Annotated in this window: 40 protein-coding genes and 4 pseudogenes (2 of these 44 only partly in view); 25 read left to right on the top strand and 19 right to left on the bottom strand. The window is 62.4% G+C overall.

What is annotated here, in order from left to right:
• From rsxB to prmB, 6 genes are all read left to right on the top strand, one after another.
• Positions 1 to 58 carry the final stretch of an electron transport complex subunit RsxB gene (gene rsxB / locus M2375_RS05310; RefSeq protein ID WP_259164780.1) on the top strand. Its footprint begins 686 nt before the window's first position, so 58 of the gene's 744 nt are visible here — the last part of the coding sequence; its start codon lies off the left edge, out of view; its stop codon occupies positions 56 to 58.
• Positions 59 to 161: 103 nt separating this feature from the next.
• Positions 162 to 1,370 carry a succinyldiaminopimelate transaminase gene (gene dapC, locus M2375_RS05305; RefSeq protein ID WP_259164405.1) on the top strand — a complete coding sequence of 403 codons (1,209 nt, stop codon included), beginning with the start codon at positions 162 to 164 and terminating at the stop codon, positions 1,368 to 1,370.
• 3 nt (positions 1,371 to 1,373) lie between these two features.
• Entirely contained in the window at positions 1,374 to 2,198 is an 825-nt protein-coding gene (gene dapD, locus M2375_RS05300) for a 2,3,4,5-tetrahydropyridine-2,6-dicarboxylate N-succinyltransferase (protein ID WP_259164403.1), read from the top strand.
• 159 nt (positions 2,199 to 2,357) lie between these two features.
• On the top strand, positions 2,358 to 3,518 hold the full coding sequence (locus M2375_RS05295) for a PilT/PilU family type 4a pilus ATPase (RefSeq protein WP_259164402.1): 1,161 nt from the start codon (positions 2,358 to 2,360) through the stop codon (positions 3,516 to 3,518).
• A 95-nt stretch (positions 3,519 to 3,613) separates the two neighbouring features.
• Positions 3,614 to 4,762 carry a succinyl-diaminopimelate desuccinylase gene (gene dapE / locus M2375_RS05290; RefSeq protein WP_259164401.1) on the top strand — a complete coding sequence of 383 codons (1,149 nt, stop codon included), beginning with the start codon at positions 3,614 to 3,616 and terminating at the stop codon, positions 4,760 to 4,762.
• Positions 4,763 to 4,864: 102 nt separating this feature from the next.
• A complete protein-coding gene (prmB, locus tag M2375_RS05285; RefSeq protein ID WP_259164400.1) occupies positions 4,865 to 5,776 on the top strand; it encodes a 50S ribosomal protein L3 N(5)-glutamine methyltransferase in 912 nt (303 codons plus the stop codon).
• Between the two features lie 12 nt (positions 5,777 to 5,788).
• On the opposite strand, the gene M2375_RS05280 is transcribed toward prmB, so the two are convergent.
• Positions 5,789 to 6,655, bottom strand: coding sequence for a ferritin-like domain-containing protein (locus M2375_RS05280; RefSeq protein ID WP_259164399.1), 867 nt, complete (start codon positions 6,653 to 6,655; stop codon positions 5,789 to 5,791).
• Positions 6,656 to 6,928: 273 nt separating this feature from the next.
• On the opposite strand from M2375_RS05280, the gene M2375_RS05275 reads away from it, so the two are divergent.
• The 3 genes from M2375_RS05275 (at position 6,929) to M2375_RS05265 (ending at position 9,615) form a co-directional block, all read left to right on the top strand.
• A complete protein-coding gene (locus tag M2375_RS05275) occupies positions 6,929 to 8,977 on the top strand; it encodes an ABC-F family ATP-binding cassette domain-containing protein (RefSeq protein WP_259164398.1) in 2,049 nt (682 codons plus the stop codon).
• 22 nt (positions 8,978 to 8,999) lie between these two features.
• Positions 9,000 to 9,314 carry a cupin gene (locus M2375_RS05270; protein ID WP_259164397.1) on the top strand — a complete coding sequence of 105 codons (315 nt, stop codon included), beginning with the start codon at positions 9,000 to 9,002 and terminating at the stop codon, positions 9,312 to 9,314.
• Positions 9,315 to 9,396: 82 nt separating this feature from the next.
• Entirely contained in the window at positions 9,397 to 9,615 is a 219-nt protein-coding gene (locus M2375_RS05265; protein ID WP_259164396.1) for a hypothetical protein, read from the top strand.
• A gap of 40 nt (positions 9,616 to 9,655) precedes the next feature.
• On the opposite strand, the gene M2375_RS05260 is transcribed toward M2375_RS05265, so the two are convergent.
• Both M2375_RS05260 and M2375_RS05255 read right to left on the bottom strand, forming a co-directional pair.
• Positions 9,656 to 11,380 carry a long-chain-fatty-acid--CoA ligase gene (locus M2375_RS05260; protein WP_259164394.1) on the bottom strand — a complete coding sequence of 575 codons (1,725 nt, stop codon included), beginning with the start codon at positions 11,378 to 11,380 and terminating at the stop codon, positions 9,656 to 9,658.
• Between the two features lie 68 nt (positions 11,381 to 11,448).
• Positions 11,449 to 11,997: a hypothetical protein gene (locus M2375_RS05255; RefSeq protein WP_259164392.1), complete on the bottom strand. Its 549-nt coding sequence runs from the start codon at positions 11,995 to 11,997 to the stop codon at positions 11,449 to 11,451.
• A gap of 285 nt (positions 11,998 to 12,282) precedes the next feature.
• Between M2375_RS05255 and M2375_RS05250 the strand changes: the two genes are divergently transcribed.
• The 4 genes from M2375_RS05250 to M2375_RS05235 are packed head-to-tail and all read left to right on the top strand — an operon-like array spanning position 12,283 to position 15,631.
• Positions 12,283 to 13,290 carry an ABC transporter substrate-binding protein gene (locus M2375_RS05250; RefSeq protein WP_259164390.1) on the top strand — a complete coding sequence of 336 codons (1,008 nt, stop codon included), beginning with the start codon at positions 12,283 to 12,285 and terminating at the stop codon, positions 13,288 to 13,290.
• A 10-nt stretch (positions 13,291 to 13,300) separates the two neighbouring features.
• The gene (locus M2375_RS05245; RefSeq protein ID WP_259164389.1) at positions 13,301 to 14,089 is read left to right on the top strand and encodes an ABC transporter ATP-binding protein; all 789 of its coding nucleotides are present in this window, start codon (positions 13,301 to 13,303) and stop codon (positions 14,087 to 14,089) included.
• A 2-nt stretch (positions 14,090 to 14,091) separates the two neighbouring features.
• Positions 14,092 to 14,934, top strand: a complete 843-nt coding sequence (locus M2375_RS05240) for an ABC transporter permease (protein ID WP_259164388.1) — start codon at positions 14,092 to 14,094, stop codon at positions 14,932 to 14,934.
• Between the two features lie 31 nt (positions 14,935 to 14,965).
• A complete protein-coding gene (locus tag M2375_RS05235) occupies positions 14,966 to 15,631 on the top strand; it encodes an isochorismatase family cysteine hydrolase (RefSeq protein WP_259164385.1) in 666 nt (221 codons plus the stop codon).
• 56 nt (positions 15,632 to 15,687) lie between these two features.
• On the opposite strand, the gene hrpA is transcribed toward M2375_RS05235, so the two are convergent.
• From hrpA to M2375_RS05215, 4 genes are all read right to left on the bottom strand, one after another.
• The gene (gene hrpA / locus M2375_RS05230; RefSeq protein ID WP_259164384.1) at positions 15,688 to 19,761 is read right to left on the bottom strand and encodes an ATP-dependent RNA helicase HrpA; all 4,074 of its coding nucleotides are present in this window, start codon (positions 19,759 to 19,761) and stop codon (positions 15,688 to 15,690) included.
• Between the two features lie 80 nt (positions 19,762 to 19,841).
• Positions 19,842 to 20,591, bottom strand: a complete 750-nt coding sequence (locus tag M2375_RS05225; RefSeq protein ID WP_259164383.1) for a hypothetical protein — start codon at positions 20,589 to 20,591, stop codon at positions 19,842 to 19,844.
• Between the two features lie 39 nt (positions 20,592 to 20,630).
• The gene (locus M2375_RS05220; RefSeq protein ID WP_259164382.1) at positions 20,631 to 21,236 is read right to left on the bottom strand and encodes a flavin reductase family protein; all 606 of its coding nucleotides are present in this window, start codon (positions 21,234 to 21,236) and stop codon (positions 20,631 to 20,633) included.
• Between the two features lie 67 nt (positions 21,237 to 21,303).
• Positions 21,304 to 22,284: a tripartite tricarboxylate transporter substrate binding protein gene (locus M2375_RS05215; RefSeq protein WP_259164380.1), complete on the bottom strand. Its 981-nt coding sequence runs from the start codon at positions 22,282 to 22,284 to the stop codon at positions 21,304 to 21,306.
• 262 nt (positions 22,285 to 22,546) lie between these two features.
• Between M2375_RS05215 and argA the strand changes: the two genes are divergently transcribed.
• Positions 22,547 to 23,893, top strand: coding sequence for an amino-acid N-acetyltransferase (gene argA, locus M2375_RS05210; RefSeq protein ID WP_259164378.1), 1,347 nt, complete (start codon positions 22,547 to 22,549; stop codon positions 23,891 to 23,893).
• Positions 23,894 to 24,002: 109 nt separating this feature from the next.
• On the opposite strand, the gene bla is transcribed toward argA, so the two are convergent.
• The gene (bla, locus tag M2375_RS05205) at positions 24,003 to 24,893 is read right to left on the bottom strand and encodes a class A beta-lactamase (protein WP_259164377.1); all 891 of its coding nucleotides are present in this window, start codon (positions 24,891 to 24,893) and stop codon (positions 24,003 to 24,005) included.
• Between the two features lie 116 nt (positions 24,894 to 25,009).
• Here bla and M2375_RS05200 point away from each other — a divergent pair, with 116 nt between their 5' ends.
• From M2375_RS05200 to M2375_RS05175, 6 genes and pseudogenes are all read left to right on the top strand, one after another.
• Positions 25,010 to 25,882: a LysR family transcriptional regulator gene (locus tag M2375_RS05200; protein ID WP_259164376.1), complete on the top strand. Its 873-nt coding sequence runs from the start codon at positions 25,010 to 25,012 to the stop codon at positions 25,880 to 25,882.
• A 169-nt stretch (positions 25,883 to 26,051) separates the two neighbouring features.
• A complete protein-coding gene (locus M2375_RS05195) occupies positions 26,052 to 26,585 on the top strand; it encodes a DUF3617 family protein (protein ID WP_259164375.1) in 534 nt (177 codons plus the stop codon).
• A 309-nt stretch (positions 26,586 to 26,894) separates the two neighbouring features.
• Positions 26,895 to 27,812 (top strand): annotated as a pseudogene (locus tag M2375_RS05190) (rhodanese-related sulfurtransferase); the annotation flags it as partial.
• 60 nt (positions 27,813 to 27,872) lie between these two features.
• On the top strand, positions 27,873 to 28,520 hold the full coding sequence (locus M2375_RS05185) for a glutathione S-transferase (protein WP_259164779.1): 648 nt from the start codon (positions 27,873 to 27,875) through the stop codon (positions 28,518 to 28,520).
• Positions 28,521 to 28,649: 129 nt separating this feature from the next.
• On the top strand, positions 28,650 to 29,165 hold the full coding sequence (locus M2375_RS05180) for a dihydrofolate reductase (protein ID WP_259164374.1): 516 nt from the start codon (positions 28,650 to 28,652) through the stop codon (positions 29,163 to 29,165).
• Positions 29,166 to 29,310: 145 nt separating this feature from the next.
• Positions 29,311 to 30,396, top strand: a complete 1,086-nt coding sequence (locus tag M2375_RS05175) for a metallophosphoesterase (RefSeq protein WP_259164373.1) — start codon at positions 29,311 to 29,313, stop codon at positions 30,394 to 30,396.
• Positions 30,397 to 30,498: 102 nt separating this feature from the next.
• Here M2375_RS05175 and M2375_RS05170 read toward each other — a convergent pair whose 3' ends face one another.
• From M2375_RS05170 to M2375_RS05155, 4 genes and pseudogenes are all read right to left on the bottom strand, one after another.
• Positions 30,499 to 30,906 (bottom strand): heme-binding protein, encoded by a 408-nt coding sequence (locus M2375_RS05170; RefSeq protein WP_259164372.1) that lies wholly within the window; start codon positions 30,904 to 30,906, stop codon positions 30,499 to 30,501.
• Between the two features lie 129 nt (positions 30,907 to 31,035).
• Positions 31,036 to 32,580 (bottom strand): 23S rRNA (uracil(1939)-C(5))-methyltransferase RlmD, encoded by a 1,545-nt coding sequence (gene rlmD / locus M2375_RS05165; protein ID WP_259164371.1) that lies wholly within the window; start codon positions 32,578 to 32,580, stop codon positions 31,036 to 31,038.
• A gap of 174 nt (positions 32,581 to 32,754) precedes the next feature.
• Positions 32,755 to 33,866 (bottom strand): annotated as a pseudogene (locus M2375_RS05160) (IS3 family transposase).
• A 561-nt stretch (positions 33,867 to 34,427) separates the two neighbouring features.
• Entirely contained in the window at positions 34,428 to 35,300 is an 873-nt protein-coding gene (locus M2375_RS05155; RefSeq protein ID WP_259164370.1) for a hypothetical protein, read from the bottom strand.
• A gap of 716 nt (positions 35,301 to 36,016) precedes the next feature.
• On the opposite strand from M2375_RS05155, the pseudogene M2375_RS05150 reads away from it, so the two are divergent.
• A pseudogene (locus M2375_RS05150) lies at positions 36,017 to 36,983 on the top strand (integrase core domain-containing protein); the annotation flags it as partial.
• Positions 36,984 to 37,018: 35 nt separating this feature from the next.
• Positions 37,019 to 37,638 (top strand): annotated as a pseudogene (locus M2375_RS05145) (transposase).
• A gap of 498 nt (positions 37,639 to 38,136) precedes the next feature.
• Here M2375_RS05145 and M2375_RS05140 read toward each other — a convergent pair.
• The 7 genes from M2375_RS05140 to ettA form a co-directional block, all read right to left on the bottom strand.
• The gene (locus M2375_RS05140) at positions 38,137 to 38,466 is read right to left on the bottom strand and encodes a hypothetical protein (protein ID WP_259164368.1); all 330 of its coding nucleotides are present in this window, start codon (positions 38,464 to 38,466) and stop codon (positions 38,137 to 38,139) included.
• 475 nt (positions 38,467 to 38,941) lie between these two features.
• Positions 38,942 to 41,170 (bottom strand): exodeoxyribonuclease V subunit alpha, encoded by a 2,229-nt coding sequence (gene recD / locus M2375_RS05135; protein ID WP_259164367.1) that lies wholly within the window; start codon positions 41,168 to 41,170, stop codon positions 38,942 to 38,944.
• 11 nt (positions 41,171 to 41,181) lie between these two features.
• Positions 41,182 to 45,111 (bottom strand): exodeoxyribonuclease V subunit beta, encoded by a 3,930-nt coding sequence (recB, locus tag M2375_RS05130; RefSeq protein ID WP_259164366.1) that lies wholly within the window; start codon positions 45,109 to 45,111, stop codon positions 41,182 to 41,184.
• Positions 45,108 to 48,698 carry an exodeoxyribonuclease V subunit gamma gene (gene recC / locus M2375_RS05125; RefSeq protein WP_259164364.1) on the bottom strand — a complete coding sequence of 1,197 codons (3,591 nt, stop codon included), beginning with the start codon at positions 48,696 to 48,698 and terminating at the stop codon, positions 45,108 to 45,110. Before recC ends, recB begins: the two co-directional genes overlap by 4 nt.
• Positions 48,699 to 48,833: 135 nt before the next feature.
• Positions 48,834 to 49,856, bottom strand: a complete 1,023-nt coding sequence (locus tag M2375_RS05120) for a tripartite tricarboxylate transporter substrate binding protein (RefSeq protein WP_259164363.1) — start codon at positions 49,854 to 49,856, stop codon at positions 48,834 to 48,836.
• Positions 49,857 to 50,071: 215 nt separating this feature from the next.
• Positions 50,072 to 52,090, bottom strand: coding sequence for a DUF1631 domain-containing protein (locus M2375_RS05115; RefSeq protein ID WP_259164362.1), 2,019 nt, complete (start codon positions 52,088 to 52,090; stop codon positions 50,072 to 50,074).
• A gap of 62 nt (positions 52,091 to 52,152) precedes the next feature.
• Positions 52,153 to 53,814, bottom strand: coding sequence for an energy-dependent translational throttle protein EttA (gene ettA, locus M2375_RS05110; protein ID WP_259164361.1), 1,662 nt, complete (start codon positions 53,812 to 53,814; stop codon positions 52,153 to 52,155).
• A 254-nt stretch (positions 53,815 to 54,068) separates the two neighbouring features.
• Between ettA and M2375_RS05105 the strand changes: the two genes are divergently transcribed.
• From M2375_RS05105 to M2375_RS05095, 3 genes are all read left to right on the top strand, one after another.
• Positions 54,069 to 55,868 (top strand): DEAD/DEAH box helicase, encoded by a 1,800-nt coding sequence (locus M2375_RS05105; RefSeq protein WP_259164360.1) that lies wholly within the window; start codon positions 54,069 to 54,071, stop codon positions 55,866 to 55,868.
• Between the two features lie 114 nt (positions 55,869 to 55,982).
• Positions 55,983 to 57,083 carry an endonuclease/exonuclease/phosphatase family protein gene (locus M2375_RS05100; protein ID WP_259164359.1) on the top strand — a complete coding sequence of 367 codons (1,101 nt, stop codon included), beginning with the start codon at positions 55,983 to 55,985 and terminating at the stop codon, positions 57,081 to 57,083.
• 180 nt (positions 57,084 to 57,263) lie between these two features.
• A protein-coding gene (locus M2375_RS05095; protein ID WP_259164357.1) for a M14 family metallocarboxypeptidase crosses the window boundary here: on the top strand, positions 57,264 to 57,671 show its start. 1,401 nt of this gene lie beyond the right edge of the window; the window shows 408 of its 1,809 coding nt (coding positions 1-408); it begins with the start codon at positions 57,264 to 57,266; the stop codon falls past the right edge of the window.

Here is a 57,671-nt window from a genome sequence, read left to right as displayed (position 1 = left end):
CCTGGCCGCCATTTTGGCCAAAGCCAAACAGCAACAAGGCGGCAATCACTCGTCTTAACGGCGGGACTGCGGCTGGCGACCGCCAAAGGCCGCCAAGCCCCTACCGGGCATGACAGGACGGCACAAAAAAACCGGCGCCGCTGCACCATAATGGCTGGCTTATGAACCCCTTGCTTCAGAAACTGCAGCCCTACCCGTTTGAGCGCCTGCGCCAGTTGTTTGCCGGTGTCACGCCGCCCGCAGACAAGTCGCCCATCAGCCTGGGTATCGGTGAGCCCCGCCACCCCACCCCCGCCTTTATCGAGCAAGCGCTCTCGGGCAACCTGGCCGGCCTGGCGGTCTACCCGGCCACCGCTGGCACGCCCGCGCTGCGCGAGGCTTTTGCCGCCTGGCTGTCCACGCGCTACGGCCTGCAGGTGGATGGCCAAAAGCACACCTTGCCCGTCAACGGCAGCCGCGAGGCGCTGTTTGCCTTCACGCAGACGGTGGTGGACAGCAGCCGACCCGACCCGGTCGTGCTCTGCCCCAACCCCTTCTACCAAATCTACGAAGGCGCGGCCCTGCTCGCCGGTGCCACGCCTTACTACGTGCCCAGCATCGCCAGCAAGAACTTTGCGGTCGACTGGGCCAGCGTGCCAGAGGACATCTGGCAGCGTACGCAGCTGATCTTTGTCTGCTCGCCCGGCAACCCCACCGGCGCGGTGATGCCGCTCGACGAATGGAAGAAGCTGTTCGAGCTGTCGGACCGCTATGGCTTTGTCATTGCGTCTGACGAGTGCTACAGCGAAATCTACTTCCGCGACGAGCCGCCGCTGGGCGGCATGCAGGCAGCCGCGCAGCTGGGCCGCGGCGATTTCCGCCGCCTGGTCTCCTTCACCAGCCTGTCCAAGCGCAGCAATGTGCCCGGCCTGCGCAGCGGCTTTGTTGCCGGCGATGCCGAGCTGATCAAGGCCTTTACGCTGTACCGCACCTACCAGGGCGGCGCGATGAGCCCGCCGGTGCAGGCGGCCAGCATTGCCGCCTGGGGCGATGAGCGCCATGTCGACGACAACCGCGAGCAATACCGCCGCAAGTTTGCCGAAGTCACGCCCCTGCTGTCGGCCGTGATGGACGTGCAGCTGCCCGACGCCAGCTTCTACCTCTGGGCCGGCGTGCCCGAGCAGATGGGCTTGTCCGACACCGAGTTCGCACGCGAACTCTATGCCCAATACAATGTCACGGTTCTGCCAGGCAGCTATCTGGCCCGTGACTTCAATGGCAGCAATCCCGGCGCAGGCCGCATCCGCATGGCCTTGGTGGCACAGACCGCCGAATGCCTGGAGGCCGCTCAGCGCATTGCCCAATTCATTCAATCCTGGAAAAAAGCCTAAACCATGACGCAACAACTGCAAACCATCATCGAATCCGCCTGGGAAGCCCGCACGACCTTGTCGTCCGCCTCCGCCCCTAAAGAAATCGTCGATGCAGTCGACCATGTGATCAACGCCCTGGACCAGGGCGAGCTGCGCGTGGCCACCCGTGAAGGCGTGGGCCAGTGGACCGTGCACCAGTGGATCAAGAAGGCCGTGCTGCTGTCGTTCCGCCTCAAGGACAACGCCCTGGTGCAAGCCGGCGATCTGAACTTCTACGACAAGGTACCTACCAAGTACGCCGGCATGTCCGAAGCCGATATCGCCGCCACCGGCGTTCGCGTGGTGCCCCCTGCGGTCGCCCGCCGAGGCAGCTATGTGGCCAAGGGCGCCATCCTCATGCCTTCCTACGTCAACATCGGCGCCTATGTGGGCGAAGGCACCATGGTCGACACCTGGGCCACCGTGGGCTCCTGCGCGCAAGTGGGCAAGAACGTCCACCTGTCCGGCGGCGTCGGCCTGGGCGGCGTGCTCGAACCCCTGCAAGCCAACCCCACCATCATTGAAGACAACTGCTTCATCGGTGCCCGCTCCGAAATCGTCGAAGGCGTGATCGTCGAAGAGAACTCGGTCATCTCGATGGGCGTGTACATCAGCCAGTCCACCAAGATCTACAACCGCATGACCGGCGAAGTCAGCTACGGCCGCGTGCCTTCGGGCTCGGTGGTGGTGAGCGGCTCCATGCCCGCCAAGGACGGCAGCCACAGCCTGTACTGCGCCGTGATCGTCAAGCAAGTGACGCCCGAGACCCGCGCCAAGACCAGCATCAACGACCTGCTGCGCGACTGATCTGCCGCCACCGCTTCCAACAAGCCCTGCAAGCCCTGCGCCGCAGGGCTTTTTTGTGGCCGTTCCCTGCCCCCCTTGACTGCGGCGCAGGCGCAACATCGTCTATTCAGCCGTTGGCTAAGCCTACAATCACAGCACAAATTACTGGAGGGAAACGACATGGGAACCATGGAGCGAATCTTGCGCCTGATGGCGGACAACAAAGCCTCGGATGTCTATCTGTCGGCCAATGCGCCGGCACTCGTCAAGATCCAGGGCGAGTGCATTCCCCTCAACAACCAGACCCTGACGCCCGATGCGCCCCGCAGTTTGCTGGCCGAGATTGTGCCGCCCGAACGCATCGAAGAGCTCGATGAGACCGGTGAGCTCAACATCGGCGTACCGCTCGAAGGCGTGGGCCGGTTCCGCGTCAGCGCCATGCACCAGCGGGGCAGCTGCGCCGTGGTCATCCGCTATGTGCCCCAGGAGATCCCCAGCCTGGAGCAGCTGGGTTTGCCCGATATCTTCCAGGAGCTCATCATGGCCCGGCGCGGCCTGGTGCTGTTTGTCGGCGCCACCGGCTCGGGCAAGAGCACCTCGCTGGCTGCAATGATCGACCACCGCAACGGCCAGCAAAGCGGCCACATCCTGACGGTGGAAGACCCGATCGAGTACCAGTTTGCCAACCGCCGCTCCATCATCAACCAGCGTGAGGTGGGCAGCGACACCGCCTCCTTGCAAACGGCCCTGAAGAACGCGCTGCGTCAGGCGCCCGATGTGATCATGATCGGCGAAATCCGCGACCGCGAGACCATGTCGGCCGCCATTGCGTACGCGCAGTCCGGCCACCTGTGCCTGGCCACTTTGCACGGCAACAACAGCTACCACGCGCTCAACCGCATTTTGAGCTTCTACCCCGTCGAAGTGCGTCCCACCATGCTGGGCGACCTGGCCTCGGCGCTGCGCGCCGTCATCTCGCAGCGCCTGGTCAAAACCGTCCAGGGCAAGCGGGCCGCCGCCATTGAGGTGATGCTCAACACCAAGCTCATCAGCGAGATGATCGAGCAAGGCAACTTCTCGGGCGTGCGCGAGGCCATGGAAAAATCCATGGCCGAGGGCTCGGTTACCTTCGAAGGCGCACTGGCCGAGCTGATCCACAGCGGCAAAATCAGCCGCGAAGAAGGGCTGTCCAATGCCGACTCGCCCACCAACCTGATGTGGCGTTTGCAAAACGACTTCCAATTGGCCGCCAATGCCGCCAAGGCCCAGGTGGCTGCCCAGCCGGATCTGGACGACAGCGCCTCGTTCACCGAGATCGTGCTCGATGTGAACCAAGAGTAAGATAGCGGCCGTTGCCCAAGGGGCAGCGCGCCACGCTGAATGCGGCCTGCGGGCCGCATTGCTGCTCAATTACCCCGCCCTACCGTACTGTCGATATGTCCCGCACTTTGCAACTGACCGAGCAACTGATCGCCCGTCCTTCCGTGACGCCCCTCGACGAAGGCTGTCTGGACATGGTCTCCGACCTGCTGCAGCCCCTGGGCTTTGCCTGCGAACGCATGGACAGCGGGCCCGAGAGCTTTCGGGTAAGCAACCTCTGGGCGCTGCGCCGCAGCGGCGTGGCCGGTGCCAAGACCCTGGTCTTCGTCGGCCACACCGATGTGGTGCCCACCGGCCCGCTGGAGCAGTGGAACTCGCACCCCTTCACCCCCTCGCACCGCGACGGCAAGCTCTATGGGCGTGGCGCCAGCGACATGAAAACCTCCATCGCCGCCTTTGTGGTGGCGGCCGAGGAATTTGTCGCCCAGAACGCTGCAGCGCCACTGGATATTGCCCTGCTGCTGACCAGTGACGAAGAAGGCCCGAGCGTGGATGGCACTGCGGTCGTCGTCGAGCAACTGCGCCAGCGCGGCCAGGTGCTGGACTACTGCCTGGTGGGCGAACCCACCGCTGTGCGCCAGCTGGGCGACATGGTCAAGAACGGCCGGCGCGGCAGCCTCACCGGCAAGCTCACCGTGCATGGCGTGCAAGGCCATATCGCCTACCCGCAGCTGGCCCGCAACCCCATTCACCAGGGCCTGGGCGCGCTCGGCGAGCTGGCCAACACGGTTTGGGACGAGGGCAATGCGTTTTTCCCGCCCACCAGCTTCCAGATGAGCAACATCCACGCGGGTACCGGCGCGGGCAATGTGATCCCCGGCCAGATGGTGGTGGACTTCAACTTCCGCTTCAGCACCGAATCGACGGCCGAGAACCTCAAGGCCCGGGTCAAATCCACCTTGGAGCGCCATGCGCTGGAGTACGACCTGAAATGGACCCTGGGCGGCAAGCCCTTTCTCACCACGCCCGGCGTGCTGGTCACCGCCGTGCAGCAGGCGATCCGCGACGAAGTGGGGCTGGAAACCACCTTGTCCACCACCGGCGGCACCAGCGATGGCCGCTTTGTCGCCGACATCTGCCCGGAAGTCATCGAGATTGGGCCGTCGAACGCCACCATTCACAAAATTGACGAGTGCGTGGCTGTGGCCGATATCGAGCCGCTGAAAAACATCTACCGCCGCGTTCTGGAGAACCTGGCGCGCTGACAGTGCCTGGCGCCAGCCTTGGCTGGCGCGCAGCTTGCGGCATCGGTTTGAAGGCCTAGAAGGCCTACAATGGCGGTCTTTGATTTTTGCCTGAGTTGAGCCATGACCACTATCCGCACCCTGATTGATGACAGCGCCGCGGCCCTGAGCGCTGCTGGCGTGCATTTTGGCCATGGCACCACCAACGCCCAGGACGAAGCGAGCTGGCTGGTGCTGTGGTCGCTGGGCCTGCCGGTGGACAGCGATACCAGCCCCGATGGCGCAGACTCTGTCGCCAGCCAAGCGGTGAGCGACGCGCAGCGCAGCAAGCTGGAGCAACTGATCGCCGAACGCATCCGCAGCCGCAAGCCCGCTGCGTATCTGACCCAACAGGCCTGGCTGCAAGGCGTAGCCTTCTACATCGACGAGCGCTCCATCGTGCCGCGGAGCCTGATTGCCGAGCTGCTGGCCGATGGCAGCATTGACGACTGGCTGAGCGACAAGACCCGCCAGGTGCTGGACCTGTGCACCGGCAACGGCAGCCTGGCCTGCCTGGCAGCGATGGCCTACCCCGATGTGCAGGTCACCGGCGCCGATCTGTCGGCCGATGCACTGGCCGTGGCCCGCATCAATGTGGACCAGCATGGCTTGCAAGACCGCGTGCAGCTGGTCGAATCCGATGGCATGGCGCAGGCGCACGGACCCTGGGATCTGATCCTCTGCAACCCCCCCTATGTCAATGCCCAGAGCATGGCCAGCCTGCCGCCCGAGTACCAGGCCGAGCCCGCGCTGGCGCTGGCCGGTGGCCAGGATGGCATGGATTTTGTGCGCGGGCTGATTCTGGCGCTGCCCCAGCACCTGAACGAAGACGGCGTGCTGGTGCTGGAAATCGGCAACGAGCGCGAATACTTCGAGGCAGCCTTCCCTGGCCTGCCGGTGTTCTGGATGGACACCAGCGCGGGCGACGAGCAGGTACTGCTGCTGACCCGCGAGGCGCTGATGCACTGGTCGCAAGAGCAACCCACACAGTTGTAATCGTCTGCGGCCTCAGTAGGCCAGCATTCTGCAAGCCAGACGGCTGATGGGCCGGTGCAGGCAGGACTCGATACGAGGCGGCAGCAGCAGCGGTTTGAGCAGCATCTGCACCGCCAGCTGGGCCGGCAGGCCCGAGCTGATCAGGTGGTAGATGCGCTTTGCCACATCGTCGAAGGCTCGCTGCCGGTCGCTGAACAGCGCCCCCTTGTTCGCAAACACATGGCGCAGGGCCACATCGGAATCACTCTCGCGCAGCTCCTTGAGGCGGCTGTACAGCGCGCTGGCAATGCGCAGCCGCCCGACCGGGTCTTGCGCTTGCAAGCTTTTGAAATAGCTCAAAAAATGCTTGAAGTGGCCGACCTCATCGTTGCGGATATGGCCCAGCAAGCCGCTGAGCACCGGCTCTTGGCTGAGCTCGCGCAAGGTATGGTAATAAGCGGTGGTACCGGTCTCCACCACGCAGCGCGCCACCATCTCCAGGCGCGGATCGGGCAACAGGGCTTCTTGCGTACACAGCAGTGCATATTCGGCAAAAAAGCCGTCATAGGCCTTTTGCCAGTCAAAACTGGGCCACACCGTCTCCACATAGCGGCGCAGCGACGCGCCATGCTGCAACTCCTCATGCTCCCAGCGCTCTTGCAGCCACTGCTGGATATCCGGGTACTGGGCATAGTGCGCGCCCAGGTTGGCCGCATAGGTGTCGGAGCCTGTTTCGACAAAAGAGGCGCTCATCAGCAGGTAGAACATGTCCTCATCGCCAGCGATGGCGGCATGGTCAATCTGCGCATAAGCGATATCAGCCAGCTGCCAATGGGGCTTGTCGGCCTTGGCCCCCTCGCCCGCCACAGGTCGCCCATGCTTTTCTGAGGCTGTTGTCATCGCACTGTCCTTGTGATTGCCATTGCTGAACTTGCTTGCACAGCCTGCAGTATGGCCCTGCAGTAGCTGCTTGGATAGGCTTAGCATGTGACTGATTCCAACGCTGGCCGCCACTGACGGCAGCTCGGGGCGTTGGCCTACGCCCTCCCCAACGCCTGCAGCAGTAAGCCGCTGGCGGATGCCCATCACTACCCCAAGAGGGCCACTGGCACAGCGGGCTATGCCCTCCACGGCCCTGGGCCAAGCCCAGGGCGGCGATAATCGAGCCCATTCATGATCACGCTGAAAAATATCACCCTGCGCCGCGGCACCAAAGTGCTGCTTGACGGCGTCACCACCACCATCAATCCGGGCGAATCCGTGGGCCTGGTCGGCCGCAACGGCGCGGGCAAGTCGACCTTGTTTGCGCTGCTCAACGGCTCGCTGATGGAAGACGGTGGCGATTTCCACATCCCCACCCAGTGGCGCATGGGCCAAGTGTCCCAGCACATGCCGGAAACCGATGAGTCTGCCACCCAGTTTGTGCTGGAAGGCGACACCCGTCTGGTCGAAGTGCAAGCCCAGCTGGAGGCCGCCGAGCTTTCCGGCGACGGCATGGCGCTGGCCCAGGCCTATGCCGACTTGGCCGATGCCGGTGCCCACGACGCGGTGCCACGTGCCCAGGCGCTGATTTTGGGTCTGGGCTTCAAGGTCCAGGAGCTGGAGCACCCGGTCAACAGCTTCTCGGGCGGTTGGCGCATGCGCCTGCAGCTGGCCCGCGCACTGATGTGCCCCAGCGACCTGCTGCTGCTGGACGAGCCCACCAACCACTTGGACTTGGACGCCCTGGTCTGGCTCGAAGCCTGGCTCAAGCGCTACCCCGGCACCCTGATCACCATCAGCCACGACCGCGAATTTCTCGACGCGGTCACCAATGTCACCCTGCAAATCCAGGCCGGGCAGCTGACGCGCTACGGCGGCAACTACAGCCGCTTTGAAGAACTGCGCGCCCAGCAACTGGAACTGCAACAAGCCAGCTTCTCCAAGCAGCAAGAGAAGATGGCCCACCTGCAGAAGTTCATTGACCGCTTCAAAGCCAAGGCCAGCAAGGCCAAGCAGGCGCAAAGCCGGGTCAAGCAGCTGGACCGCATGGAAAAGATTGCACCCGTGCTGGCCGAAGCCGATTTCACCTTCGAGTTCAAGGAACCGGCCAACCTGCCCAACCCGATGCTGGCCATCAGCGATGCCGCTTTTGGTTACCAGAACGAAGACGGCGAGCAGACCACCATCTTGCAAGCGGTCAACCGCTCGGTGCTGGCAGGCCAGCGCATCGGCATTCTGGGTGCCAACGGCCAGGGCAAGTCGACCCTGGTCAAGACCATTGCGCGCGAGATGAAGGCCTTGGCCGGTACTGTGACCGAGGGCAAGGGCCTCAATATCGGCTACTTTGCCCAGCAGGAGCTGGACGTGCTGCGCCCCAGCGAGAACCCGCTGGAGCACATGATTCGCCTGGCCCGAGAGATGGGCAGCGAAGGCAACAGCGCACGCGAGCAGGACTTGCGCAGCTTCCTGGGCACCTTCAACTTCAGCGGAGATATGGTCAAGCAGGCCGTGGGCAGCATGAGCGGTGGCGAAAAAGCCCGCCTGGTGCTGGCCATGATCGTTTGGCAGCGCCCCAACCTGCTGCTGCTCGATGAGCCTACCAACCACTTGGACTTGGCCACCCGCGAAGCGCTGGCCATGGCGCTGAACGACTTTGACGGCACCGTCATGCTGGTCAGCCACGACCGCCACTTGCTGCGCGCCGTTTGCGAAGACTTCTGGATGGTCGGCCGGGGCCAGGTCGGCCCCTTCGATGGCGACCTGGACGACTACCAGCGCTACCTGCTGGACGAATCCAAGCGCCTGCGCGAAGAAGCACGCCAGGCCGATCTGCAATCGCGCAGCAAGGATGCGGCGCCCGCGCCAGCACCCGTTGCCGCTCCAGTCGCCGCTCCCGTTGCGGCCCCTGTATCCGCTCCAGCGGCTGCCAAGACTGAACCGTTGGGCGATCCCAAGGAAGCGCGCCGCCTGGCAGCACTGGCACGCCAGCAACTGGCCGACAAGACCAAGCCCTTCAAGAAAGAGCTGGAGCAGATCGACAAGAAGCTGCCCCAGCTGAATGCGCAGCGTGATGCGCTGGAGAGCAAGCTCGCCACCCCGGGCCTGTCCGGCACGGACATTGTCGAAGCAGGCAAGCAGCTGAGCGCCGCCAATGGCGAGATCGAACAGCTGGAAGAACGCTGGCTGGAGCTGTCCGAGCAGATCGAGGCCATCAGCCAGGAGCTGAACGCGACCGCGTAAACGGTTTCTTCAGCACCGCCCCATGCAACGCATCATCCGCAGCCAGGACTTCACTGCCGAGCGCCCCTGGGGCGCCCAGGACATTGCCCAGATGAACGGCACCAGCGTCCGCCTGCACTGGACGGACCAGCCCTACATCTGGCATGTCAACGATGGCGAGGAAGTGTTTGCGGTGATGCAGGGCACGGTGGTGATGCACTGGCGCGAAGCGGGCGAGCAGAAGCAAGCCCAGCTGAATGCTGGCGATATCTTCTACGCCGGTGTGGGCTGCGAGCATGTGGCCCACCCCCAGGGCGAGGCGCGGATTTTGGTGATTGAAAAAGCAGGCAGCGTGTAGCGCCAGCCATACGGATGCGTTGGCAGTGTGCGCTGCGCCAGCCTACACTGGCTGGCTCACCACTGCCCCCTCGACGCCATGCATGAACCCACCCCGCGACAGCGGCGAGCGCAATGTTCGCCTCTTTTTCGGCATCTTGCTGGGCCTGTTTATCGCGGGCGTGATCGGCTTTAAAACTTACCCGAGCTGGACCACCTGGGCCCTGCTGTGCGTCGTCTGCGCGGTGGTTTGCGGCTGGCTTGCGGTCCAGTATGGCGATGGGTTTTGGTACAAGATGCTGCGTCTTATGCGCTGGTGGTAGCGCATCCCTTAGCTCCGCAACTGCGCCCCCTCGGTACCCACTACTCCTTTTCCTGCAGCAAGCGCCACATCACCTTGCCGCTGCCGCTTTTAGGCAATTGCTCCACCAGCTGCACCAGGCGCGGCGCCTTGTACACCGCCATGTGCTCGCGGCACCAGTCGATGATGTCCTGCGCGCTGACCTGGCCTTGGTGCCCCTGACGCAGCACCACCACGGCCTTGACGGTCTCGCCCCGGTAGTCATCCTTGGCGGCAATCACGCAGGCCTCCAAAATCGCAGGGTGGCGGTACATCAGGCTCTCGACCTCGGCCGGCCAGACCTTGTAGCCGCTGGCATTGATCATGCGTTTCAAGCGATCGGTCAGAAAGAAATAACCATCGGCATCGCGGTAACCCAGATCCCCGGTGCGGAAAAAGCGCTGGCCGGCAATCTCGACAAAGCTGGCAGCGGTGGCGGCGGGCTGCTTCCAGTAGCCCTGCAGCACCTGGGGGCCCCGCACCACGATCTCGCCCACCTCGCCATCAGGCACCGGCTCCAAGGTCTCGGTGTCGATCACCAGCGACTGCATGCCAATATGCGGCAGGCCCAGGCACTGCTGCTTGGGGTGCTCATACGGGTTGGCATGGGAGGCGCCGCAGGTCTCGGTCATGCCATAGCCCTCGATATAGTCCAGGCCCCAGACCTCCTTGACCCTTTGCGCCACCGACTGCGGCATCGCTGCACCGCCGCCGCCCATGTAGACCAGGCTGCGGGTGTCCATCTGCGCCAGATTCGGGCTCGCCAACAGGTCCACCACCATGGTAGGGATATTGGCCCAGTGGGTCACCCGCCAACGCGCCATCAGGGCGGCCGCCAACGCCCGGTCCCAGCGCGGCATGATCACCAGGGTGGCCCCGGCGCAGACCAGCACATGCATGATGGAGACCATGCCGGTGATGTGGAACATGGGCGCCACCACCAGGTTCACGCTCTCGGTGCTTTGCCGGCCCCAGAGCACGCCCGCCATCGCTGCATGCTGCACATGGCTGTGCGCATGGATGCAGCCCTTGGGCAGGCCGGTGGTGCCGCTGGTATAGGGCAGGATGGCCATATCGCCGGCCGACACCGTCAAGGCCGGTGGTGCGGCGGAACACTGGAGCGCATCCAGCCAGCGGCTGACCGTGGTGGTACTCAGCAGCTCAGCACCCGGCAAGGGCTGCGCACCCAACAGCCAGGGTGCCCAGGCGGGCGGAAAATCCGGCTGCGCCGCTGCATCGGCAGGCATGGTGTCCGACAGGTGGCTGATGACCAGGTGCGCCAGCCGCTGCTCAGCAGGCAGGCTGGCGCTGGCCTGGCACAGCGCGCGCGCCAGGTCGGCCGTGGTCATGGCCACGCGGGCATCGGCATCGCTGATGTAATGGGCCAGCTCGGCAGCGGTATTCATCGGGTTGACCGGCACCACCACCGCATTGGCGCGCAAAATCGCGTAATGGGCCAGCACCAGCTGCGGGCAGTTCTGCATCAGCAAGATGACGCGATCGCCCTGGCGCACACCTTGCTGGTGCAAATGGGCGGCCAAGCGCTCGGTCTGTTCGCACATCTGCCCATAGCTGATGGCCTGGTCAAAAAACACCAGCGCCGCATGGTCCGGGTAGCGCCGGGCATTGACGGCCAGGTTGTCCCAGACCGAGGTGGCCGGCAAAGTCAGCCGGGTGGGCACACGCCCGGGCCAGTAGGTGGATCTGTATGGGGTCGGGGATGCAGGCAGGTCTGCAGCAGGGGTCATGGCGTTACCGAACAATCAAAGCGAAGTTCAGACCAGTATGACAAGCGCCCCTGGCCCAGGCCCGTCGCTTAGGGGACCAGCCCCCCCTGCGGGCCAGCGCCTTGCATCTGCACCCATTGCAGCACCGCATGCCAGCGCTGGGCCACTGCCACCAGCCGCTCCTGCTCCGCACCCGGCGCCGCCTGGCGCCAGGCGATATCGGCCATCACCGCGTCTTGCCACATCTGTGCCTGCTGCTCCACCTGGGCTTGCTGGAACTGTGCCAGCAAGTCCGCAGCACAGGCGCTGGCCGTATAGGCATAGGGATTGACGCCGTAGCGCCAAAACCGCCATTGCAAGCGCAGGGCTTCGCGGGTCACCGCCCGGCCCTGCAGCCGCTGCCAGTGGTGAAAGGCCTCATGGGCCAGCCAGCCCGCAATCAGCGGCTGGTCAATGTGCAAGGCCTGCCTGGGGTCAGAGCCCTCAAAGCAGTGGCTGGGCATGGAGAGAAAGCCCCCATTGAAGGACAGCGCGCGCCGTGTATCGCCGAAGCGGCGCAGGTGCAAGCGCATGCGCGACCAATCCGGGTGCCGAGGCTGGCCAAAATAGCGCGCCAGCAGGGCCCATTCCTCCGCCATCAGGCGCCGTGACCAGAACGGCCTCAGCCCGCCTTTGCGGGGCCACCAGGCCATCAGCGGCGGCGCCCACACAGGCAGGGCAGCGCGCGCATGCCGCCAAGGCTTACACCCCGCAGCACTGCCCTGCACTGATGGTTAACACCGATCCTCTGCAGCCCCAATAAATTGGATACTGAATACATAAATACAAATCCAGTCAAAAAATACACCAGAAATTTAGGCATTGTTCTTGCATATAGCTGTTTTTATTCGTTCATTGGTATTTTCTGTATACAAGGAGTGGGTATGAAGTTCTTGATTCGCCGCCGTGCTGCCGCCGTCGCCTCCCTGCTGGTGGCTCTGCTGCCTGTGTCTTATGCGCAGGCCCAGGGGCCCCACAAAATACGCTACGAGGAGGTGGTGCGCTCCGTGCTTTATGTTCCCATGTATGTGGGCATCCAAAAGGGGATGTTCAAGGACGTCGGCATCGAGATGAGCATGAAAACCTCGCAAGGCACCGACAAGGGCATGGCCGCCCTGCTCTCGGGCAGCGCCGATATTGTGCTGATTGGCCCCGAGGCATCGATCTATGTGGCCAACAGCGAATCACCCGTCAAGCCCGTGGTGTTTGCCGGGCTCACCGCCACCGATGGCTTTTTGCTGATGGGCCGCAAACCCGAGCCAAATTTTGACTGGAGCAAGCTCAAAGGCAGCAAGATCATGTCCTTCCGCCCGGGCTCCAACCCCGACATCTTTTTGGAAGCAGCCTTGCGCAAAAAGGGCCTGGACCCGAAGAAAGACCTCACGCTGGTCAGCAACATCGGCCCGGCCGCGCGCACCGGCGCCTGGCTGGCCGGGCAAAACGACTACGCCACCTTTCTGGAGCCCGAGGCCAGCACCTTGGAGAAACAAGGCAAGGCCTTCACCTTGGGCGCTGTGGGCAAAGAGGTGGGCATGGTCGACTACACCGTGTTCACCACCACCGATGCCTACCTGAAGAAAAACCGCCCCGCCGTACAAGCCTGGACCCAGGCGGTGGCCAAGGCCCAGCAGTACACCGCTGCCGCACCGGCGGGCGAGCTGGCCGATCTGGTGGGCAGTTATTTCACCGGCTTGAACAAGGCCGAGCTGGTCAGCGCCATTGAGCGCTACCAACAACTGCAGCTGTGGAAGAAAACGCCGATGGTCGAGAAGCAGGCCATGGACCAGCTCCAGGACATGCTGGTGCAAGGCGGCGTGCTGGAGGCTGGCAAAAAAGTCGACTACGCCCGCTTTGTCGACATGGGCCTGGTGCAGAACCTGGCGCAGAAGTAAGGAGCAGCCCATGAACCACCCCTACCGCGTCCATGTCGACAACGTCTCGCTGCGCTACTTCACACCCCAGGGCGAAACCCAGGCGCTGCAGAACATCAACCTCTCGGTCAAGGCCGGCGAGTTCATCAGCCTGATCGGCCAATCGGGCTGCGGCAAAAGCACCTTGCTGTCCATCCTGGCGGGCATTTTGCCGCCGTCCAGCGGCACGGTGCTGGTCGATGGCCAGACCATCGTCGGGCCCAACCCCCGCATTGGCTACATGCTGCAGCAGGACTACCTGTTCGAGTGGCGCACCATTTTGGAGAACACCTTGCTGGGTGCCCAGATCCAGAACAAGGATCTGGCAGCCGCAGAAAAGCGCGCCACGCAACTGCTGCACAAATGCGGCATGGGCGACTACCTGCACCACTACCCGCGCCAATTGTCGGGCGGCATGCGCCAGCGCGTGGCCCTGGCCCGCACCTTGGTCACCAACCCGGATGTGGTGCTGCTCGACGAGCCCTTCTCGGCGCTCGACTCGCAAACCCGCTTGTCGATTGCCGATGAGGTGGTCGATGTGCTGCGCGATGAGGGCAAATCGGTGATCCTGGTCACGCACGATATTGGCGAGGCCATTGCGATGACCGACCGCGTCATCGTGCTCTCGCGCCGCCCAGGCCGCATCAAATCGGTGCACCACATGGCCTTTCCGTCGCAAGGCGGCAAGCGGCCCACGCCTTTCCAGGCCAGGGGTTGCCCCGAATTCAACGAGTATTTCAATGTGCTGTGGGACGAGATCGATGCCCACGTGGAAGGCTAAGCATGAGCAGCGTGATGAACACCACCAACACGGCAGCCCCGGCCGCAGCCGATACCCGCAGCCCTGAATACCGCCAGTGGCTGGCCCAGATCCAGCGCCGCAAACGCCTGGTTGCCCTCAGCCGCGCAGGCCTCTTGCTGGCCTTTTTGCTGGTCTGGGAGCTGCTGGCGCGCAGCCATATCCTCAACCCCATGCTCACCAGCTACCCCTCTGCCGTGCTGCCCACCCTGGTCGATCTGGCCCGTAACGGGGATCTGCTGGGCCATACCTGGGTCACCTTCAAGGCCACGGTGATCGGCTTTGTCATCAGCATGCTGTTGGGCATTGGCATGGCAGCGATGCTGTGGTGGAGCAGCTTTCTGAAAAAGGTGCTCGACCCCTTCCTGGTGATCGCCAATGCCATGCCCAAGATTGCCTTTGTGCCCATCTTCTACATCTGGCTGGGCTCGGAAAACTCGGTCTACGGCATGGCAGTGGCCATCTCGCTGTTCATCACCATCATGGTGGTCTACGAAGGTTTTCAGGCCATCGATCCCAACAAGATCAAGCTGGCCACCACCTTGGGCGCCAGCAAGGCCCAGGTGATGAAGTATGTGGTGTTCCCGGGCAGCGTGCCCGCCGTGATTGCCGCGATCAAGATGAACATCGGCCTGTCCTTGATCGGCGTGATCGTTGGGGAGTTCCAGTCCTCCAGCGCCGGCCTGGGTTTTTTGATCGTCAACGGCAGCCAGGTGTTCAAACTCAATGTGGTGATGGCCTCCATCGTCGTGCTGGCCCTGCTGTCAGCCGTGATGTACATGGCGGTCACCCGCCTGGAGAGAAGCGTGCAGCACCGCTACGCCTGAGCTATTCCGCCCCTCACAAGAAAAGACCCCCATGCAATTTGAACCCTGGATTGAAGAACGCGTGCTGGCACGCCAAGGGGTGCTACACCCTTATGACACGCTGGACGCCGCGACCACCGCCTTTGTCGTCGTGGATCTGCAGAACTACTACACCCAGCCGGGCTACCAAGGCGAATGCGCGCCCGCCCGCGCCATCTTTGACAAGGTCAACCAGCTGGCTGCCGCGCTGCGTGCCCAAGGTGGCAAGGTCATATGGATAAAGACCAGCGCCGATGGCGCCGACCAGTTCTGGTCCCACCACCACCGCCATATGCTGACGCCCGAGCGCAGTGCGCGCAGGCTGCTGGAGCTGGGCAGCGGCCATGCCGGCTTTGCGATGCCGCCCGCACTCGATGTACAAGCGGACGATCTCACGGTCGTCAAACGCTGCTACAGCGCGCTGGCCCCCGGCGCCTCGGACCTGGATGCCGTCCTCAAAGCCCATGGCGTGCGCACCGTGCTGGTGGGTGGCACCGTCACCAATGTCTGCTGCGAATCCACTGCGCGCGACGCGATGATGCTGGACTACGCCACCGTCATGGTCGACGACGCACTGGCCGCCGTCACCCCGCATGAGCATGTCAACAGCCTCAACAACTGGATGCTGTTCTTTGGCGATGTGCTGACGGTAGACGAGGTGGTTGAGCGCCTGGTTTGACAATGACAAAGCGGCCACGCTGCACAGAGCAGCGTGACCGCTTTGTCGCGTCACCTTTACTGCTGCAGCTGCTGCCAGACCTTGTCGAGCCGCTTGCTGCTGACCGGGTAAGGCGTGCGCAGCTCCTGGGCAAAAAAGCTCACCCGCAGCTCTTCGAGCATCCAGCGGTACTCCTGCATGCGCGCATCCACCTGGCCCTTGCGCTCGGCCACCAGGCGCCAGTAGCGCTGCTCCAGCGGCTGCAGCTCCTTCAACTTGGCGGCATCGCGGGCCGGGTCGGCCCGGTACTTGTCGAGGCGCGCGGTGATCGCTTTCAAGTAACGGGCATAGTGGCCCAGCTGGGCCCAGGGCGCAATGGCGATAAAGTTCTTGGGCACCAGTTTTTGCAGCTGCTGCTGGGCGTCGGCCGTGGCCTCAGGCGCGTTCTTGGTGTCCTTGATCTTGCGCACCGCCGCCATGTACTCCTGCAGCACACTGCCCGCCATGCGCGCCACCTCGTTGGCAATCAGGGTCAGGCGCCCGCGCCCGTCTTGCACCCGCTGCTTGAACTGCTCGGCATCGGCAGGCAGCGGTTCTTGCAGAAAGGCGCGGTCAATCGCTACATTGATGATCTGCTCGCGCAGCTCTTCCTGCGTGCCCAGCGGCATATAGCCCACCGCCATCTTCTGCAGGTCGGGAATGTTCTTCTCCAGGTACTTGAGCGCATCGCGGATCTGCAGCGCAAACAAGCGCCGCAGGCCCAGCGCATGGCGGCTGGCTGCCACCTCGGGCTCATCAAACACCTCGATACCGACCCCCGTGCCATGGTCGATCAGGGCCGGAAAGCCGATCAGGGTCTGCTTGCCCTGCTTGATCTCCATCAGCTCGGGCAGCGCGCCAAAGCTCCAATCGGTCCAGCGCTGGTCGGCCGCATGGGCAGGCGTTTTGGCCGTGCTTGGGGTGGCAGCGCTGTCTGCAGCCGCAGCGGCAGTCGCCTTGCCGCCTGGCTTGCCGGGCGCTGCAGCCTGGGGCACCGGTACAGCGGGGGCCTGCGCCTCCGAAGCCAGCTTGAGCCCTGCCAAGGCCTGGAAGGCACCGCGCGCCTTGGCGCCCCATTGCGCCTTCAAGGCGCCCAGGTTGCGGCCCTGGCCCAGCTGGCGGCCATGCTCATCGCTGATGCGGAAGTTCATGAACAAATGCGGGCTGAGCATGTCGAGCTTGAAGTCTGCCCGCTTGATGTCCAGCGAGGTCTCGTCGCGCGCCTGCTTGAGCAGCACCTCCACCAGGCTGCCAGCGCCAAAGCGCTCGGCGCTGCCTAGCAAGTCGGCCAGGCGCTGGGCGTTCTCGGCCAGAGGCACAAAACGGCTACGCGGGCGCTGGGGTAGGCTTTTGAGCAAGGCCTGGATCTTGTCCTTGAGCATGCCCGGCACCAGCCATTCAGCACGCTCCTCGCTCACCTGGTTGAGCACAAACAGCGGCACATCCACGGTCACGCCGTCGCGCGGATCGCCCGGTTGGTGCAGGTAGGTGGCCGTGCAATCCACCCCACCCATCTTCATGGTCTTGGGGAAGGCGGCCGTGGTGATGCCGGCCGCCTCATGGCGCATCAGCTCGTCGCGCGAGAGGCGCAGCAGATCGGGGTTGTGTGCGCTCTCGTCCTTGACCCAGCGCTCCAGCGCGCGGCCGGTGCAAATATCTTGCGGAATCTGCTGGTCGTAGAACGCATAGATCAGCGCATCATCCACCAGCACGTCCTGGCGGCGGCTCTTGTGCTCCAGCTCCTCAACCTTGGCGATCAGCTTCTGGTTGGCCTGCAAAAACGGCAGGCGCGTCTCCCAGTCGCCTTCGACCAGCGCCTGGCGGATAAAGATATCGCGCGCGCCCTGCGGGTCGATCTTGCCGTAGCTGATGCGGCGCTGGCTGTAGACCACCAGGCCATACAGGGTAGCGCGCTCATAGGCGGCCACCTCGCCCTGCTTTTTCTCCCAATGCGGGTCCAGCAACTGCTTGCGCAGCAGATGTGCGCCCACCTGTTCCAGCCACTGGGGCTCGATGGCAGCAATGCCCCGGCCGTAGAGCCGTGAGGTCTCGACCAGCTCGGCCGCCACAATCCAGCGGCCCGGCTTTTTGGACAGATGCGCGCCCGGGTGCGGATGGAAACGGATACCACGCGCACCCAGGTAGCCATCGCCCTCCTCGGTCTTGAAACCCAGATTGCCCAGCAGGCCCGAGAGCATGGACAGGTGCACGGCCTCGTAGCCAGCGGGCTCCACATTCATGGGCCAGCGCTGTTCCTTGACCACCGTCAGCAGCTGCGAATGGATGTCGCGCCACTCGCGCACGCGGCGGATATTGATGAAGTTCTGGCGCAGCAGCTGCTCCCACTGGCGGTTGCTCAGCTTATGGCTGGCCTCGTCCAGCACCACGCTGTCCTGGGGCGTAAACGCCGCCAATGGCGCTGCGGTATCGATCGCAGCGGTGGCACCTGTGCTGCGCTGGGCCACCGGCAAAAAGGCGGCATTGCGCCCCAGCGCCTGGCCCTTGGCGGGTGCCGACTGCAGGGCCATGTCCTTGCGGGTCTTGGCCACCACCTTGCCGCCACGCGCATCCTGCAGCCATTTCCACAGCCGCAGGTAGCCGCTGAACTCGCTTTTTTCGTCGTCAAACTTGGCATGCTGCTGGTCGGCCTGCTGCTGGGCTTCCAGCGGGCGGTCGCGCACATCCTGCACGCTCAGCGCCGAGGCGATCACCAGCACCTCGGCCAGTGCGCCGCGCTCGCGGGCCTCGACAATCATGCGCGCCACACGCGGATCCAGCGGCAGGCGCGACAGGGCCTGGCCCATGGGCAGCAGCACGCCTTGTTCGTCAACGGCACCCAGCTCGGCCAAAAGCTGGTAGCCGTCGGCAATGGCGCGGCCGGAGGGCGCTTCCAGAAATGGGAAGTTCACCACATCGCCCAGATGCAGCGACTTCATGCGCAGGATGACGCCTGCCAGCGACGAGCGCAGGATTTCCGGATCGGTAAAGGGGCTGCGCGACTGGAAATCGGCCTCGTCATAGAGGCGAATACAGATACCGTTGGCCACCCGGCCGCAGCGGCCAGCACGCTGGTTAGCCGCCGCCTGGCTGACGGGTTCGACCAGCAGCTGCTCGACCTTGCTGCGGAAGGAATAGCGCTTGACCCGGGCCGTGCCCGCATCAATCACATAGCGGATGCCGGGTACGGTGAGCGAGGTTTCAGCCACGTTGGTGGCCAGCACAATGCGCCGGCCGGTATGGCCTTCAAAGATGCGGTCCTGCTCGGCCTGCGACAGGCGCGAAAACAGCGGCAGTACCTCGGCATTGCGCAGCACCGGCGAATGCTGCAGGTGCTTGCGCAAATGGTCCGCCGCCTCGCGGATCTCGCGCTCGCCGGGCAGAAAAATCAAAATATCGCCGCCAGCCCCACCCGTCCAGAGCTCATCGACACCATCGGCAATCGCATCGTTGAGGTCGTAGTCCTTGGCGTCTTCAAAGGGACGGTAGCGCATCTCCACCGGGAAGGTGCGGCCCGAGACCATGATCACCGGCGCGGGGCCTTGCGGGCCCGCAAAGTGCTTGGCAAAGCGGTCGGCATCGATGGTGGCCGAGGTCACCACTACCTTCAGATCAGGCCGTTTGGGCAGGATCTGGCGCAGATAGCCCAGCAGAAAGTCAATATTGAGGCTGCGTTCATGCGCCTCGTCAATGATCAGGGTGTCGTACTGCTTGAGCAGCGGATCGGTCTGGGTCTCGGCCAGCAAGATACCGTCGGTCATCAGCTTGACCGACGCATCCTTGGACAGACGATCTTGGAAGCGCACCTTGTAGCCCACCACATCGCCCAGCGGCGTCTGCAGCTCTTCGGCAATGCGCTTGGCCACACTGCTGGCTGCAATACGCCGGGGTTGGGTGTGGCCGATCAGGTGGCCGCGCACCTCCCCCTTGTCATTGGGGGTGGCATTGACCTTGCCACGGCCCAGGGCCAGCGCAATCTTGGGCAGCTGGGTGGTTTTGCCCGATCCGGTTTCACCACAGACGATGATGACCTGGTGGCGGTCCATGGCCTCCATGATTTCTTCACGGCGGGTGGAGACTGGCAGGGATTCGGGAAACGTAATCTTGAGCGACATAGGGGCGCCATTATCCCCGCAGCAGGCGCCTGCCGGTTGCCAAGCCGCAACAACTCCTGTGCGTCAGCAGGCTTTGCCCCTCAATCGCTGCTGCCGCCCCCGCAGCTGCTACCGCTGCAGCTGGACGATCCGCCATCGCTGTCCGCGCTGCTGCTGGCGCTTTCCGCCTCGCTGCTATGGCCATGGCTGCCGCTGTCGTCACGCTGGCTGCTGTTGTCGCTGCCGGATGTACTGCTGGAGCCGCTATCGCTGCTGTTGCCCACTGCCGCTGTGCTCAGCGCAAATGCCGCAGCCCATTGGCCCAGCAGCTCCGGCGGGTAGAGCCAGCCATCGTCGATCGCGGCAGCCGCATCCAGCGCAAACAGCAGCGGTATGCCGCCCAGCAGCGCCCCGACCATGTAGCGACGGGTATGCATGGCCGCATTCCAGCTGGGCTGCATGCGCGCTGCCTGGCTTTGGGACCCGGCTTCTGAAGCGGTCTGCGCAGGCAGGTGGTGGAACATGCCCCCGAAGGCGCTGTGGCAAAACCGCTGGTAGCGCCGCGTATCCAGAATAAAGGCATGCCAAAGCACATCCGCCAGGCGCGATGGCATGGGCAGCTGCGCGCGCGGTGCCAGCCAATGCATGATGAAAAACTGGCGCAGCGCTTCCTCGGCTTGCCGGAGTGTGGCCTCTGGCAACTGCGGATAGGCCTGCCACAATGCCCGGCGGTAAGCCGCATCCCAGCGGTACTGCTGCAAAAAGCGCAGTTGCCGGCGTTTGCGCACCACCCGCCAGCCTAGCAGCGCCAAGCCCAGCGCGATGAGGCTGCCGACGATGGGGAGCATCATGGATGCCCTAGGCCAAGACCAAGGGCGGCGACGCTGCCATCAGGCCTTGGGCGTGGGCACATCAATGGCCTCCCCGATGGCATAGAAATGGCCGCCGGCCACATAGTGCAAGGTGCGCAGCTCCTGCGGGGCGGTTTCAAAATGCCAGTGGCCGTCGCGGAACACCCGGTCATCGGCCCAGGCAGCGGTGACTTCGCCGATGAACAGGTCGTAGCTTTGCTGGTTGTGGGGCTCGGGCACCAAACGGCATTCCAGCCAGGCGGCGCAACCCGCCACCAGGGGCGTCTGCTGGCCGGGGGCATCAAACAACTGCACGCCAGACTGTGCCAACTTGCCCGGCTGCTGCAGCGCGCTGGTGGTGCCCAGCTCCACGGTCAAGGCCGCCAAGGGCACGGTGGGCAGCTGCAACGCAAAACGGCCACTGGCCTCTACCAGCGCGCGGGTGCGGGTGGCCTTGTCCAGCACCACGGTCACCTTGGGCGGCGTAAAGTCCAACGCGCAGGCCCAGGCGGCGGCCATCACATTGCGCGCACCGCCATGCGCGGCGGACACCAGCACCGTGGGCCCGTGGTTGAGCAGGCGGTAGGCTTTTTCAAGCGCTACGGGCTGGAAATGGGGGTCAGTGCTGCCAGAGATCAGGTCCATAGGGGCGGTCTGCAAATACAAAATGCCTCCATTGTGCATGGCCTGGCACGGCGCTGGCCGCGCTGCATCAATCGATGCGGATCTGGGCGGCCTTGACCACCCGCGCCCATTTGTCGATCTCGGACTGCAGGCGCTGCGCCATCTCCTGGGGCGTACCCGGGTCGGCCTCGGCACCTGCCACATACAGGCGCTGGCGCACTTCCTGGGCGCGCATGACCTGGTTGAAATCGGCATTGATCTTGGCCACCACGTCCTTGGGCGTGCCAGCCGGGGCAAACAGCGCCGCCCAGGAATAGGCCTCGTAGCCGCTCAGGCCCTGTTCGGCAATCGTGGGCACCTCGGGCATCAGGGCCGAGCGCTTGGGGCTCGCAACGCCCAGCACCCGCACTTTGCCGCTCTTGATATGGCCAATGGCGGTGGGTGCATCGCTGAACATCATCGCCACCTGGCCGCCAAGCACATCGGTCATCGCCGGGGCGCTGCCTTTGTAGGGAATGTGCAAGAGCTTGGTGCCCGCATGCATGTTGAACAGCTCGCCAGCCAGGTGCGTGCCGCCGCCATTGCCCGACGAGGCGAAGCTGAGGTTGCTGCCGGGCTTTTTGGCCAGCGCGATCAGCTCCTGCACATTCTTGGCGGGCACATTGGGGTTGACCACGAGAAACACCGGGAACATTGCCGCAAAGCTGACCGGCACAAAGTCCTTCTGGATGTCATAGCTCAGCTTGGCATGCAGCGAGGGGTTGACCGCATGGTGGATCGCGCCCACAAACAGGCTGTAGCCATCTGCCGGTTGGCGGGAGGCCGTTTCCGCACCGATGATGCCGCCGCCACCGGCGCGGTTGTCGATAAAGGTGCTCTGGCCCCACAACTGCCCCAAGGGCGGCGCAAAGGCGCGGGCCGTCGTATCCACCGGCCCGCCCGGCGGGAAGGGCACGATGAATTTGACCTGCTTGCTAGGGAAGTCCGCCGCATGGGTAGCCCCCGAATGCAGCATGGGCAGACCTGCGCCCAGCGCCAGCAGCTGTCGGCGGTTGATAGTGGTGGTCATGCTTGTCTCCGAGCTCTTATAGGATGCAAAACCGCCATCATCGGCCCGCTGCTCGGGTTTGCCCACACCGGGCCGTTTGTGATTGCGAAACCTCCACTTCGTGCCAGCAGAAATGGACGTACCGCCACAGATGTATTTTTCCCATGACAGCTGGGGCAAATCTGCAGCCAACTGCATGCAGCCGTCTGATGTTTGTATAACAATAGCGGCAGCCGCAAACCGCCGAACTGGCGTGCTTCTAGGAAATACCCACACCACCCCCATGTCCGCTGTATTCAATTTCACCTTTGTGCCCTGGTTTCGTTCGGTGGCGCCGTATATCCACAAGTTTCGCAACCAGACTTTTGTCGTCGGCGTGACAGGTGAGGCGATTGCAGCGGGCAAGCTGCAATCGATTGCCCAGGATCTGGCCCTGATCCAGGCGCTGGGCGTGAAGATCGTGCTGGTGCATGGTTTCCGACCCCAGGTGAATGAACAGCTCGCGGCCAAGGGCCATGCGCCGCGCTATTCGCACGGCATCCGGGTGACCGACTCGGTGGCGCTCGATTGCGCACAAGAGGCGGCTGGCCAGCTGCGCTTCGAGATCGAAGCCGCCTTTAGCCAGGGCCTGCCCAACACCCCGATGGCTGGCGCCACCGTGCGCGTGATCTCTGGCAACTTTGTCACCGCCCGGCCCGTCGGCATTGTCGATGGCGTGGATTTCATGCACTCGGGCCTGGTGCGCAAGGTCGATGTGGGCGGCATCCACCGCACCTTGGACATGGGCGCCATGGTGCTGGTCTCGCCGTTTGGCTTCTCCCCCACGGGCGAGGCCTTCAACCTCAGCATGGAAGAAGTGGCCACGCGCGTGGCCATCGAGCTCAAAGCCGACAAGCTGATGTTTTTGACCGAAGTGGCCGGCATCCGCCTGAACCCGTTGGAAGCGGAAGGGGAAGACAACCCGGTCGACACCGAGCTGCCCCTGGATGTGGCGCAAAAGCTGCTCGCCCAATTGCCAGAAGCCACCCTCCCCACCGATGTGGGCTTTTACCTGCAGCATTGTGTGAAGGCCTGCAAGGAAGGCGTGGAGCGCAGCCACATTCTGCCTTTTGCGACCGATGGCGCCCTGCTGCTCGAAGTCTATGTGCACGATGGCATCGGCACCATGGTGATCGATGAGCGCCTCGAAGAACTGCGCGAGGCCAAGCCGGACGACGTGGGCGGCATTCTGCAGCTGATCGAGCCTTTCGAGAAGGACGGCACCCTGGTCAAACGCAGCCGCACCGAAATCGAGCGCGATATCTCCGCCTACACCATCATCGAACACGATGGCGTGATCTTTGGCTGCGCGGCCCTCTACCCCTACCCTGAGGCAGGCACCGCCGAGATGGCGGCGGTCACCGTATCGCCCCAAAGCCAGGGCACAGGTGACGGCGAAAAACTGCTCAAGCGCATCGAGCAGCGCGCCCGTGCCACCGGGCTCAAAAGCATTTTTGTACTCACCACCCGCACCATGCACTGGTTTCTCAAGCGCGGCTTCCAGCCCGTGGACCCGGACTGGCTGCCCGAGCAACGCAAGGCCAAGTACAACTGGAGCCGCAAGAGCCAGGTGCTGGTCAAGTACCTGTAAGCCTGCTGGGGCTTGTTCGGGCCTGCCTGCGCCGGCAAAGCCCCTGGCCCAGCTGCCCCCAGATCAGGGGCCGCGCAAAGCAAGCCTGGGCAACCCAAGACGGGGACTTCTAGCCCCAGAGCTTGACCACCTCGGCAGCCACCTGGGCCAGGGCCGCATCGCGCGCCTTGGGCTCGGCCTTGGATTCGGTCAAATAACTGGTCACCAAAATCGGTGTAGCGGCGCCCGGCGGCCAGAGCAGGCCTATGTCGTTGCGGGTACCCGGCCCCGATCCGGTCTTGTCCGCCACCTTCCAGCCCGGGGCGCCTGCACGCAGGCAGTGGTCGCCCGTGGTATTGGCCACCATCCAGCCCACCAGCTTGTCCCGGCTTGCGGGGCTCAAGGTCTTTCCCAACGTCAGCGCCCGCATGCTGGTCAGCATCGCCAAGGGGCTGGTGGTATCGCGCACATCGCCGGGTTTGGATTCACTCATCGCAGGCTCGATGCGGTCAAGGCGGGTGACTGGGTCGTTCAAGCTGCGCAGGTAGCGGGTTAAACCGGCCGGGCCGCCAACGCGCTCCAAAAGCAAGTTCGTAGCACCGTTGTCGCTGATCGTCATGATGGCGTCGCACAGCGCATCGACCGTCATCGGCGCCTTGCCGGCAAATTTTTCGGTGACGGGCGAATACTCCACCAAGGCCGATCGGTCGAACGTCACCTGCGCATCGAGCCGCTCCTGGCCCGCATCCACCCGGGACAGCACCTGGCCGGCCAGCAGCATCTTGAAGGTGCTGCACATGGGAAAGCGCTCATCCTGGCGCCAGCCCAGCGCCGCGCCCGTGACGGTGTTCAGCACCGACACCCCCAGCCGCCCGCCTACCGAGCGCTCCAGGGCCTGCATGGTCTGGGCAAACTGGCGCTGGGCTGGCGTGGCGGCCGCCGGGCCGGCCGCCCAGGCGCGGGACGAGGTGGCAATCAGGCTAGCCGCCCCCATAGTCAAGAAAAACTTTCTTCTGTACATGGCTTTCAATCCTTAAAATTAGTGGTTATCCCAGAGACAGCCGTCAATTTACCGGTATCTTCTGGCTTTGACTAACGATGAAAACCAAGAAAACCCACAAGAAAAACTTATAGCTCATGCACTTGCCCTTGAATGCCCTGCGCGCCTTCGACGCCGCAGCGCGCCACCTCAACCTGACCCGTGCCGCGCTGGAGCTGCATGTGACCCAGGCGGCCATCAGCCAGCACATTCGCCAGCTCGAAGAGCAGCTGGGCAAGCCGCTGTTTCGCCGCTTGCCGCGCGGCCTGGCACTGACCGACGAAGGCATGGCGCTGGTGCCCGTGGTGGGCCAGGCCTTTGGCAGCCTGTCGCGCGCACTGGCGCAGGTGCAGGACAAGCGTCCGCACGAGGTGCTGTCGGTGGGCGTGGTGGGCACCTTTGCCGTGGGCTGGCTGCTGCCACGGCTGCGGGCCTTCCAGGAGGCCCATGCCTTTGTGGACTTGCGGCTGTTCACCCACAACAATCGGGTGGATCTGGCCGGCGAAGGCTGGGACTGCGCCATCCGCTTTGGCGACGGGGCCTGGCATGGCACGGCCGCCCGGCAGCTGCTGCAGGCACCACTGACGCCCATGTGCGCGCCAGCCATTGCCGCACGCCTGCACCAGCCCGCCGACCTGGCGCATGAGACCTTGCTGCGCACCTACCGCGCTGGCGAATGGGAGCAGTGGTTTGCCCACACCCAGCTGGCCTGCCCGCCGCTGCGCGGCAGCGTGTTTGATTCATCGCTGACCTTGGCGGAGGCAGCGGCCCAAGGCTTGGGCGTGGCGCTGCTGCCGCTGCGCCTGTTCTCTCGCGATCTGCAGGCCGGTCGCCTCGTTGCCCCGTTGGCACAGACCTTGGACACCGGCAGCTACTGGCTGACGCAGTTGAAATCGCGCAGCCCCACGCTGGCCATGCAGACCTTCGAGCAATGGCTGGTAGCGCAATGCCAGCTGGAACAAGACGGCTAAGCGCGGCTTGCGGCTATTCGCCGAGGGTGCGCTCTCCTACAAGCGCCTAGTCCCTTGTCAGACAATGTGGCGAGCGCAGCAGACCTAGGATATAAAGTAACAAATTACCGCGTTCCTGTAAAAAAACACGCTGCGCACCCGCAGAATGACAACCACTGAGAGGACATCCATGCTTTCCACCCGCTCCATCACCGCCTTGTCTGCCATCGCAGCCGCCTTGCTGGCGGCCGGTTGCGCCACCACCACCGGCGACATCGAAGACCTCCCCCGCCCCAAGTCGGGCCACTGGCAGATCAGCTCGACCGACCAAGACGGCCAGACCGTTCAGTTCCAGGATTGCATGGACAAGGACACTTTCTACAAGACCCGCGAGCTGCAAAAGGCCAAGTACGAGGTGCAGCAATGCCAGACGGGCAGCCGCAAGGACAGCAATGGCTGGCAGTTCACCTCCAACTGCAAGGTGGGCCAGACCGAGCAACGCATTGAAAGCAGCCGCAAGATCAGTGGCGACTTCCAAAACAACTTCCATGTGCTGTCGGTAACCAAGCAGCAGATGCCCGATGGCAGCACGGTGGAGACCACCCGCAACATCAAGGGCGAATACCTGGGCGCCTGCCCTGCGGGCACCAACCCTGGCGACCGCGTGTTCAGCAGTGGCGACAAGATCAATTTCTACGACATCACCGGCCTCAGCCCCAAGTAAAACCTGAGCCATCCCGCACCAGCCCGGCCCTGCCGGGCTTTTTGACGTCTGTGCACCGGGCCTTTTTGCTGATCTACGTCTAGATATGGGCGATTCAGATACAGTACGATGCTCAGCCGTTTGGGTGCAGCTGTGCTGCCTGGCAGCGCGCGCCATCGCCACCGGGCTTGCACAGGGGCCGCGCGCCAGCCACCCAGCCGCTGCACAATGCTGGCTGGAATGCGCTGACACCCATTCCACCTGGCTTTTCCCATGAAACACCCGAAAAATGCGGCCTGACCGGCCTGGCATTTTTTGCCGACTTCCCCCATGTCCCAGCAATACCTTACCGCCGCGCTTTACCAGTTCATCGACCTGCCAGAGTTTGCCCAATGGCAGCAGCCCTTGCAGGCGCTGTGTGAGCAGCACCAGGTCAAGGGCCTGCTGCTGCTGGCCCATGAAGGCATCAACGGCACGATCGCTGGCCTGCCCGCCGATGTGCAAGCCGTGCTGGACTGGCTCAAGCGCGACCCGCGCCTGGCCCAGCTGGTGCACAAGGAGGCCTATGCCGAACGCAACCCCTTCTACCGCATGCGCGTGCGGCTCAAGCAGGAGATCGTGACCTTGGGCGTGCCCGCGCTGAACCCGGCGCTGAACGCGGGCGAATACGTCAAACCCGAAGACTGGAATGCCCTGATCAGCCAGCCCGATGTGGTGCTGGTCGACACCCGCAACGACTACGAGGTGGGCATTGGCAGCTTTGAAGGGGCGCTCAACCCGCACACCAAGAGCTTTACCGAGTTTCCGCAATGGGTGGCCGAGCAATCCCAGCCCGGTGGCGCGCTGCATGGCAAGCAAAAAGTCGCAATGTTCTGCACCGGTGGCATCCGCTGCGAAAAGTCCACCGCCTATATGAAGACCCAGGGCTTTGACCAGGTCTACCACCTCGAAGGCGGCATCCTCAAATACCTGGAAACGGTGGCCGAGGACGAATCCATGTGGTGGGGCGATTGCTTTGTGTTTGACGAGCGCGTCTCGGTCGGCCATGGCCTGGTGCGCGGCCCGCACCAGCTGTGCCGCAGCTGCCGCATGCCACTGGGCGCCGCCGAGCTGGCGCATGCCCACTATGTGCGCGGCGTCAGCTGCCCCTATTGCCACGGCAGCCGCACGCCCGAGCAACTGCAGTCCCTGGCCGAGCGCCAGCGACAGATGGACCTGGCGCAAGAGCGCGGTGACACCCACCTGGGCCACACCCAGGCCAGCTCCCAGCAATCGCGCCAGCAAAAAATGGCTGCGCAGCAAGATGCCATGAAGGATCTTCCGGTGCTGTACTCCTTCCGCCGCTGCCCCTACGCGATGCGCGCCCGCCTGGCCCTGGCCTATGCCGGCATTGGCTGCCAGCTGCGCGAAGTGGTGCTCAAAGACAAGCCCCAGGCACTGCGCGATGCATCCCCCAAGGCCAGCGTGCCAGTGCTGGTTCTGGCCGATGGCACGGTGCTGGACGAAAGCCTGGACATCATGCTCTGGGCGCTGCGCCAGAATGACCCGGACCAGTGGCTGAGCCCCACGGCAGGCAGTTTGGCCGACATGCAGGCCCTGATCGCCCGCCATGACAGCGACTTCAAACCGGCACTAGACCGCTGCAAATACCCCAGCCGCTACCCGCAGGAAGACGCTGCTGCCGCAGCGGCCACTGCCCAGGCGTTTCTCGGCGAGCTGAACCAGCAACTGGCCGCCAGCGGCTACCTGTTTGGCCGCGATCCGAGCCTGGCCGACATGGCCATCCGGCCCTTTGTGCGCCAGTTTGCCGGCATTGACGAGGCCGCATGGCAGAATCAGCCCTGGCCCCACCTGCAAGCTTGGCTGCTGCGTCTGACCGACTCGGCACTGTTTGAGCAGGTGATGGAAAAATACCCCGCCTGGCACCCGGACGAAGCCGGCATGCTGTTCCGCTGAGCGGGCGCACAGCCGCCCTGCAGTGAGGGTGGTGTTGAAGCTGTAGGCTGCCCTGTACTATCACGCCATCGAACACCCCATCTACCAGACCTGCAGGCGCCGGATTGCGCGCTGGGCAGGCCGCGCACCATGAACGCTCCCCGTATCCATCTGATCTTTGCCCGCGCCCGCAATGGCGTGATTGGCCGCGACAACCAACTGCCCTGGCACCTGCCCGAAGACCTGGCCTTCTTCAAGCAAAAAACCGGCGGTGCCACCGTCGTCATGGGCCGCAAGACCTGGGACTCGCTGCCACCGCGCTTTAGGCCGCTGCCCGGCCGCGACAACGTGGTCGTCACCCGGCAAAACGGCTGGCTGCCCAGCCCGGCCAGCGACCGGGTCCATGTGGCCACAGACCTGGAGGCTGCCTTGGCCACCGCGGCTGCGCTGGGTCAATCCGTCTGGGTGATCGGCGGGGCGCAGATCTATGCGCAGTCCCTCGCCCTGGCCGACGAGGTCTGGGTGACCGAGATTGACCAAGATTTTGACGGTGATGCCTATGCGCCGGTGCTCGATGGCCAGTGGCAAGAAGTCTCGCGTGAGCGCCACACCAGCAGCAACGGCCTGTACTTTGCCTTTGTCTGCTACCAGCGCCTGCCATCCTGAGCGCGCCAGCGCGCTAACCACCTCTGCCTGAGCCCTGCTTGCTGGTGCGGCGCAGCAAATTCATGCAAAATGGATTTCATCCAATAGCAATCTGCAGCCGTCCGGCCTTGAGCCCGACGCTGCCTTATGACGGAAAACTGTGACGATGAGCCTGGTACAAGCTTTGCCCGCCGGCCCGTTGGATGTGATCGGCGATGTGCATGGCGAGCGCCAGGCACTGCAGGCGCTGGTCCGGCATCTGGGCTATGACGAAGACGGCTGCCACCCGGCAGGCCGCACACTTGTTTTTGTGGGCGATTTCTGTGACCGGGGCCCAGACAGCCCTGGCGTGCTGGCCCTGGTGCGGCGCTGGATGGAAAACGGCCGTGCCTGCGCCGTGCTGGGCAACCACGAAATCAACCTGCTGCGTGAAGATGCCAAGGACGGCTCAGGCTGGTACTTTGATGAACGCATCGAAGCCGACAACCCCAAATATGCGCCTTATGCGCGTGCAGACCAGCAGTTCAGCGATGAAATGCTGCCTTTTTTGCGCCAGCTGCCGCTGGCGCTGGAGCGCCCGGACCTGCGCATTGTGCATGCCGCCTGGATTGGCGACAAAATCAACCAGGCACGCGCCCTGCAGCCAGGCCATGTCGCCGATGACTATGACCGCCTGGAGCAAGAGGCCTACATCCATGCGCAGGCACAGGGAATTCCGGCCAGACTCCAGGCCGAAAACCAGGCCTGGCCCTACCACCTCGAAGATGGTGCCCACTGCCCGCCCTTCATGCCTGCCCATGCAGACAGCGAGCTGAACAAATCGCAGTACAACCCCCTCAAAGTGCTCAGCTGCGGCGTGGAACGCCGGGGCAGCACGCCGTTTTTTGCCGGCGGCAAGTGGCGCTTTGTAGAGCGCGTGGCCTGGTGGGACGCCTACGCCGACAACACGCCCGTGGTGGTCGGCCATTACTGGCGCCGCATCCATGCGCTTGACCGCTCGGTTCTGGGCAAGGGCGACCAGGATTTGTTCGCCGACATCAGCCCCTATGCATGGCATGGCCAGCTGGGCAATGTCTTTTGTGTGGACTTCTCGGTGGGCGCGCGCTGGACCGCGCGGCTCGCCGGCCAGCCACCGGAGCAGGATTTCAAGCTCGCGGCCCTGCGCTGGCCCGAGCGGGTGCTGATCCTTGACGACGGCAGCGCGCAGCCCACGACCGGCTTCCTGCAAGAGCCAACGCCCGCCCTGGCCTGAGCCAGGCGCTTGAGCCCGTTCAGGCATGAAAAAGCGGCCCGTGGCCGCTTGCTTCTTTGAACCTGCGCGCCTATGCAGGCGCCGACCCAGACGCTGGTCGCGTTACAGACCCAGGGCCGCAATACCCGCCTTGGCGATCTGTGCATCTTCCGGTGCCTTGACACCGCTGACGCCCACGGCGCCAATGCATTCGCCGTCCTTCATGACCGGCACGCCGCCTTCAAGCATGCCGTCAATCAGCGGCGCACTCAGAAAAGCGGTGCGGCCACCGTTGATCATGTCTTCGAAACCCTTGCTCTCGCGGCGGCCCAGTGCCGAAGTACGGGCCTTGGCCACGCAGATGTGGGCCGACACGGGCGCTGCGCCATCGCGGCGGATCATGCCCAGCAGGTTGCCGCCATCATCCACCACCGCAATGCTGACGATCCATTGGTTCTTGACCGCTTCGGCCTCGGCCGCATTCAACACCGCCTTGACATCGGCCAACTCCAGCACTGCTTTGGTTTTCATGGTGACTCCTTGGAAAAAATTCGGGAAACCCGGTTGTTCAGCCTGCCAGCTTAACGGCATTTAACCGCCCTAATCAAGCACAGGCATCACAGCATTTGTGCCTAAAACGGGGGTAATCCCCCGCGCACCTCAGGCTGCTGTGTCTTCGTTCGCAGCAGGGGCCTCGGCATCTGCGGCCTCCGCTTCGGTCTTGATCGACGGTGCATGGCCGTCCCATTCGAACACGGCCATGCTCTCGACGTGGGCGGTGTGTGGGAACATATTCACCACGCCGGCAGCCACGCAGCGGTACCCCGCCTGGTGCACCAGCAGCCCGGCATCGCGTGCCAGGGTCGCCGGGTTGCAGCTCACATACACAATGCGCTTGGGCGGTGTCCAGTCCTGGGCGCTGTCAGGCAGCGGCGCGGTATCGGGCACCTGGTGGCGGGCCTTGTGGATGTCGGCCAGCGCCTTGGACAGCGCAAAGGCGCCTTCGCGCGGTGGGTCAACCAGCCATTTGTCTGCATGGCCATCGGCAACCAGCATTTCCGGCGTCATCTCGAACAGGTTGCGCGCCACAAAGCGCGTGGGCGCCAGCGCGCTGCCTGCAGGGCGTGCGGCATTGTTGGCCGCGTAGTTCTCATGCGAGCGCTGCACCAAGGTCTCCGAGCCCTCGATGCCCAGAACCTCGCCAGCCATGGTGCCAATGGGCAGGGTGAAGTTGCCTAGGCCGCAGAACCAGTCGATCACGCGCTCGGTCTTCTTGGCGTCCAGCAGGCGCAGCGAGCGGCTCACCAGCACCTGGTTGATATGGGGGTTGACCTGGGTAAAGTCGGTGGGCTTGAACGGCATGGTGATGCCGAAATCCGGCAGTGCATAGGACAGCTGCTCGCCCACGCCATCCATCAGGTGCACGGTGTCCGGACCCTTGGGCTGCAGCCACCACTGCACGTTGTGGGCGGCGGCAAAGTCGCGCAGGCGCTGCAGGTCGGCCTCGCTCAAAGGCTCCAGGTGGCGCAGCACCAGGGCGGTGACATGGTCGCCGCAGGCCACCTCGATCTGCGGGCAAGTCTCGCGGGCATCCAGGCTGCCGATCAACGCGCGCATCGGCATCAGCAAGGCATCGACATGCGGGGGCAAGATCTTGCAGGTTTCCATGTCGGCGATGTAGCGGCTCTTGCGCTCATGGAAGCCCACCAGCACCTTGCCCTTCTTGGCCACATAGCGCACCGACAGGCGCGAGCGGAAGCGGTAACCCCAGCTGGGGCCCTCGATGGGACGCATCACGGTCTCCGGCACCACCTTGCCCAGGTGCCAAAGATTGTCTTCCAGCACGCGCTGCTTGGTCGCAATTTGCGCACCCACATGCAGATGCTGCATCTTGCAGCCGCCGCAGGCGCCTGCATGCAAACCAAAGTTGGGGCAGCCGGGCCGCACGCGCTGCGACGACTCGCGGTGGATCTGCAGCAGATCGGCCTGCTCCCAGTTGTTCTTCTTGCGCCGGGTCTTGGCGCTGACCCATTCGGTGGGCAAGGCGCCGTCGACAAAGACCACCTTGCCATCGGCACGGCGCGCCACGCCCTGGGCGTCCATGTCCATGGACACGATTCGCAGGGCATCTGCGGGGAATTGCGCCGCTTCGGCGGCATCGGGGGATTCGGTGGGAATATTCTGTGGGGTCTGCGCTTGGCTCATCCCGGTATTTTCGCAGGCTGGGCAATGGCCTGCGGCCAACCTCTGGCAATTCTGGGTGGCGAAACACAAAAAATGCGGCTGGCATGCCTTGCGCATTGACAACGCAAGTCAAAAATCAATCAGTACTTGAGAAGCAAGCTGGACTGCCAGTGGTCAGGTTGACAAATCCCTTCCTCACGCCCGGGCATGTTCGAACGCCTCGGGACTGCCTCCGCCCAGATGGCTGTAGCGGCGTAACTGGTGATAGAACGCCTCAATGTAGTCGAATACATCAGCCCGCGCCATCTCCCGGGTCTTGTAGAGACGCTTTCGGATGCTCTCCTTCTTCAGACTGCTGAAGAACGATTCCATGACTCCATTGCCCCAACAATTGTCCCTGCGGCTCATACTTGATAGCTGTCCATGTGTTTTGCAAAATCTCTTGAAGACATCGCTGCCGTATTGGCTTCCGTGATCAGAATGTAGCAACACCTGCGATGCCGGTATGCGTCTTCAAACTGCGCCAGCAATGCATCCAGCACAAACTCAGGATCAAGGGTTGCCTTTATGGACTATCGCACCACCTTTCGGGAATACAAGTCCACCACAGCCGTCAATACAACCAACCTTGCCATGTAGGTGATGTCAGTTACCCATGCTTTGTCTGGAGCTCCCACGTTGAACTGGCGCTAAAGATGGTTGGCCGAGATGATGGAATGGAGTCCGACAATCTTGCGCGGGGCATTGTAGCCTCGCACTGCTTTGATCTTGTGTTCACGCATGAGGCGGGCCACCCGATGCTTGCCGCATAACTCGCCAGCCTCTCACAGATCTACGAACACACGGCAGGCAACATACATCCCATGACTGGCGTTGTAGGAGCAGCGAATCAACACAAGCAGTCGTTGATCCTCTTGTTCACGAACTGAGACAGGCCCATAGAGCCACGCGTAGAACCCTGCACAACAACTGACACATCAAGCTGAGGACGTGTTGCTCGCGATGCTCGTTGACGAAGCGATACTTGATTCGAACGCCCTGGCCAAGTACCACATGGCTTTTTTAATATATCTCGATCCTCCTCCATTCGACGCATTTGACTTCGCAAATGCAGTATCTCGCTTTTTGGCGTCCAGCTCTTAAGAATGCTGCACGGATTGACCAGGAGATGCTGCCTTCACCCATTTGTACAAGCTATGTATCCATACATCTAAACGGGCTGAGACCTCGGCAACAGAATAACCGCACTCATTCACTTTCTTGACGATCTCTTCCTCGAATTCTGGCGTAAATCTCAGTGTACTCACGAAGACCTCCTATACTCAAAAGATAGGCGGAGTTCGCCTACCTGACTATGTGCGATCCAACCAACGGCTCAATGGTATCTAGCCAAGCCCATCGATTCAACGAGTGAGCCCGCCTCAGGCAAGCACAGCGCATATGCAATCTACTCTCCGGCAAATTTAGACCTTGTCATTTCTTCTCCTTCGCGCCAATCGTGGCTACTCGAATGCAACCCTAGCTCTAGTTCTAAAACTTCCGGCATTCGGGAGGGAGATCATTCACAATATTGCGAGATGCATCAAAACAATTATCGATTTGATTCCTTCACTCATCCACCTTCCATCGAGCAAAATACCATACAAGAAAAGCTCAAGACTCAAAATAATTAGCAGATTTTCAATCTGAAACAACAACAGACAACACACAGTATAAATCTCATTAGTTTCAAATTATGAAATGACATATTAAAATACATCCTTTCAAAAGCAAAGCAGGAATTATTTTAATGCTTTGCAAAATATCAAAAATCAGTATTATTAGTCTTGCTTCTAGATTTATTTTAAAACTTTATAGAGAATGAAAAATTACTGAGAATTTATCTCTATTCCATTGATCGTTATCCCGCAATTACCTGTAATACGATCAACTTTAGGTCCATCGGGCACAATTTCCGCATGATAATCAACCCCAAGGATTTCGTAATCCCAAGAATTTGGACTAATACCATTAAACCCTTGAAGATTTCTCACCAAAGCAATCATATTATTAAATTGCTGAGGGGTTATAACACCATGGTATGCATCAATCTTCGGCGCAGCAGAACCGGATTGAAAATCTGATCCAAAATTTGTAATGTAATTACTACCACTCACAATAGGAGCATGACCAAAAGGAATACTTCCTTCAGGAAGTAATTCTGTAGGTTCTACACTATGTGAAGCTCCAGCTGGAGGCATGTAACCATTACGAGAATCCCAAGTATTATATATCACTGCAAACACCTTCCCCGTTATACCGCATTTCACAAACATACCAAAATATGTAAATATACAAGCATTACCCCACATTGCACACCAATTCACCAGCTGATTGACATACATGTGCAAGTTTTGCCCATGAGACCATGGCTTTACACCGGAAGGTAAATTTTTATTCCACAACGTAAAGCTCCATTGCGGAGCATCAGAATATGTCTGCGTAGAAAATCCATTCAAAAACCATCCAACCTTCCCATTTTGAATTTGAATAGTAGTACTTCCAGAACCAGACTTATTATCATCATATAAAGAAACTTGATTAGCCAAGGTACTAACAATACCAGACCCAGTATATTCAGTAGCTTGCCAAGAGCTAGAACGGTAATCTAAACTTGAAGTATAAGTGTTACAATGATTACTTAGAAATGTTGCAATATCATTGCTAAACTGAGAAGACGAAAGCAGTTGAGTAAAAGCCATTTTTATGTCACCAATAGTAATTCAAATGGATAGAGGTTTTTACAACCAAAGCAATTTAAATATAAAATCCAAATAGTTAACCTCTAATTTATTCATAATAAAATACATTTACTTAAATTATCAAATGCAATTTATTAAAATATATTAAAGAATTGAACAGGTAATGTTATTATTTGGATGATGACTCTAGGTAAGAATTCAGACTAAAAATCCAACCTCTAGGCATAACATTTATGGAACTGGACTTTTTGATAATATTAAAATATGATGAATCTTTTATATTTATAGCAGCATTAACGGCTAGTGGCAAACTTCCTGCTGCGACAACCCCAAGTACAGATTTGATGAATTGATCACGACGCATACGAACAGCCCTTTCATTGCTAATGCCATTAGCCTAGAAGATGATTGCAATACTTGTCAAGCCAATAAACATAATGATTCACTTGCTACATATTGACAACATCACAGAAATAGCAACCTTCAGTTTACTTATGAAGCGTAAAAGATCTTCGTCCTCAGCACTATACTGACGCCTTAAGGAAACTCTGCAAAATTCCCGGCTAGCCTCGCCGCATGAAATGATCCAAAGATGAAGTAAATGAACCTAGCTGTTCAGTCTCGTATGATCATATTCCCCGAAGAAACTGGACACTCTTTAATTCAAGAGAAGTGATGTTCGAGGTTCTTGAGTCGTTCAAACGGGAGCAAGTCGCATGAGTCAAGTTTATTCCAAGGCGCGCACTACACCTCGAACCAGAGCCGAGATCAAAGCATCGTCAGCCACGCTGGATCAATTGGTAGAACGCTACAAAGTCAGTCGCGCTACGGTACTTAAATGGAAGCACCAAGACGGCCCGCAAGATCTTTCGCAGCGCCCCCACAAACTGCATACGACGAGGCTGCCAGTGCAAGAGGCCATTGCTGTGGCGCTGCGCTGTCTACTGCTTTTGCCGCTCGATGACCTGGTCGCGGTAGTACGAGAGTTCATCAACCCTGATGTTTCCCGTGCCGGACTTGATCGGTGTTTGCGCCGTAACGGCGTCTCCAGCTTGCGCGAGCTGCAGCCCCTTCAGGCATAGGCAAGGAGCGGTCCGTCAAGACGTTGAAGGACTATGAACCAGGCTTCGTGCACGTGGACATCAAGTACCTACCCCAGATGCCCGACGAGCAATCTAGACGCTATTTGTTCGTTTCCATCGACCGAGTCGCTCGCTGGGTGTTTATGCACATTTATGCGGATGAAAGCGAGGACAGCAGCGTGGACTTCCTCAAGCGCCTGGAGACATGCCGCACCCATGAAAATCGTCAAGATACTCACGGAAAACGGCAGCCAGTTCACAAATTGATTCACGAGTAAAACGACAGGCCAGCGGACTTCACAAGTCCGATGTGCGATGCAAAGGGCCGGGCATTGAGCATCGCCTGTGCCCACCCCTTCATCCCCAGACGAACGGCATGGTCGAGCGTTTCAACGGCAGAATCAGTGAGGGGCTGCATCAGACGCGCTTTGCATCAGCAGCACAGTTGGAGGCAACTCTGATGAGCTATGTGAAGACGTACAACCATCAGATCCCCCAGCGGGCAATCAAGCACATTTCGCCCATCCAAGCCTTGAAAGACTGGTACGTGAAAAAGCCTGACTTATTCAGGAAGCGGGTTTATAACCAGTTGGGACTTGACACCGAGCTACGGGACTCGAGAAGAAGTCCAAACGAATACGCAAACGAGAGCTCTTGGACGAGATGGATTTGGTCGCTCCCTGGCCGAGCTAGTTGTGTTCATCAAGTCGCACAGCACATCCCAAGCTACTGACAGACCTACTTTTGCAGTCGAGACTATCCTGCGAGTGCAAGTGGTGAGCGTGCCCCGCAAAATGCACCTGAATAAGAAAGGCAACCTGTGGTACTTTGGGACGAAGTGCCATATTGGTGTCGAAAGCAACTCTGGCTTACACACCATGGTCTCAACGCCAGGCAATGAGGCGAATGTATCGCATGCGCACAGGCTATTGCATGGCCATGCGCTGGGTGACAGCGGCTACCAAGGCGCGGGCAAATGCGCGGAGGCAAAATGCAGCCAAGTGAGGTGGCACATTGCCATGCGCAAAAAGCTCTATTTAGGCAACCAGCTGGGAATGCCCAAAGAGAAATACGAGCAAACCAAGGTCAGCATGCGCGCCACGGTGGAGCACCTGTTTTGTATCGTCAAGCATCAGTTCAGACTCAACAAGGTGCGATACAGGGGCATCGACAAGAATGACAACAAGTTGCAAACGATGTTTGCTCTCTCCAATTTGTGGCTGGTGCGAAAACAGATGATGCGGGTGCAGGCATGAGTGCGTCTGCACATGCCCGAAAAGTGCTAATAGCTGCCATCGCGGCTTGAACCCTAGCTGCAAAACTGCGCCGAACTGCCAAATAGGCAGTGAGCCCGCCCGCACTTCTGAATTCAGCGGTTTTACAGAACCTCCGTAAGGAAAATCTACAAAACTCACAGCGGGCTCCGTCGCACGGGTTTTTCAAAAGACCAGGCAAATGATTCTCGTTATCGGATCCGAGAAAAGTCCAACCGAACGGGTAAACTTGAGCTCTTGGATGCGATAGATTTGGTCGTTTCCTGGAGCGGGCTGGTGAATCTCCACAACTAGGGTGTTTTTGCAAAACCCTACTCCAATGACATGGACGTGAAACTTGATGAGACCCACGGCCGCTTCGAAATCAATTGTCAGCGATCAGCAAGGAAGACAACGCAGCGGACCGCCTGAGACCACGCTCAAATCAAGGCAGGGAGTTTTGCAAAGGGGTCCCCAGCCACAATGCAAGTCGCGGTGCAATTACTGCGCCGTGATCATGCTGCCCAGGCTCAGCTGGTCGGTGACCATGTTGGCGCTGGTCGATGAGAGCTTCTTGGCACCGGGCAGCGCATGCACCTCGGTCACACACACAGCGCTGTTGGGTGTAAACACGACCCGGCTGCCTGCGGGCAATTCGTCTGCCGTTTGGTGCAGCGGCTTGGACATATCGACCGGCGGCTCCGCACTGCGGTAAATCACCTCGCTCTTGCTGTCGTACACCGTGTAGCAGGCGGCCTGTGCCCAGGCAGAGGCCGTCAGGGCCAACACGGCCAGTGCGGTGGATTTGAAGCTGTAATGTGAACCGGTCATGGATGGAACTCCCGCAATCATTTTTATCAATGCAGCGAAGTTACCAAATTTTTTCGATCTGCGCACGCCGACAGGGGGCGGAAAGGTCAAGAAAAATCAACTAAAAACAAACCCTTACACAAATCTTCTCGCCAAGCTATCTTTGTCAAAGATGATATTGATAATTATTCGCACCCAATGTTATGATTTCCCATCGCCGTGGTGCGGGAGCGTGCATAGGAACACCATGCCAAGCTCCTCTGCCACGGTGCTTGTTTCATCGTGGGGCGACTCTCGGGGGCCGTTCAGCTCCAGAGTCGTTTTGGCCAGCCAACGATTTTTTCGCACAGCCACGCATTTTTTCGATGAAACCCTGCACAGCCGCCAGGCCATTCGCCATCTGACCGCTTGGCCTGCGCGCGCACAGGTTGCCATGCCCAGGCCATGCTGCCGCCCCGCACCGCCCCAGCCGCACCACCCTTCTCTCCCCCAAGCCCTATAACGCCCCCTGGCGCAATCCGCTCGAGCGCCTGACCTGGCGCTCCGTGGCCTCTTCCAGTACCAAGAAATTGCTGCTGCCGCCTGCCACGACCGTCAGCCAGTGCTTGGCCCGTGTCAGGCCGGTGTAGACCAGCTCACGGGTCATGATGGGCGAGAGGCTGGGCGGCAACACCACCGCTGCGTGGCTGAACTCCGAGCCCTGGGATTTGTGGATGGTCATCGCGTACACGGTCTCCACCGATTGCAAACGGCTGGGCAAGACCCAGCGCAAGCCCTCGCTGGTGGCAAACACCACCCGCAGCGGTGCTTGCAAGCCCGCACCGCCACCCACTTCGGCCACGCTGCCGTGTGGCATCTGCACCGTGATGCCGATATCTCCGTTCATCAGTTTGAGGCTGTAGTCATTGCGGGTCACCAACACCGGGCGCCCGGCATACCAGCCGCTGCTTTGGGCAATCAGCTCGCGGTGGGCCAGCAATTGGGCAATGCGCTCGTTGAGACCCTCCACGCCCCAAGGCCCGCTGCGCAAGGCGCAAAGCACCTGAAACTGGCCATGGGCCTGCAGCAGGCGCAGAGCCCAGGCGTTCAAGGCCTCTGGGCTCGGGTCTTGCGGCATCTCGTGCATGACTTGCAGGTAGTGGCCATAGCCGACGGGGCCGGACGCTGTTTTGGCAGGGCTGTCGACAAAACGCTTGCCCCCGCCGTCCAGCACCAGCTGGGCCAAGGAGGAATGCGTCAGATCGGGTACCGCATAGGCGGCCAGATCCGGGTAACCGGCCTTGAGCAAGGGCTTGATCGCCCTGCGCCGCCCTGCATTGACCACGCGGGCGAGCTGACCGATGCCGCTGTCCGCATGAAAGCGGTGGCTGACCCGCAGCATCACCACCGCCTGGTCCAGCGGCTTGCCTGCCATGTCCTGAAGATCAGCAGGCACTTGCTCGCCCGTCACCTGCTGCAGCCACTGCACTGTTTCATGCCAGTACAGGCCCCGCTCGGAATGCGCGCACAGCTCGCCGAGCACGGCGCCCGCTTCCACCGATGCGAGCTGGTCCTTGTCGCCCAGCAGCACCAGCCTGGCTTGCGCAGGCAAGGCCGACAGCACGGCCGCCATCATCTCCAGGTCGACCATCGAGGCCTCGTCGATCACCAGCACATCGAGCGCCAGCGGGTGCTGCGCATCATGGCGAAAATGCCGGCTGTCTGGCCGGCTGCCCAGCAGCCGGTGCAGGGTTTGCGCCTCTGAGGGGATGAGCGGCTTCAAGCTGCGCACATCGCCGTCCTCCGCGCCCGGTGCCACCGGCGGCAGTTGTGCGTCGTCCAGACGCGCCAAGGCCTGCACGATCGATTCGGTCAAACGCGCAGCGGCCTTGCCCGTGGGGGCTGCCAGGCAAATGCGCAAAGGCCGGCCATCTTGCTGCAAAGCCATGCTCTGCAACAGGGCCAGCAGCTTGACCACGGTGGTGGTCTTGCCAGTGCCAGGCCCCCCGGTAATGATGGAAAAGGCGCTGGATGCCGCCAGCGCGCAGGCCATCTTCTGCCAATCCGGGCTTTGCTCGGCCTGGCTCGCCTGCCCTCCCCCTGCCGCAGGGGCAAACAAGGTGTCCAGCGCCTGGCGCAGCCATGCGTCTTGCGTGGCACTGCGGCCGCTGCGCAGCCGCTGGCTGGCATCGATGCGCTGGCCAATGGCTTGGGCCACATCTTGCTCATACTGCCAGTAGCGGCGCAAGTAGAGCCGGTCGCCCTGCAGCACCATTGGCGTGCCACCTTGGCTGGCTTTGCCTTGCACGGCAACCAGCGCACTGGCCTGCAGCAGTGTTTGCCACTGCAGCAGGTTGACCTGGGCGAGCAGCTCGCTAGGCAGTGGCAAAGGCGTGGGCTCGGTGGCGCCGCTGCCTTGTGCGGCGGTATCGGGCGGCAGCGACAGCGCAAAGCGGCTGTTGTCCAAAGTAGCCTGCAGATCCAGGCAGACATGGCCTCGGCCCAGTTGGTGGCTGGCCAACGCTGCGGCCAGCAACACCAGGGGCGAGGCCGTGGGTTCCAGCTCGTGCAAAAACAGCACAAAGGCCTGGTCCAGACTGCGCAGCCAGCCATGCGCTGTCCAGCGCTCAACCGTTTGCAGCAGGCTCGCTGTTGCTGCATCCGTCATTGGCAGCTGCAGCGCAGCTGCTGTGCGCTGCAGGGGCAGGCCTTCCTGAGGCAGGCCGTCCTGGGGTTCTGTCGTCATGGCATTCATCATCATTGCGCAAACAGCGCGTCGAGCGCATCCATCAGCGCGCGCGGGGGTTTGTCGGTATAGAGGCCATGCTGCGCAGCACCAATGCCGCGCAAAAACCAGTAGCGCACACCGCCCACATCACGCTCGTAGTCGTAACCGGGCAGGCGCTGCTGCAGCAGGCGGTGCAAGGCATAGATATAGAGCACATACTGCAGCTCATAGCGGTGCTGCAGCACCGCAGCGGCCATGGCCTGTGCAGTGTAAGCGGCGCTGTCGGGTCCAAGCCAGTTGGATTTGTAGTCCATCACATAGTAGCGGCCGGCATGCTCAAAAACCAGGTCCATATAGCCTTTGAGCATGCCGTGAAGCTGGTTGCCCAGCAGCGCAGGCCGCGCCTGTCCGGGCAGCACATGCTGCTGCACCAGCGCATCGAGCTGGCCGGTGGAGGCCCGGCTGATGGACAGCCAGAACTCCATCTCGACCTGGTAGTCGCCCAGCTGCTGCAGCGCCACGGCCGTCTCGCCCGTCTCGCCCGTCTCACCCGTCTCACCCGTCTCACCCGTCTCACCCGTCTCACCCGTCTCACCCGTCTCACCCGTCTCGCCCGTCTCCGACGAAGCATGGGGCAAGCCCAATGGCGTTTGCAGCCATTGCCGCACAAAGCCCTGCAAGGGCTCGGCCCAATCGGCCCAGCCGCGCAGCTGACAGCGGTAGGCAATCAGGCCATCGAGCGCTGCAGGCTTGTCCAGCACGGCGGCAAAACCTTCCTGGGCACACCACTCCAGCAGGCCATGCAAAAAATTGCCAGCGTCCGGCCCTTTGGGAAAGGCGTGCAGGCTGCCGGCTTGCGGCAGGGCACGCGGCGCCTGCTCTGCCGGCGCTGGCATGTCCTGCGGCTCCAGGTACTGGTCCTGCTGGGCCGTCTCCGGCTCCGCTGCAGCACTGGCTTCGTCGTTCAGCGCAGGCTGCGATGCCGTGGTCAGGCCCAAGCGCTCGGTCAGCGCCGAGAAGCTGGCAATCCACCAGTGCTCATCGGCTTGCCGCCTGGGATAGCGCGCCGGGTAGACCACAGGCGGGCTTTCGGGCTGGTAGCGACTCAGGCTGACCTCGGGCACAGGCTGGACTGCTATTTGCGGACAGGCATTGGCAAATTCCTGCAAGTAGCCGTGCAGGTTCAAATCGGGCAGCTTTTGCCCACCAGCCAACAGGTAGCCTACCGCGCTTTTCTCCAGACTACCTGCCCGGCTCATGCCCTTGGCCAGCGGCGCCACGCCCAGCCACAGTGCGTACTGGGCACGGGTCAGCGCCACATATAGCAGGCGCATGTCTTCGCTCAGGCGTTCGTCGTTATGGGCGCTGACGGCCTCTTGGTGCTTGTTGCTCAGCTCCACCACCAAGCCGCCCGAGGCCGCATCGTGGTACTGCGCATAGCCCCGGCTCTTGCCATCAAAATCACGCCAGCTGCTGATGAAGGGCAGCAGCACCAGCGGGTATTCCAGCCCCTTGGATTTGTGGATGGTGACAACCTTGATCAGGTCCGCATCGCTCTCCAGGCGCAAAATCTCTTCCTCACCCTCGGGCCTGGCCATCTGCTCGGCCAGACGCCGGATCAGCGCCTGCGCGCCCTCTACCTCGGCCGATGTGCGCTGCAGCCATTCGGCCAGATGCAGCACATTGGTCAGGCGCCGTTCGCCGCCGGGCTGGGCCAGCCAGCGCGCGGGCAGGTCAAAATCGACCAGCCATTGGCGCAGCATGGGCAAGACGCCCTTTTTCTGCCACAGCTGCTGCAGCACCCGCGTGCGCAGTGCCAGCTGCTCCCAATGCAGCTCGTCCTGGTTGAGGCGCTCCAGATCCTGCCAAGACCAGTCCATCGCTGCGGTGGCCAGGGCCACGCGCAGCAGGCCGTCATGGCCGGGCGCATTGACGGCGCGCAGCCAGCGCAGCATGTCCGCCGCCTCAGCGGTCTGGAACACCGAGTCCCGGTCCGAAAGGTAGACGCTCGCCAAGCCCCGGTCTTTGAGCGCATTGCGCACCAGCTCTGCCTCAGCGCGGCCCCGCACCAGGATGGCGATATCCGCCGGGCGCAGCGGCCGGCTCAGCGCATCTGCCGAGGCACCAAAACCCGCCAGCCCTGTGCGGGCAGCGTTGAGCCAGTGGGTGATCTGGCTGGCTGCCGCCTGGGCCATGTGCTGGCGGTAAGCCGTCTCGGGCACACCGGTGCGCGCTGTTTTGGCAGCCGCCGCCCCATCGGCGGGCTCAGCCTCGGTCTGCCCTTCGGCGCTGGCCTGCAAGGTCCACAAGGTCATCGCAGCGCTGGCCCTGCCATCGAGGAAAAGCGCGTTCTTGCGCCCATGGGCATCGACGGCCACAAAGGGCACCGGGTTGTGGGTCTCGTCCTGCCTGAAACGGAAAGCCGCTCTTGCATGGCCCTCTGCGTGTACAAAACAGTGGTTGATGGCCTGCACCACCGCCTGGGTGGAGCGGTAGTTGGTGCCCAGCGAGTAGTGGCGCCCTTCGGTCGCCGCACGGGCGCGCAGGTAGGTGTAGATATCGGCACCGCGAAATGCGTAAATCGCCTGCTTGGGGTCGCCAATCATGAACAGGCCTTGCGCGGCATCGTTGTCTGCAATGCGGTAGATGCGTTCAAAAATGCGGTACTGCAGTGGGTCCGTATCCTGGAACTCGTCGATCATCGCGACGGGAAACTGGCTGCGGATGCGCTGCGCCAGCGCCTCCCCACCTGCCCCGTGCAAGGCCGCATCCAAGCGCTGGAGCAGGTCGTCAAAACCCAGCTCGGCCCGGCGCTGCTTCTCGTCCACCAGCGCGCGCTGAACATGGGCTATCGCATGGCGCAGCAGCAAGGGCTTGAGCGGCGTGGCCGCCTGCGCATCCTGCGCCACCGCCTCCAGCCAGGCATCGATGGCAGCAAAGGCCGCATGTTCGGGCACGGTCACGCCCTTTTTGGCCTTGATGCCCGACTGGCTGAAGGCCCGTATCTTGGCAGGCGCCGGCGCGCCATCGGCCCAGTCCGCCATCGCCGCCAGCCAGGCCTCGAATACGCCCGGCTCGTCCTTCTTGGGGTAGGTCACGCCGTTGAGGCCTGGCACAAGCGCGATGAGCTGTTGTTCCAGCGCGCCCCGGTTGTGCCGCCACAGCAGGCGGGCCGCGTCCTCCAACGCCTTTTGGCGTGCTGCCGCCTCGCTGGCCTTTGCCAGCAACGCAGCCAGATCGACCTGTTCGGCCTGCGCCAACACCTCGCCCTCATAGCGCCATTGCGCATCCTGGCGGCTGAGCATGGGGGTGATGGCCTCTTGCAAGGCTTGCGGGTTGGCCACCACCTGCAGCAGGCTGTGCAGCGACGTGGCGGGCAAGTCGTAGAACTGGCGGCGCCAGTAGTCCTGCACCACCTGGGTCAGCAGCTCGCTTTGGTCGGTGATCAAGGTCTGCTGGAACAGGCTGCCACTGTCAAACGCATGCTCGCGCAGCATGCGGTAGCACCAGCTGTGGATGGTGGAGACGGCGGCCTCGTCCATCCAGTTGGCGGCCTCGTGCAGCAAACGGGCACAGGCAGGCCAGCGACTGGCAGGGTAATCGGCGCGCAGTGCCAGCAGCAGCGGGTCGACCCGCTCTTCGCCGCAGGCATCTTCCGGGTCTTGCGCAAACAGCTGGGCAGCTTCCGAGAGACGATGGCGAATGCGGTCGCGCAGCTCCTGGGTGGCGGCATCGGTAAAGGTCACCACCAAAATATCGGGCGGCGCCAGCGGCCGGCCAAAGGCCTGCTCGCCTCCGTGCTGCAGCACCAGGCGCAGGTAGAGCGCGGCGATCGTATAGGTCTTGCCGGTCCCGGCACTGGCCTCGATCAGACGGCTGCCCCAGAGCGGAAAGCGCAGGGGATCCAGCGGCAACGTGGCCAGGGATGGCGCAGCAGCGTTGGGCGGCATCGCAGTCATGGCTGCCCCTCCTCGTCGCCATGGGCAAAGCGCGCCAGGCCTTGCGGGTGCTGCCCGTTGACCAGTTGCACATGCTCCAGCATGTCGCCGTACAGCTGCTGGGCCACCTCCAGCAGACCTGCGGCCAGCAGCTGCTCAAAATCCGGGAAAGTGCGGGCCAGTTCTGCCGAGCGCTGCAACTCACCATTGCCCCGGTAGCGGTCGTCATAAAGCGCGGCGAGCTGGCCAGCAGTGGCCTTGGGCTCCAAGCTGGCGATGGAGGTGCGCACCGCTGCGGGCAAGGGCGCGCGCATGCCTTGCTGCCACAGCAGCAGCAGCTGGCGCCAGGCGGCCCGCGCATCGCCCGCCGGCAACGGCGCAAACACGGCGATGCCTGACTCGGTACACACCACGGTCGTCAGGGGCTGGCCGGCGTTGTGCCAGGCCAGGTGTTCCACCCAGGCGCGTACCAAGCGGTCGTAGCGCAGTTGCTCGCCCGCATGCAGGCGACCGGGGGACAGGCTGATTTTGGCGGCGTTCGGCGCATTGGCAGCGTCTGTCCAACGCAAGCCGCGCAACCAGTCAGACACGGCCATGCCTGGCTCGCCATCGGCATAGCGCAGCTCCAGTGCCGCGCTACTAGCCAGCGGCCAGTAGCGCAGTGCTGCTGCATACACCTGTAGTGCGCGCAGGGCCGCATCTTGCGCGGGCTCCAGCGCGCAATCGGCAAAGGCACGCAGGGGCAGCCGCCCTTCCAGGCGCAGGCGCTGGGCCACCGCCTGCAGCTGTTCGCGCAAGCGGTGCATATCGGCAGCCTCCGCAGGCTTGTTGCGCACCCAGGGCTCCATCGCTTCGAGCAGGCTCGCCTGCAAGGCCCAGGCCTGCAGGCCATCGGGGGCAAACATCTCCTCGTCTTGGCCGGTCAGGTCTTCGTCCTGAAAAAACACCTGCAGCCGTTGGCGAAAGAACGCCGCCACCGGTTTTTGCGCAAAATCCTGCAGCTGACGCAGGCTCAGCGCCGTCTCCAGCGCCATCGGGGGCAAAGCCTCCAGCGCATCCTGGGCCACTGCGCCCGGCATCCCCTCCCCATGCACGCCATGCCATTCCTGCGCATAGGTGTAGAGGCCGTCGCTGCCCCGCTGTGCGGGGCCCTGCGCAAAATACCGGGGGCTGAAAGGCTGCAGCGGGTGCTCCTGGGTGAGCGCGCGCAGCAGGGCCTCGCCAGCCGCTGGATTGGCATGCGCCGCTGCATCGGCATCGCTGCCGGCCAGTCGCCAGCCTTGGGCCAGATGGTCGCGCAGCTGGCCAATCAGCACCGAAGGAGGCCGGGCGGTGCTGTCGCGGATGCTGCGCCCTACCCAGCTGATGTAAAGCTGCTCGCGAGCTGACAGCACTGCCTCCAGCAGCAAATAGCGATCGTCATCGCGGCGCGAGCGGTCACCCGGCCGGTACTGCTGGCGCATCAGGTCAAAATCCAGCACCGAAACCGGGCGCGGATAGGCGCCGTCGTTCATGCCCAGCAGGCAGACCACGCGAAACGGAATCGCCCGCATGGGCATCAAACTGCAAAAGCTCACCGCCCCGGCCATGAAGCGCTGGTTCAAACTGCTGGCATCCATGCCTGCCAACCAGGCCTCGCGCGCCACCGACAGCGGCAGGGCCTCGTCAAACGCCGCCGCCTCGCACTGGCCCAGCCAGCGTTCCAGCCCCTGGAGCAGCTGCATCTGCAGCAGCTTTTCATGCTCCTGCTGCGGGGCAAACAGCAGTGCCAGCACCTCGCGGGCACGTGCCACCCAGTCACTGGGCGATGCGTCCTGGGCCAGCAGATCGCAGGCCTGCTCCAACGCACGCAGCAAGGCCGCCAGCCCGCCCAGCGCGGCGGCATCCAGGCCGCCAATCTCGTCATAGGGCTGGATGTCATCCAGCGCCTCACCGCGCCCCACGGCAAAGCCCAGCATCATGCGGCGCAGGCCAAAGCGCCAGCTGTTGGTCTCGCCCGCCTGCGCCAGGCCGATGCGGGCGCGCTGCGCCGCATCCAGGCCCCAGCGCACACCCGCGCCCTCGATCCAGCGGTGCAGCAGTGCCAGCTCGTCCGGGTCGATGCCAAAGCGCTGGCGCACGGCATCGACGGCCAGCAGGTCCAGCACCTCGCTGACGGCAAAGCGGCTCTCAGGCATGGCCAGCACATGCTCCAGCGCCACCAGCATGGGTTCGCGCCCACGCTGGCTTTGGTCAGCCAGGGTGTAGGGAATAAAGCGCGGGTCCGCGCGTGCCGTGCGGCCAAACACCGCATCGATATGCGGCGCATACACCTGGATGTCGGGCACCATCACGATGATGTCCCTGGGCCGCAGGCTGGCATCGGCGCCCAGGCGCGCGAGCAGCTGGTCGTGCAGCACTTCCACCTCGCGCTGCGGGCTGTGGGCGCTGTGAAAGCGGATGGAATGGTCATGTGCCGGCTCGACCCCCGGCCACAGCGCACGGCTCTCAGCCAGGGGCCGCAGCTCCAGTATGTCGTCCTGCAGTTGGGCGAGCATGTGCGCGGGCTTGGCCTCGCCAAACAAGTCGATGCGTCCGCCGTTGACCGGGCTGAGCAGCGAGGCGTACTGGTCGGGCTGGTCGAATTCGTCAATCAGGTGGATGTAGTCGCGCCCCTGCTTGCCCCAGGCTGCCAGCAGCGGGTGGGCATGCTGGTGCAGGTCGTCGTCGCTGATCAGCCCTTGCATGCTGCCCTTGCGCTGCTGCCGGCGGTACTGGTGGCGCAGCAAATCCTTGTCGGCCACGATGTCCGACCAGTGGTGGCGGCAGGGGTTGTGCACGCACAGCAGCACCTGGCAGCTACGGGACATGGCAGCCAGCGCCTGCAAGGTCTGCGCCGGCATCGACGAAATACCAAACACCACCACCCGGCGCGGCAGGCCGGGGCTGCGCGCCTGCGGCGCTTGCCAGAACTGCACAAAGCGCTGGTGCACGGCGGCGCGGCTGGTGTCCATACCGGCAGCGCCCACATCGCCCAGCAGCGCACGCCACAGCACGGCCTGCCACTGTTGCTCCTCGTCCAGGGGCTGGGCATCGCCCCGCGCACTGCGCAGCAGATCCCGGCCCTGGGCCCAGTCCTGCAGCCAATCGGCGCGGTAAACCTGGTACTGGTCAAACAGGTCAGCAATGCGCTCGGCCAGCTGGTAGCGCCGGCGCTGGTCATGGTCGTCGTCCAAAAAACGCTGCAGCGCGGCAAAGGCGGGCTGCGCCAGCAACTGGGGCAAAAGGCGCATCAAACGCCAGGTGAGCGGCTGCTTGTCCAGCGGTGAGATCTCGGGCACATCGCTCTTGCCCAGCACCGCGCGGTAGGCCTGCCACAAAAACTGCGCGGGCAGCTGCACCTCCACGGCTGCCGTGATGCCGCAGCCGCCTTCCGCCACCGGTTGGGCCATGGACAGCTTGAGCCACTGGGCAATACCATTGCTTTGCACCAAAATCGTCTCGCTCTCCAGGGGCCTGAGCGGGTAGCGCTGCATCCAGGCCACTACGAGGTCGCGCAAGGCTTCCGGATGGTTGCTGTGTATCACCATCAGGCCAGGGGTCATCGCGTTGGCGGGGGAGGATTGCATCAAAGGGAGAAAGACGAGCGGAACGAGCCAGCTTTCGAATGTAACGCAGGCGACCGCCTGGCGGGGCCAGCGGGCCCGGAACAGGCAACAAAAAGGCAGCCGAAGCTGCCTGCAGGTTGCGCAGCTTGGCGAGGCTCAGTCCACCGTGGCGCCCGAGGACTTGACCACCGGTGCCCAGCCTGCCACTTCCGACTTGATGAAGGCGCCAAACTGCTCGGGCGTGTTCTTCTCAGCGACAGCGCCCAGTTTTTCATAGGCTTCCTTGACCTGAGGCTTGTCAAAGGCCCGGTTCATCGCGGCATTGAGCTTTTGAACCACTTCGGGCGGTGTGCCAGCCGGCGCAATCAGGCCGAACCAAGACGAGACATCAAAAGGCTTGATGCCGCTTTCTTCCATGGTCGGCAGATCAGGGGCGGTGGGCGAGCGCTTGCTGGTGGTAACGGCCAGCGCCTTGAGCTTGCCGGCCTTCACGTGGGGCCAGGACGAGGGCATGTTGTCGAACATGAACTGCACCTGGCCGCCCATCAGATCGGTCAATGCCGGCGAGCTGCCCTTGTAGGGAATGTGCTGGGTCTTGAGGCCCGTGCGCATCTTGAACAGCTCACCCGCCATATGGATGGAGGTGCCGCTGCCCGACGAAGCGTAGGACACCTTGTCCGGGTTGGCCTTGGCATAGGCGATCAGCTCTTGCACCGTGTTGACCGGCACGCTGGGGTTGACCACCAGTACATTGGGCACCTTGGCGCCCAGCGCGACTGGGGCAAAGTCCTTTTCCAGATCGAAGCGCACCTTGGGGTAGAGGGTCTGGTTGATGGCGCTGGTCACCGCCACAAACAGCAAGGTGTAGCCGTCGTTCTCGGCACGTGCCACCTGCTCGGTGGCAATATTGCTGCCGGCGCCCGGCTTGTTGTCCACGACAAACGACTGGCCCAACTCGGCCGTCAGCTCCTTGGCCATGATGCGGGCCACCACATCGGTGGTGCCGCCAGCAGAAAAGCCGACCACCACACGCACGGCGCGCTCAGGGTATTTTTTGGGATCTGCGGCCTGCGAGGCCAGGGGCAGCAGTGCTGCAGCGCCCAGCAAGCTGGCAGCCAGAACTTGGCGGCGCGAGGGCAGGCAGGCGGCCGCAATGCGGCTGCGAGAAAACGGGCTCATGGTGTCTCCTTGGCACCTGGACGCTGAGCACATCCAGGCGGTTGGCTTGTTTATGGTGGCTGCAGCCTTGTGCCGCTGCATGCCACCGGGGCGTACCGCCCCCAAGCCCGAGATTGTGCCACGGCCAAGCACGGCAAAGCGCCTATTCCCTTGGCCTGGGCCATGGCACCGCAAGCTCTGCGCCCGCGCTGAAGACGGGCACAGCGCGCGGGCGACTAGACCGGGCGCACGGCGCTGTCCTGCGCCAGCTTCTCGAGCATGCGGCGCGTGATGGACTGACTCGCCCCGCCACTGGCCACAAACAGGAACATGGTCGAGCGCGCATTGGTCCAGCTCAGCTGTTTGGCCACCCAGCCGCTCTGGCCCAGGAACTCCAGCCAAACGCCGGCCTCCAGGCGCTTGCCCCCAATCCACAGCCCGGCACTGTCGGGCTTGGGCGTATCGAGCATGGAGCCGGTCACGATGATGGCCGGCTCATCGGCAGCCATGGTGTCGACAGCCCCCGGCAATTGGCCCCAGGCAGAAGGTGACGGCGCGGGCGACAGGCGAATGGCGCTGCCATCGGATTCAGGCAAGGAACGGGCCACAGCGGGCACCGCATGGCGCCCCTCTTCCTGCACCAACTGCAGCTCAACCAGGGCGCTGGGCGCCATCTGGGCGACGGCGGTGAGCACCGGTGCAATGCGTTCGGGCATCCAGCCAATGCTGGTCAGGCCCGCCTTCAGCCGGGTCAGCAGCGAGGGGATCAGCATATCGGCATCCCGGTGCATGCCCGCGTTGGCATTGGCACCGGCGAGCGCCAGCACATCGGCGATCGCCTCGTGGTAGGCGCGGAAATGCGATGAATCCGGCCCCGAGCGCTCTGCCGCCTGCAGCAGAACTCTGGGCCATGCGCCGGTCAGTGCAGCGAGCAAGGCCGGGTCCACATCAAAACTGTGCAAGCTGGTGGCCAGCAGCAGCATGACATCGGCCTCCATCTGCTCCAGGCTTGGCGCAGCCTGGGCATCAGCGCCGGCGGCCAGCGGCTTAGGCACGGGCGCTGCTGGCAACGGGGCCGGCATGGCGGCCAGCGCTGCCGGCTCGCGCTCCGCGCCGGCCTGCAAGCTGGCCAGCTGGGCCCAGTCGGACTCCGGGCTGATGCTGATCAGGCCCGAGGCGCCCCACTGGCTCTCCAGCAGCATGGAGCTGGAGTAGCCCGAGTCATCGACATCCTGCAGCGCAGACGACAGCTGGGGCTTGAGCCGCACACCAAAGCGGCTGAGCGCCTGGGCGAAATCTGCAGCCGTGGGCACCGGCAGCGCAGACAAGGTCTCTACCGATTCCGTCACCAGCTGCGGAAACTGCGGGTCCGACAATGCCCGGCCCTCTTCCTTGAGCACCGTGGCTTTGTCGACAATGGTTTGCACCAGCATCCGCGCAGGATGGGCAGCATCGGTCCAGAAGGAGGCGTCATGGGCGGCCATGCGCTCCATCACCGGTATCAGTGTTTTGTAGGCCCGCACAGCACCGACCGGGCAATGCGCCGGAATATCAAACAAAGTCTTGGTGCGCTGCACAAAGCTGCGGGTGTTGTCTTTGGCGAGGCGGCGTTTGAGCTCGGCCTTGGCCAGCAGCTCGGCATAGCTGTTCATGGCCAAGGCCATGATGCGTTGGTAGCTGGTTTGCAAGTGGTCGGCCATGACGCCCACCATCTCGGGCAAGAAGAGTGCCGTCGCGTCAGCCGCAATCTCCACATCGGCCAGCGTCGCTTGCAGACTGTCCAGGTACACCGTGTGGTGCAGCGGATTGCCATTGCGCCAGTAGCGGGTGATTTTGCGCAAGGGCCGGTAGACGCGCTCCAGACCTGTCAGGCTCTGCTCGGTCTGTTGCAGCAGATTGATCTGCATGCGGCCCCATTCGATCTGAGAACGCAGCAGATGCTGGTCCGCACCCAAGCCATCGCGGCTGCCTTCAGCGCCCATCACAGCGTGGTAATCGGTGCGTTTGCCCTCCGCAATCGAAAAGACCGCCTGGCGCAAGCGCAGTGCATAGGCCAGCGGCAGCTGGGCCTTTTTACTGGCCAGCTGGGTTTGGGCATGCAGCAACAATTGTTGATCTTCTGTGTTGCTGCTAGACGACAATTGCGCGCCCAAAGACGCCAAGGCCGCATTGCACATCGCGGCCATCAAAGGCTCCGCCTCTTGCAATGCCTGCTCCAGACAGGTGTCAAATACCGATAAGGCCCGTTGCTGCACGCTTCACCTCTCCCAGTTAAAACGCCCGCCGCTTCAGCAAAGCGACGGGCGTACGGTGTGGGTTACTTCAGGGCTTTGTAGCGCATCCGTTTAGGTGCTGCCCCTTCTTCTCCCAGCCGTTTCTTCTTATCTGCCTCGTATTCCTGATAGTTTCCATCAAAAAATACCCATTGGCTATCCCCTTCTGCCGCCAGGATGTGGGTCGCAATGCGATCCAGGAACCAGCGATCGTGGGAGATCACCATGACTGTACCCGCATATTCCAGCAAGGCGTCTTCCAGCGCACGCAGGGTTTCCACGTCCAAGTCGTTCGACGGCTCATCGAGCAGCAGCACGTTGCCGCCTTGGATCAAGGTCTTGGCCAAATGCAGGCGACCGCGCTCACCACCGGAGAGGTTGCCAACCTTCTTTTGCTGATCCTGGCCGTTGAAGTTGAAACGACCCGCATAGGCACGCGAGGCCATCTGGAACTTGCCCACATTGATGATGTCCAGGCCGCCGGAGATGTCTTCCCAGACGGTCTTGTCGTTGCCCAAGGCATCGCGGTGCTGGTCCACAAAGGCCATCTTCACCGTCTGGCCGATTTCCACTTCACCAGAGTCGGGCTGCTCCTTGCCGGCAATCAGCTTGAACAGCGTGGATTTACCCGCGCCGTTGGGGCCGATGATGCCGACAATCGCGCCCGCAGGGATGTTCATGCTGAGGTTGTCGATCAGCAGGCGGTCACCAAAAGCCTTGGAGACATCCTTGAACTCGATCACACGACTGCCCAGACGCTCGGCCACAGGAATGAAAATTTCCTGGGTTTCGTTGCGTTGCTGGTATTCGAAATCGCTCAGCTCTTCAAAGCGGGCAATACGTGCCTTGGATTTGGCCTGGCGACCCTTGGAGTTCTGGCGCACCCATTCCAGCTCCTTCTTCAAGGCCTTGGCACGGGCTTCCTCGCCCTTTTGCTCGGCCTCCAGGCGGTTGCCCTTTTGCAGCAGCCAGTCGGAGTAGTTGCCCTTGTAGGGAATGCCATGGCCACGGTCGAGTTCCAGAATCCACTCGGCCGCGTTGTCCAGGAAGTAGCGATCATGGGTGATGGCCACCACGGTGCCGGTGAAGCGGTGCAGGAACTGTTCGAGCCAGTCCACCGATTCGGCGTCCAAGTGGTTGGTGGGTTCGTCAAGCAGCAGCATGTCGGGCTTGGACAGCAGCAGCTTGCACAGCGCCACACGGCGCTTTTCACCACCAGAGAGCTGGCCGACGATGGCATCCCAGGCTGGCAGGCGCAGCGCATCGGCAGCAATCTCCAGCTGGTGCTCGGAGTCGGTGCCAGCAGCGGCGATCACGGCTTCGAGCTGTCCCTGCTCAGCAGCGAGCGCATCGAAGTCGGCGTCTTCTTCAGCATAAGCGGCATAGACCTCTTCGAGGCGTGCCTTGGCGTTGTTGACCTCGGCCATGGCCTCTTCAACCGCCTGGCGCACGGTGTGCTCAGGGTTGAGCTGGGGCTCCTGCGGTAGATAGCCGATGGACAGACCTGCCATGGGGATGGCTTCGCCTTCGAACTCCTTGTCGACGCCCGCCATGATCTTGAGCAAGCTGGACTTTCCCGAACCATTCAAACCCAGCACACCAATCTTGGCGCCGGGGAAAAAGCTCAGAGAAATACCCTTCAGAATCTGTCGCTTCGGAGGAACCGTCTTGGTGACGTTGTTCATCGAAAAAACGTATTGAGCCATGTGTTCTTTTGGTAAATCAGTAAAAAAATATGCGATTTTTGATCGCGGCCACCCGGGGATTATCGGTGCATGCGACAATACCCACAGTCAAAGGCTCCAGTTGCCTAGGACTTCAGCGCTAATGCTGGGGACGATGGACACAGTTCCGGGCTCCCTCTTTGAACCCATCTGCCTATCTGACTGGCGGCAATTATTCCAAAAAATTGCTTAGACATGGCCGATACCCAGCGTCCAGGTTGGACGCATCTGATCCAATGAACTTTGAAGAACTGAATCTGGCACCAGCCATTCTGCAGGCTGTGCGCGAGCAAGGCTACGACACGCCTACCCCCATCCAAGCCCAAGCCATCCCTCTCGTGCTGCAAGGCTGCGATTTGCTGGCAGGCGCACAGACCGGCACCGGCAAAACGGCCGCCTTCACCCTGCCTATGCTGCAGCGCCTGACCGAATCCGAGGGCAGCCGCAACAAGTGGGGCAATAAGGCCATCCGTGCGCTGATCCTGGCTCCAACCCGTGAGCTGGCGGCGCAGGTCGAAGAGAACGTGCGCCTATACGCCACCCACCTCGACATCAAGTCCACCGTCATTTTTGGCGGTGTTGGCATGAACCCACAGATCGACCGCATCAAAAAGGGTGTCGATGTACTGGTCGCCACCCCCGGCCGTCTGCTCGATCTGCAGCAACAAGGCTTTCTGGACCTGTCCACGGTCGAGATCCTGGTGCTCGACGAAGCCGACCGCATGCTCGACATGGGCTTCATCCATGACGTGAAAAAAGTGCTGGCGATGGTGCCCAAGGACAAGCAAAGCCTGCTGTTCTCGGCCACCTTCAGCGACGAAATTCGCGAGTTGGCCAGCGGCCTCTTGAAGAACCCCCAGTCCATCCAGGTGACGCCGCGCAACACCACGGTGCAGCGCATCAAGCAGGTGATCCACCCCGTGGGTCGCGGCAAGAAAAAGCAGGTTCTGCTGCACATCGTGCAAGAGAACAACTGGAGCCAGGTGCTGGTGTTCACCCGCACCAAGTTCGGCGCCAACAACGTGGCCGAGTACCTGAGCAAAAATGGCGTCACTGCCATGGCGCTGCACGGCAACAAGAGCCAAAGCGCCCGCACGCAGGCCCTTGAAGGCTTCAAGTCCGGCGACCTGCGCGCCTTGGTGGCCACCGATATTGCTGCACGCGGTATCGACATTGATGAATTGCCCAACGTGGTCAACTACGAGATCCCCAATGTCTCGGAAGACTATGTGCACCGCATTGGCCGTACCGGCCGCGCGGGCCGCGAAGGCAATGCCGTGAGCCTGGTGTGCATGGATGAAGAAGGCTTCATGATGGACATTGAGCGCTTCACCAAGCAAGACATCCCCGTGCAACTGCTCGAAGGCTTTGGCCCGGAAGACGGCGAAAAGGCCGAACCGATTGCCATGGGCCGCCAGACCATCTGGGGCGGTGCCGGCAAGCCCCCTAGCCGTGATGTGATGCAGGCAGCCGCCAAGGCGGCACGCCAAGAGATGATGGAGCGCGTGCGCACCAACAAGGTGGCTCGCGCCCCTGGTAGCAACGCAGGCGGTGGCCAGCGCAGCAATGCCAAGCGCAGTGCCCCCCGTGGCGCGCGCGCTGAAGGTGCTGCAGAATTTGCAGGCGAAGGTTCGGAGCAAGCCCGCCGCGACCCACGTCCACCACGCCGCGATGGCCGCCAAGCCCCGCGCCATGCAGGCGGTGGTGAAGGCCGAGGCCCAAGCGGCCAGCAGCGCCAGCCACAAGGCCAAGGTCAAGGCCCCCGCCAAGGTGGTGCCGGTGCCAGCCGTGGCCCACGCCCGGAGAATGATCGCCAACCCCGCGCTGATGCCCACCTGGGTACGCAGTTTGGTGGCACGGTAGATGGCCGCGACCATCGCCGCAGTGGCGCTGCCCAGCCCGACCCCATGCGCACCAGCGTGGACAGCATGGCCGAACGCGGTCGCCGCGGCGGCTTTGGCGGTGGCAACCGCAACGGTGGTGGCGGTGGCGGCGGTGCTGGCCGAGGCGGTCGCAACCATTCGTTCTCGCGTTAAACAACGGTCAGGGCACCGTCTCCCATCGCCATCCATGCATGGCGGTTGATTTCAAAGCCCAATTCCGCTAGGGTAAGGCCGCATTAGAACCAGATTCTTATGCGGCCTTTTCTTATGCCCTCCCCCTCTCCATCCTCGCTTGCGCCAGACACGCTGACCGTCGCTACCTGCAACCTGTTGAATCTGGCACTGCCAGAGCGGGAGTTCTATGCCAACCAGGTGCCCTACACCCGCGTGCAGTATGCGCGCAAGCTGCAGTGGCTGGGCGGTCGCTTCCAGGCACTCAATGCCGATATCCTGGCCGTGCAAGAGGTCTGGGACGAGGCTGCACTGACCGACGCACTGGCTGCCAGCGGACTGCACTACCACTTTGCAGCCGTGCCAGGCGCCGAGAACACGCAGGGCCGCAGCGGCGCGAACGGCACACCGCGCGTGGGCCTGGCGACGCGGCTCAAGGTACTGGCGCTGCGCTCTTTCGCGGATTTCCCCGCTGGCCTGGGCCAACCCATCCCCGGCCTGGGCGTGCACACCAGCTTTGAGCGGCCGCCCCTGGTGGCTACCCTGCAGATGAAGCATGGCCAGATTCTGACCGTGCTCACCTGCCACCTCAAATCCAAACGCCCCAAGTTTTTGCTGGATGCAGCGGGCAACCCACTGGAAGACCGGGATAACCCCAAAATCGCAGCACTGGCCTCGCTGCGCTCGCTGGTCATGCGCGGCGTGGAAGCGACTGCACTTCGCTGCCTGGTGATCGATCTGCTGCGCCACACGCGTATGCCGCTGGTAGTCATGGGGGACTTCAACGACACCCCCGATAGCGTGACCACACAAATGATCTCGGCCAGCGCCGAAGTGGCCTATGACCGCAAGGCCCGCGATCGCGCCCTGTTCAACGCCTACGATCTGCTGGGCGATGCGGCGCTGAAAAAAGATGTCGCCTATTCCCATGTCTACCAGGGCGCACCTGCGGTGCTCGACCAGATTTTGGTCAGCGAAGAGTTTGATCCCCGCAGCCGCCATGCGGTGGGCGATGTGCGCCGTGTCGATTATTTCAATGACCATCTCCACGAAGGCCGTGACCGCAGCCGCTCGGACCATGGTTTTGTACGCGCTCTGTTACGTATGCGCATTCCTTCGCCGGGGGATGCGGCCGGGAATTCGTCAGCCCATCTTGATTCGGCTGTTACATTCGAGCATTCGCCGGATGGCGTCTGAGGCGCCAGCGCCCTACTGCTGCTGAGCACCGCATCCGCATGTGCTGGTGCCGGCGGCCGTTGGAAAAAAGCGCGCCGATGACCATTGTTTCGCACCCATCCTACGCAACAGCGGCATACCGCTTTGCATAATGGCACACGTATTTTTCAGGAGGGCCGTGATTCGTCACGCACAACAATGATGAAACCCGATGCAGCATCCACCTCAAACCACCGCATGCCCGCCTGGAGCAGCCTGACGGTCATAGCAGCGGCGCTCGCGCTCACGGCGTGCTCCAGCACACCGCTGCCGACTTGGAACAGCACGCCCATCTCCGGCCAACCCAGCCCAGGCACCGTCACCACCAAGCCCGCCAGTGGCCCCAGCCCCGTGCAGATTCCTGGTGTGGGCAGTTCCGGCGTCATCTCCAGCCCCATAGAGTCTGTCCCACTGCAGGGCAGCCCGCTCAGCGGTTGGCAGGAAAGCGCAGAAGTCGCTGCCAGATTCCCCGACCCCGAACGCCGCTACAGCACGCCAGGCCTGGGCGCAGGCCGCACGACCTACACCAGCAACGCTGAATTGGGCCAAATGCTGCGCCAGCTGGGATCC

Source organism: Comamonas sp. BIGb0152 (assembly GCF_024809975.1).
GTDB lineage: Bacteria > Pseudomonadota > Gammaproteobacteria > Burkholderiales > Burkholderiaceae_C > Comamonas.
This window is presented reverse-complemented; position numbering and strand designations above follow the sequence as displayed.

Coding starts and splice junctions, on each gene's coding strand:
- argA (WP_259164378.1), top strand. CDS start 22,547: ATGTCCGCTGTATTCAATTTCACCTTTGTGCCCTGGTTTCGTTCGGTG.
- M2375_RS05245 (WP_259164389.1), top strand. CDS start 13,301: ATGAACCACCCCTACCGCGTCCATGTCGACAACGTCTCGCTGCGCTAC.
- M2375_RS05185 (WP_259164779.1), top strand. CDS start 27,873: ATGAAGGATCTTCCGGTGCTGTACTCCTTCCGCCGCTGCCCCTACGCG.
- M2375_RS05275 (WP_259164398.1), top strand. CDS start 6,929: ATGATCACGCTGAAAAATATCACCCTGCGCCGCGGCACCAAAGTGCTG.
- prmB (WP_259164400.1), top strand. CDS start 4,865: ATGACCACTATCCGCACCCTGATTGATGACAGCGCCGCGGCCCTGAGC.
- rlmD (WP_259164371.1), bottom strand. CDS start 32,580: ATGAGCCAAGCGCAGACCCCACAGAATATTCCCACCGAATCCCCCGAT.
- M2375_RS05265 (WP_259164396.1), top strand. CDS start 9,397: ATGAACCCACCCCGCGACAGCGGCGAGCGCAATGTTCGCCTCTTTTTC.
- M2375_RS05180 (WP_259164374.1), top strand. CDS start 28,650: ATGAACGCTCCCCGTATCCATCTGATCTTTGCCCGCGCCCGCAATGGC.
- recC (WP_259164364.1), bottom strand. CDS start 48,698: ATGCAATCCTCCCCCGCCAACGCGATGACCCCTGGCCTGATGGTGATA.
- M2375_RS05260 (WP_259164394.1), bottom strand. CDS start 11,380: ATGACCCCTGCTGCAGACCTGCCTGCATCCCCGACCCCATACAGATCC.
- M2375_RS05215 (WP_259164380.1), bottom strand. CDS start 22,284: ATGACCACCACTATCAACCGCCGACAGCTGCTGGCGCTGGGCGCAGGT.
- M2375_RS05250 (WP_259164390.1), top strand. CDS start 12,283: ATGAAGTTCTTGATTCGCCGCCGTGCTGCCGCCGTCGCCTCCCTGCTG.
- ettA (WP_259164361.1), bottom strand. CDS start 53,814: ATGGCTCAATACGTTTTTTCGATGAACAACGTCACCAAGACGGTTCCT.
- M2375_RS05240 (WP_259164388.1), top strand. CDS start 14,092: ATGAGCAGCGTGATGAACACCACCAACACGGCAGCCCCGGCCGCAGCC.
- dapE (WP_259164401.1), top strand. CDS start 3,614: ATGTCCCGCACTTTGCAACTGACCGAGCAACTGATCGCCCGTCCTTCC.
- M2375_RS05175 (WP_259164373.1), top strand. CDS start 29,311: ATGAGCCTGGTACAAGCTTTGCCCGCCGGCCCGTTGGATGTGATCGGC.
- recB (WP_259164366.1), bottom strand. CDS start 45,111: ATGACTGCGATGCCGCCCAACGCTGCTGCGCCATCCCTGGCCACGTTG.
- M2375_RS05280 (WP_259164399.1), bottom strand. CDS start 6,655: ATGACAACAGCCTCAGAAAAGCATGGGCGACCTGTGGCGGGCGAGGGG.
- M2375_RS05220 (WP_259164382.1), bottom strand. CDS start 21,236: ATGGACCTGATCTCTGGCAGCACTGACCCCCATTTCCAGCCCGTAGCG.
- dapC (WP_259164405.1), top strand. CDS start 162: ATGAACCCCTTGCTTCAGAAACTGCAGCCCTACCCGTTTGAGCGCCTG.
- M2375_RS05200 (WP_259164376.1), top strand. CDS start 25,010: ATGCACTTGCCCTTGAATGCCCTGCGCGCCTTCGACGCCGCAGCGCGC.
- M2375_RS05295 (WP_259164402.1), top strand. CDS start 2,358: ATGGGAACCATGGAGCGAATCTTGCGCCTGATGGCGGACAACAAAGCC.
- M2375_RS05170 (WP_259164372.1), bottom strand. CDS start 30,906: ATGAAAACCAAAGCAGTGCTGGAGTTGGCCGATGTCAAGGCGGTGTTG.
- M2375_RS05255 (WP_259164392.1), bottom strand. CDS start 11,997: ATGGCGGAGGAATGGGCCCTGCTGGCGCGCTATTTTGGCCAGCCTCGG.
- M2375_RS05100 (WP_259164359.1), top strand. CDS start 55,983: ATGCCCTCCCCCTCTCCATCCTCGCTTGCGCCAGACACGCTGACCGTC.
- M2375_RS05140 (WP_259164368.1), bottom strand. CDS start 38,466: ATGACCGGTTCACATTACAGCTTCAAATCCACCGCACTGGCCGTGTTG.
- M2375_RS05195 (WP_259164375.1), top strand. CDS start 26,052: ATGCTTTCCACCCGCTCCATCACCGCCTTGTCTGCCATCGCAGCCGCC.
- recD (WP_259164367.1), bottom strand. CDS start 41,170: ATGACGACAGAACCCCAGGACGGCCTGCCTCAGGAAGGCCTGCCCCTG.
- M2375_RS05105 (WP_259164360.1), top strand. CDS start 54,069: ATGAACTTTGAAGAACTGAATCTGGCACCAGCCATTCTGCAGGCTGTG.
- M2375_RS05270 (WP_259164397.1), top strand. CDS start 9,000: ATGCAACGCATCATCCGCAGCCAGGACTTCACTGCCGAGCGCCCCTGG.
- M2375_RS05120 (WP_259164363.1), bottom strand. CDS start 49,856: ATGAGCCCGTTTTCTCGCAGCCGCATTGCGGCCGCCTGCCTGCCCTCG.
- M2375_RS05235 (WP_259164385.1), top strand. CDS start 14,966: ATGCAATTTGAACCCTGGATTGAAGAACGCGTGCTGGCACGCCAAGGG.
- M2375_RS05225 (WP_259164383.1), bottom strand. CDS start 20,591: ATGATGCTCCCCATCGTCGGCAGCCTCATCGCGCTGGGCTTGGCGCTG.
- hrpA (WP_259164384.1), bottom strand. CDS start 19,761: ATGTCGCTCAAGATTACGTTTCCCGAATCCCTGCCAGTCTCCACCCGC.
- dapD (WP_259164403.1), top strand. CDS start 1,374: ATGACGCAACAACTGCAAACCATCATCGAATCCGCCTGGGAAGCCCGC.
- M2375_RS05155 (WP_259164370.1), bottom strand. CDS start 35,300: ATGGCTTTTACTCAACTGCTTTCGTCTTCTCAGTTTAGCAATGATATT.
- bla (WP_259164377.1), bottom strand. CDS start 24,893: ATGTACAGAAGAAAGTTTTTCTTGACTATGGGGGCGGCTAGCCTGATT.